Source organism: Lapidilactobacillus wuchangensis, from assembly GCF_003946645.1.
GTDB classification, from domain to species: Bacteria; Bacillota; Bacilli; order Lactobacillales; family Lactobacillaceae; genus Lapidilactobacillus; species Lapidilactobacillus wuchangensis.
In genome coordinates, this window is record NZ_RHOU01000016.1 from 1 (window position 1) to 47,732 (window position 47,732).

Here is a 47,732-nt window from a genome sequence, read left to right on the forward strand (position 1 = left end):
ACAGGTCGTATCGACTTGGTGTTTTTTATTTTGTCTGAGTACTAACGATAGTGGCTAACTTGATTGTAAAACGCGGGCTCCCTTTTTTATCAATAAATTCATTATAAAAAAGTTCAGCGTGGTTGCCGTCCGTCGTCCGTTCGATTTTAATCTCAGTCCAGCGACCGCTTTCATTTTTCCTTTTACCGTTTTAATGACTCGAACAATTTTCAAAAAAAGCATAAAAAGTACGCTATTACTGGACAGATGCGTTATAATAGCTGTGGTTAAAATAAAAGTTAGGAGGAACAAACAATGATAGCAACCACTACTCGCACTCATGAAACTGCAGAACCCCAGGATTACCGTCAGTTGGCTCATCGCATTATGATTTTGATCAACACTTATTTGCAACCCGGTGAATTTCATGATCCTTATAGCTTTCGAGTCAAGCGTTATACACTGGTGCTCAATACCGCGACTCAGCAGGTTGATCTGAAATCCGCTTGGCAAATAGCCAATGATGAACGCGCCTTAATAACGTTATCTGAGTTATTTCAAGCACAACTGACCACTGATCTCCACGAAGCTGATATTTGCCAATTGCTGCAACAGAAGTTAACGCCAAAATTAGCTAATTTGGATTAATGCTCAAGTTTCATTACGACTTAATGGAAAATCATCAAGTTCCCTTTAGCATTTGATTACTTTCCATTAATCAGGAATGTTGCTCTTTTCTCAGCGGCCCCTTTTAATTAACTCCCAAAAAAACACCACAATTCTTTTTCAAGAATTGTGGTGTCTTTTTTATTGTTGATCAGCGTAGCTATTAGGGAGCGAATTATTCAGGGGAAATAATCAGCACTGCTTTAGCAGTTATGCACGCCGTCAGTCTTCATTTGTTCTTTCAATTCAGCAGCAGTTGGTGCTTGGTAATGTGAAACTGTTACTGCGCCATCAAGGATGCCACTGTTGTCACTTAAGGTCATAAAGCCATTCTTGTAATCCAAATTTAAGCCTTCGCCTAAGTAAGTCAGCTCTGGTTCACCAGTAAATAGTTTGAAGTTTAAATTATTTGCTACTGGCACTTGGAAATCTGCATCGGCTTGGTCAACGACCACCAATTGGAATTTACTACCAATGGTACATGAGCCGCCCATGTTTGAGAACTTGTTGGAACCGTCATCTAGCGCTAACAAAACCAAATCGTCTGGTTTTATTTTAGCAGCAAGATAAGTTTGCGCGCCTGCTTTAATTTTTAATTCCATCAGATCACCTCATTTAATTTCAAAAGTCCAGTCATTAAATTGTGCACAACTTTTTTACAAGACTATCATACCGACTTTTCTCAAAAAATGCAAAACAACTGCCTCACAGCTAAATTGGCCGGCACCCAGTTATGACAACCTTTCGATTGCAACGCCCTTTTTCCCAACAGAATAAAAAAGTTCGGTTAAAAAGCTGAAAAAGACCATTGTTTAACCTTTGAAAAATCGTAACATAAATAATTATTGGTCTAATTAAAACAGACCTGACGCAGTTTATTTTTAAACAACAATTTGAGCAAGGAAAAGGTTAATTCGATGCAAAAATCATTGGGCGCAAGTAAACAACGCCTACTAAGATCGTTATTTAAAATCCTGCTAGGCAATCTCGTCATGAGTTTCGCCTACGCCAAGTGGATGGTTCCTCACCAGATTATCAATGGTGGCGTGACCAGCATTGCCCTGATTCTGCAGCGGACAACTCATCTCAGCGTTACACTGTGGACCAACTTATTAACCTTAAGTTTGCTGGTGGTGTGCGCGATTTTCCTGGGCCGCGAAAATTTCTTCAAATCCCTTTATTCCAGCTTAACTTATTTAGCCGGTTTTAATTTATTTAGCGCCTGGTCGCTAACCCTTGCTGGCTCAATTTGGCTAGATGTGCCTTTAGCCAGTCTAGCGATTGCTTTTGGCTATTATTGTTGCATTTCCGAGAATTCCTCAACAGTAGGCGTCGACGTGATTGCCTTAATTTTGCACCGCTATCGGCCCCAATTAAAAATCGCACCGCTGATTCGTGATATTAATTTTGTCGTGCTGGGCATTGGCTGGTTTATTTTCGGTTGGCGCAGTGTTCTGGCCGGTTTAGCGTTCAGTTTCATTTACGCCGCCATTTTAAAAAAATTCTTACGCGAATAATCATGCGTGCCAGGAATCGATTTTCTGAATTGCTTTAGCAGCTGATAATTGACCTTGGTCAACTGCCAGTAGCGTCTCGTCTAAATCATGTAGGAAAATTATCACCGCACTGCTATCCGTCACCAAACTGACCACGGTACTGAACTTGCGTAAATCTTGATAACTTGCCAACTGATCCATGGCCGTATCAGGATGGGCCGCTTTATCGCGCACCACGCGCTTGCCAATCCGAAAACTGACCTTTAATACTTGCTGCTCCTGTTTTTCGTTTTGCCGGTGGGCACGATACATTGGCAAGAACAGCGCGACAATCACCGCTAGTAATTCTGAAAGGCCAGCCACCCACTCAGCTAAAGTACCAATTTCCATTAGAAGTCCCCCCCTTCTTAACTTGGATTCATCATAGCGTAGGTTTGCTTAAAGTGATATTTTGCCGATTGTTCGCAAAATCACAGTAATGTTTGCTTGCGTCGTCTTTATGCTTACTTTATATTAGTGATGTGAAGTCGTTAATGACTGGCAAAAATGATAATTGCTAGTCAACGTCAGCGTTTCAGATGATTACAAATAGATTTTTATGAAATCGTGTTCGGATCACAGCGGCACAAGCTCCTTACCCGCACACGTTAATCTAAAGGAGGATTTTTTTATGGTAAAAGTAACAATTCTTGGGGCACATGGTCAAATTGCCCGCCTAGCATTAAAAGATTTATTAGCTGATGATCAAGTTCAATTAACCTTGTTTCTTCGCCAAGCCTCACGCTTAGCTAAGGTTGAAACAGGCAACGCCACGATCATCGATGGTGATGCGGCTAACGCGGCTGATTTAACTAAAGCCATTGCTGGTCAAGATCTTGTCTATGCTAATTTAGCTGGCGGCAATATTGAAGCGCAAGCCAAGCAAGTAGTCGCGGCTATGGACCAGGCTGGGGTCAAACGGCTGATTTGGATTTCAACTTTAGGTATTTACGATGAAGTTCCCGGTGCCTTTGGCAAATGGAATCATCAAATGCTTGACGACGGTTATCTGCCAACTTACGCAGCAGCTGCCAAAGTGATCGAAAATTCCGACCTCGACTATACGATTATTCGGCCAGCTTGGTTGGATAATAAGGCCGAAACAGACTACGAGTTGACTCAAAAAGGCGAGCCATTTAAGGGTACCGAAGTTTCACGGCAAAGTGTTGCGGCTTACGTGCAACATTTGATTGATCACCCTCAAGAGCAAATCCGCCATTCAGTTGGGATCAACAAGCCCAATACTGATGGTGACAAACCAGCCTGGTACTAGCTTCGTCGCTCCATGGCTAAAACGACAGGGGCCCAGCAATTTTATGGGTGGCTGGCCTTTCCCGATTTGAAGTGGTGGTGGCTTGGCGATTTGAATTCAAATTAGTTTTTGGCAAAATGGCGGACAACTCCGTTGCGGCCGGCGGAGTGTGGAACGCGGCCGGGATTGATTTGAGCTTATTGCTTCGCAACAATCTCAAATACAACCCTTATCCTAAGCGCTAAAGCGCCAAGGATAATTTGGCGGCTGACACTCCGGCGGCCTCCACTACGTTTTGAGCCAGTCTAGTTCATTGTAGATTTTTTCAATATCAAGGCAGCACGGATAAAGTTAGATGCCAATCGCCAGCAACCACCTGTGGAAACTAACCGAATTGAGCACCACTATTTAGAAAAACAGATTGATGTAAATTACTAAGCCTGTTTGACAAGCTTTCTGGAATTAAACCAGGAACTGCCAGATAGGCTTTTTTGATGCTGTTATTCAATTGTGGTAACAATTCAAATTAAACCGCTCTGCTCCACTATAATTGCCTTAACCACTAACAAAGCTGTAGTGCACCACCTCAACTCCAGACGGAATGGAGGGCGTGGTTGTCAGCCGCCAAATTTGTCTTATTGCTTTAGTGATTAGACAAAGGCTCGTATTGATGACAATTTGAAAAATTGGCATCAATCGATGCCGGCAGCGTTCCACAACCAGCAAGCCCGTAATGGAGTCAGACTCAAATCTGCCGCAACACCTGCACCAAGTTAAAAATGGTCAGTAGCTTGCATCCATAATTTTTTTATGCTAGAATCACAACAACGAAATTAAAAAAGTGAGGGATCTTTCTGTTGAGAATCTAACTTATTCCACAACCTACAGTCGAATTTTTTAAACCCAGGGATAACTGGGCTTTCGCTGTGCGTTTTTGGAATGGTTACTGACTCAATGGGGCGGTCTCTTTTTTGTGGCCAAAATTGGGTTTATTTCTGAAGACGCACCAATTTTTATGAGGTGATAAATTTATGTCGAAAATAGAAATTAAGAACTTAACTTTTGGCTACGATCAACAAGAACAACCATTATTTGATCATGCCAATCTCAACCTCGAATCTACTTGGAAATTAGGCTTGATCGGTCGTAATGGTCGCGGGAAAACGACGTTACTTAAATTATTGCAGGGGCAACTGCCCTACACTGGCGCAATCAATCAACAATTGGCTTTCGTTTATTTTCCCCAAACCGTGCCAGATCCTAGCGCCACAACGTACGATGTGATTGACGCGCTAAGTCCCAACGAGCTCTGGCAAGTTCAGCGCGAAATGAGCTTGTTGAAATTAAGTGATGATGTGCTGTGGCGACCTTTCCAAGAACTATCTGGTGGCGAGCAGACGAAAGTGTTATTGGCACTTTTGTTCAGTGACGAGGATCATTATCCGCTGCTAGATGAGCCGACCAATCATTTGGATTTGACTGGTCGCCAACAAGTCGCCGAATATTTGCAGGCCAAGCAGCAGGGATTCATTGTTGTTAGTCATGACCGTCATTTTATTGACCAGACGACGGATCATATTCTTGCGATTGAGAAGAACCAACTGGAATTACAGCAAGGTAATTACGCCAGTTATCAGCAGCAAAAAGATCGCCAAGATAACTATGAACAGCAACAAAATACGAAATTGAAAAAGGATATTTCTCGGTTGCAAACCACCGCTCGCGAGAAAGCAACCTGGTCATTTTCACGAGAAAAAGACAAGTATGGTGATCCTCGTGTCAAAGGTAGCGGGGCCATTGGCGATACTGGCCGGATCGGTGCCCGGGCTGCCCGCGTCATGCAAAAAGCGAAAAATTTAAATCGGCGAATGGAAAACGAGATCAGTAGCAAACAAGACCTTTTGAAAAACATTGAAACTGTTGATCCACTAGGTATTAATTTTCAGCCTAGTTTTCGTAAACATTTAGTTGTCGCGAAAGATTTTCAATTAAGTTATCAAGAACAACCACTGTTTGCACCGCTCAGTTGGCAACTTAACCAAGGTGAATGCCTCGCCTTAGTTGGCGCTAATGGTACTGGCAAAACTTCCCTGATCAAAGCCCTGCTTGGTCAATTCACTGGCGAGACTACTGGTGAACTTGAGGTGCCACTAAATAGCCAGATCAGTTACTTGCGGCAAAATTATGAAGATAATCGCGGAACCTTAACTGATTTTGCTGAAGAGAATCATTTAGACCTGGAATTGTTTCTCAATAACCTGCATAAATTAGGCATGCCACGCGAAGTTTTCCGGAGCAAAATCGAAGCCATGAGTATGGGCCAACGTAAAAAAGTTGAGCTGGCAAAATCATTGGCCACTCCGGCGGAATTATATTTGTGGGATGAGCCTTTAAATTACTTGGATCTTTATAATCAAGATCAATTGGTGACGCTCTTGAAAGAGCAAAAACCGACAATGATTCTAATTGAACACGATCAAGATTTCATTCAAGCCGTCGCCCAGCAGAAAATTGTGTTGCACGCTGAAGAATAAACGAAGAACAATAAGATGGCGTTGAAACAGAATTGAGTTTGACTACATTGCGGGCTGCTTGTCTTGGAACGCGGCCGACGCTGATTGAAGCCTTTTTCCAAAAGTCTCCAATACAGGTCTTATTGTAAGTGCTAAAGCACTAACAATAATTTGGCGGCTGACGACAAGATCCCTCCATTCCGTCTGGAGTCGATGTGGAACGCTTCATCATTGTTAGTGCTTGAGACAATTGCAGCGGGATTAATCAACTTGATTTTATTTGTTATCGTAGCCAAACAGTAATGCCAAAAAACTTGTCAGTCTGGCTTATTAGCTTACTTTGAGCTGCTTCTCTAGATAGTAATGCGCGATTCTGCTAATTTCCGAAGATGGCTGTTGGGCGATTAGCATCTGATTTTACGAATTTCGCCGTGATTTCTAACAAAGGTAAAGTGGGACAGCCTAGCTCAAAACGCAGTGAAGGCCGCCGGGGTGTCAGTCGCCAAATTCTTCTTGCCGCTTTAGCGGTTAGAAGAAGACCTGTATTTGAGATTGTTGCGTAGCAATAAGCTCAAATCAGTGTCGGCAACGTTCCACACCCCGCCGGCCGCAACGGAGTTGTTCGCCATTCCGCCCAAACACAATTTGGATTGAATCGTCCAGCAACCCACCATTTCAATTGGGGAAGTCTTGGCACCCTTCTTATTTCATCAAACCGGCCTTGATATAAATCAAATCAATTTCGAATCTGTTCCACTACCTGTACTACTAAATATTTTTTGTAATCGAATTCATAAATTGTGATTTCTTTTCAGTAATTGCCGTGAATTATTGATAACAACTATCTTCTTGCCACTGAACAAACTACGATGAATTTCAACTCTATTACTGTTACATCAGCATTTATTAGCGTTTTCAATTCTTTACATCCATTTTCATTAGAACTATGATGAATTTGTAAAGAGTTTCAGAATAATAAAAAAGAGATGCGTAAATATGGTAACAGCTGCTATAACAGAAACAGAAAAGAATAGCGAGACAATTACTTCGGCAATTAACGATTTAGTCAGTAACGCAGTCATTGCTTTTAAGGATTATCAGAATTACAGCCAAGAACAAGTGGACAACATTTGTGCGGCGCTGGTCCGGACGGCAACGACCCACGCTAAAGAGCTAGCAATCTTAGCTTATAAGGAAACTGGTCGTGGTAATGCTGAAGATAAAACCATCAAAAATATTTATGCGAGTCAATACATTTGGAACGAAATAAAAAACGATCAAACTGTCGGTGTCATCAGTCGTGATCCCCACAATGGCCTCGAAAAAATTGCGGAGCCACTGGGTATTATTGCTGGGATCACCCCAGTTACTAACCCAACTTCAACCGTTGTTTTCAAAACGTTGCTAGCCTTGAAGACGCGGAACGCTATCATCTTCGGTTTGCATCCCCAAGCACAAGAATGTGGCAGTGCCACTTGTCGTTTGTTGGCGGATGCCGCTGTTAAAGCCGGCGCACCTAAGAATCTGATTCAGTGGATTCAGCAACCAAGTATTGAAGCGACTTCAACCTTGATGAATCATCCGCAAGTCAATTTGGTTTTGGCCACAGGTGGTCCGAGCATGGTCAAGGCTGCTTACTCAACTGGTAAACCAGCCATGGGTGTTGGTCCTGGTAATGCCCCAGCTTACATTGAAAAAACGGCTAACGTTAAAAATACCGTCGCTGATATTATGATGTCGAAAACTTTCGATAACGGCATGATTTGTGCTTCTGAAAATAGTATCGTTGTCGATCGTGATATCCTTGATGATGTTAAAGCTGAGTTCGAAAAACAAGGCGCCTATTTTGTTAAACCAGCTGACGTTGAGAAATTAACGAATACTGTCATCGATCCAAACCGGCACACCGTTCGCGGACCAATTGCTGGTCAATCAGCTTTGAAAATCGCCGAGATTGCTGACATTAAAGTCCCAGCCAATACAAAATTATTGATTGCGGAAATTAATGGTATCGGCGTTAACTTCCCACTTTCCGGCGAGAAATTATCACCAGTTTTATCAATGTACGTGGCTAATAATCAACAAGCTGCTTTCAGCATTTGTTTAGGCCTGCTGAATTATGGTGGCCTTGGTCATACTGCCGTGATCCACTCAACTGACGATCAAGTCATTGAACATTTCGGCGAAGTCATGCCAGCTTGTCGGATTCTAGTTAACACTCCAGGTTCTCTGGGTGGGATTGGCGGTTTATTCAATAAATTGACGCCATCATTAACCTTAGGTACTGGTTCTTACGGCAAGAATTCGATTTCCCATAATTTAACCGATATGGATTTATTGAATATCAAAACCGTTGCCCGTGCTACCCGGCGGCCTCATGAATTAATTGAGGAAATGCGTGATTTGATTAAATAAAGCAATCTATAAGAATACGACTCAAAAAGTACCAGTACGATAACATTATTGATATCGCGCTGGTACTTTTTTGCTCATCAGAATTTCCAACACACCAGCTATTTTAAAATTGATCTTGATCATTAAAATCGTTAATTTTAAAATAGCTGATTGTCGACACACGAGCAATTTACAAATTTGTCGTGTGTTGACATTTGTCTTTTGTAAATTCATCGTTTTTTTCAGGTCTGCTGATTAATTCGTATGAGGTAAGTATGCTGATTGCTGAAAAAACAAACATAAAGTTGCAGGCTTGGTATCAAATTTTGAACGACAAACTTTATTCCGATATTATCTTGCCTGACTACCATTTTGATAAGCAGCTTCATCGATTTTCCCGACTGTAATTGTTGGTGAATAACCATTATTTTTCGTACTAGTCACCGAATGGTTCTCAATATGCAAAATCAAATTATAGTAACTTAAATCTGAATAGTGATGCGCCACCTCGATAACGGTTACTGGCAACGTTAGCAGTAAGTCACGAATCATTTTTGCAGTTGGTTGATCTAAATTGGCCGTGATTTCATCTGCAAGAATAAGCTGCTTCTGATTGATTAAGGCGCGGGCAATTTCGAGCTTGATTTGTTGGCCGCCACTAATATTGGCGCCATTGCCAGTAATTTCAAAGTTCAAGGGATCAGCACCCAATTGTGTATCAAGCCTGACCTTCTTAAGCACATTCAAAACAGCGGCATCAGAATAAGATTTGCCCAATAAAATATTATCGCGGATTGATAAATTAAAGATATGCGGCCGTTGCGAGATCAAAGCGACAGCATTATGAAAATCAGCTATTTGCTGGTCACCATTCAGCAAATAAATCTGCCCAGAATCTGGTGTCTGATTCTGCATTAATAAATCAAGCAAGGTACTTTTGCCAGTGCCACTTTCGCCAGTGAGCAGAACTTTATCATTCGCGCTAATTCGAAAATTAACAGCTGTGAATAATGGCTGATCATCGAATTGCTTACTCACATTAGTCACAACTAATTGGTCAAACTGAGTCGTTGGTTCTGAAGCTATTCGATTTAATTCAATGTTTGGCGTCAAAACACGACCAAACTTGTGCCGAACTTCCTTCGTTTCTAATAAATCCCCGCTCAAATAAATAATCTGTTGAAATTGACCCTTCAAAGTATCAGCGGTACCCAACATGGCGACTAATAAAATGATGGTAATTGCTGGATTTAAGTGCATTAAATAAATCCCAATCGCAAAAGGCACCACATCAGCAATCCCCTTCAATGGTCCTGATAATGAGAACATTAAAGCTTGCCGATTGTGTAACAACTGTTCTGAACTTTCAGTTGCCGTAAATTTTTTGGTCAAGAACGACATAAAGAATGGCTGCGCCTGATTATTATTAATGGTGCTGCGACCTTTAGCAACATCAATCGCCGCTGCCAGTGAAACTTCACGCTGATTGGAAAAGCCATTGCCTAATGCCGCAATTTGATGAGACATGAAATGTTGGGGAATCATCATCAACAAAGCGCCAATAGTAAAGCAAAGTCCCACCCAAATATTTTGCATTAATAAATAACCAATCGGAATGACCGCCCGCAATATATAGGTTGGTAACGTTAATATTGGCCCATAAAAACTTTCTCGAATCATGCGCACATCTTGAGAAACCAACGACACAATTTCATCTTCACTCATCGTGGTTGAATTGAGATAATGCCGCATACAATCCATTTCTAGAGAAACACAAGCCTCTTTTAAAATACTATTGGTCACAATTTCCGTTAAATACAGCCCCAGATAAACAACCAAGTACAGTTCCAACCCTTTGGCACAAAAGAGCAGCACATCGCTCGTTGTACTCGTCTTGCCCATTTGGCTAGCCCAAGTCGTAATTAAGGCAAAGGTCAACGAAATAAACGAATTGATCACCGTCACAACTGCTAAGTATATGAATTTAGTTTTATGAACGCGCTTGAATAAATCTTTAACACCAATTGTTGGCAGTTCTGGTTGTGTTGGCACTTTAATCAATCCTCGTCTAATAAAGTAATTGTAGAATTATCTGTTGCAGTGAATAAATCGAAATTAACTTTCAAGATACTCTTGTCCTTATGATTATTCCGATAATCATAGGATTTATTATAAATGCTCAATGGATAATAATTTCATTTGGTGATAATATGTACCCAATAAAACTTGGTTCTTGCCAAAGTTACTGTTTCTTTCTGAAGTCTTGCTCAAGTCGTTCCTTAGCTTAGTGACGGCGGCGTTCCACAGTTCCACAACCAACAAGCCCGCAATGGCGCTAGAACCAATTCTGTTTAACAACTTCTTCAACAGCACTTATCGTTGGAAAGAATCTAAAACCTTGAAGGTGATGTTCAGTGCGCGAAATCAATGATTTAGTTCGTGAATTACGGCAAAATCGCAATTTGTCGCAAAAATCTTTGGCTCAGGGGATTTGTTCTCGTGAAGCTCTAACAAAATTTGAACAACGAGGGACAAATATTTCTGCTAAAAATCTTTTCCTGATGCTCGATAAGATGAATATCAATCTTGAAGAGTTTGAGTTTTTACTGCAAGACGGCGAATTACCCTTTAAACAGAAAATCTATCAGCAAGGTATTCGCTGTCGCCATGATCGTGCCGCTCATAAAAAATATTTAGCTCAATTAGCTGAACTGGCTACTTCGACCAACGATGAATATTATCAGCTGTTAGCTATTATTTTCAGCGTTAATCAGGTGGCTGCTTTGCCAAAGTCATCTGATTCAAGCGCAACGAAGCGCCTTACTAATTATCTTAATAGTATTGATACTTGGGGCCGGTTTGAACTATCACTTTTTATCAATGCCATGTCGCTTTTTCCGTCAGATTATATTTTGAATACTTACAAAATGAACATTTCAAAAATGTACGACTATACTAAAAATCCTCACTACCAAGACCAGCTATTATTTTTCTTTAATAATGCTGGTATAACTTTAATCAGAAGACATGATTTCAATACGCTTGCTAAATTATTGCCCGAATATGACTTGCTAACTCAAAATCGCGCCTACGCCAGTGATCGAATCAATTATTTGATTCTTAAGAAGATCGTCAACGCAGAAAACGACTTTCAAGTTTCAATGATTGATGAAGAATTAAGAATATTAAACTATTTGGGTTATCAGCCACTCGCCCAATCGCTAAGTTCAATGCTCACAAATATTTTCAAGTAATCCGCAGTTGCTAGTTGCTGCCTTCGCTGTTGATTGTAGCTGATAAATTTCAGCAAAAGGACAAATTGCAGAATACTGCAACTCACAAATTCATTCTCTAGAAAGTAGGTGCTTAATTGACTGAATTAGGTCCGACCATTAGAAAAATTCGCAAAAATCGTCAGTTGTCGCTCAAAGAGGCCGCGGCCGGAATCTTGTCTTACTCTGCCTTAGCCGCTTTTGAGCGGGGTGAATATACCATTAGCTTTCAAAGTTTGCTAAAACTTCTAGCGCGACTAAACTTTTCGCTGACCGAACTTAGCTCATTGGTGAACCTGCCTGCCTAATGCCCACTACCAAACCAGACTGATTCATCTTCAAGAATTAATTAATGCCAATCAGAAAAATCAATTTATTGCAGAATTGAATGATTACCAATCAGAGCTGGCAGATAACAATAATCTTCAGGATCAGCTAAATCAGATTATGTTCAAAAGCATCGGTGCCCACGAATTAAATTTGCCAGAACCAAGCGCCACCGAGATTGAATTTCTAGTGGCTTACTTCTGGCAATGCGAATATTGGAGCCATTATGATTTAACAATTTTTGGTAATACCGCTTACTTGCTCGACCCCGAGCTGCGTGTTCAGCTGCTGAAAGAAATCATTAAACTAATCGAAGCGCAAGTGGCACAAGGTATCAATACCCGTGACCCGATTCGCATCGTGATCAATACGATCTTTGATTTTTTCCACAGCGAGAATTATCAGCGCGCCGATAATTTGGTTCAAATAATTGCGCCGATTATCCCCGACAATGACGTTTTTGAAAAGCTCTATTTATTGGCCGCAAAAATCATCCTCGTCAATCACGATCAACTCCTGTTTGCCTATAAAGTGCCCAGACCTGAAGAACTGCTGAAGTTAATTGAACTCACTGATTCCCAAGGCCTATTAAAAATTGTTAACCAGGAATTTAAAGACCAAGGAATTGCCTAATGCACTATCAAACTTGCTATAAATTTGACCAACTAAAAAATTCCTGACTCTTCTCGCAACGAGAATTATCAGGGATTTTTTTACACAACGCCGGAAAATTCTGTAACAAAAAAGCAGCATCAATTTCTCGATTCTGCCTACTTGATAATCATTTTAAAAATTAATCGGACTCACTTTAACGAAAATCAAACCAAAGATCAATTTCAACAATCCGTCAATTATAAAGACTAAATCCAACGGCCAGCCTAAAAGTAATCCTAATAGCGCATTAATTGTGGTTAGTCCGCCTAGAATTCCCATTAACTTACCGTGAACGGGAATAAAAAAGAAAAAGTGAATCCCGATGACAATCATGATTTCCAGCCAAATTCGACGCATGAGTGCGTATGTGACAGCGCCACCGTGCAACCAAATTGGCAGGAACACCAAAAGCATCAGGCCCATCATGATGATAATGGCACTATTAGCCCAGCGACTTTGCGCTTTAGTACCAGGGCCAACACTTAATTTTTGCCGCGTGTGCTTGTTTAGCTGCCAGAACATGCCCACTGAATATAAAATGCCAAAAATGGCTGGATTAGGAAAGCCATTGATTAATTTTAGCGTTAAAGTCAGCATGGCAATTCCCACAATAATCAACCAAATACCATTAATACGCTGGCGCGGATAGCGATAAGCGCCCGTTTTCTCTGTTGTCATAAATTTCTCCCCCTAAAAGAACTGTATTTTACAGTATACGCGGCGCCGACAACGATCTAAACGAACAAAAACGTCACTATTTAATTATTTTGCGATAATTCCTGCATTATTTTCCGCTGTACCGTGGGGATCGCGCCATTAACTAAGTCAGCGTCAGTAAACCACTTGCCCGGAATCAATGCTAACGATGGGGTTTCTGCTAATTCACCGGTGATAATTTTCAACTGCCATTGGCGATGGGTGAAGGTGTGTTTGACGACTTTCAAACCTGGATCTTGCCAAGCAACTTGAATGCCTGTTTGGTCCTGAAATAATTGCTGCAAGGTGTTTAGCTGCTTTGCTGACAAAGACTGTTTAAATTTGGCTGGTGATAAAACAGTCGGCTTTTCTACTGCAGTTGTGTTGGTTAAGAGTTGGTCAATCGCAACTAAGGGAAACAGCCACAGGCGGGCCAACAAGCCTTGACTGGGCCGTTGCACCAACAACCAACCTTGAGGCGTTTTTAATGCCAACGCGTAGAACTGTTGCACCACTGGCTTGGCCTTCTTGGTTTTGACAGGGTAATCCTCATAAGTGCCATCCTGCCAGCTAGCATCGAAATCGCGAACCGGCGAATGTGCCGGGTCAGAATTTTTAGCCGTTAAATAACTAGACCCTAAATCCATAATAGCTTGATTAAAATCCCCGGGACGTTGAAGATCAATGATTTGCTGAATGATTGCTGTAAAAATCGGACGTGTTTGCGGCTTAGCAATATCCAAATCGATTTTCAATAAGCGGGCGAAAACCCGGTAGGCATTGCCATCGACTGCCGGCACTGGTTCTTTGAAAGAAATACTGGCAATCGCACCGGCTGTGTATGGCCCAACGCCACTTAAATCCGCCAAGCCAGCAGCTGTTTGCGGCCAAACACCAGCATAATCTTGAACGATCTGCTGGGCGGCTTGCTGCAAATGCCGTGCCCGCGAATAATAACCCAACCCCGACCAAACTTGCAACAACTCTTCCTCAGGTGCAGTCGCCAAAGCCTGCACAGTGGGAAAATGCTGCAGGAAATTATGATAGTAAGGAATCACCGTCTGCACTTGGGTTTGCTGCAACATAATTTCACTAATCAAAATATGATACGGCTCCTGGTCCTCACGCCAAGGCAATTGCCGCCCTTCACGATCGTACCAGCTTAATAAGGTTTGGCGAAAAGCCGCAATTTTTTCTGGTGACCAAGTTAAATATTGGCGCACCAAGTTTGCATTTGTCGTATCTGTCATGATTTGCCCTCAACAATTCCATTAGATCTTTTAAAAAGCATACCATATTGTGTCATTAAAATTTTGAAATCCAATAGTAATTCAGAATTACCGTTTTAGTTGAAAGCAAAATCCGAGAAAGATGTTAAGACGGAATGGCGTCTGACTGCATTCCGGGCTGCGGGTTGTGGAACGCGGCGGCCATTGATTGAAGCCTTTCTGCGAAAGTCTCCAATTCAAGGCTTATTGTAAGTGCTAAAGCACTAACAATAATTTGGCAGCTGACAACCACGCCCTCCATTCCTTCTGGAGTTAATTTGGTTCACTTCACTATTGTTAGTGTTTAAGGCAATGATAGTGGGACCAATCAACTTAATCTGAATTGTATCGTAACTGAACAGCGGTATTCAAAAAGCCTATCTAACATTCCTCTGGTTTTATCCAGAAAGCTTGTCAAACAGGCTCAGTAGTTTACTTCAATCTGTTCTTCTAATTAGTAGTGCTGAGTTCTGTTAGTTTCATCAGGTGGTTGCTGGGCGATTGGCGTCAGCTGTGAAATTATTCTTAGCGATTTATCGCTTAGAATAAGCCTCGAATTTGAGATTGTTGCGTAGCAATAAGCTCAAATCGACGGCCACAGCGTTCCACGCCCTCTAAATCGCCCAGCAACCACCTTCCTCAATTGGGGAAGTCTTGGCACTAATTAAGGCCGAGGTTCGCGATTGCCAAGAGCAGTGAAACGTGGGCGGTCAAAACCGGCTTCCCGCTCTTGGTCAACAGCTTGTTGGGCCACTAAATTCAAGTAATTAAATGGTGAATCAAAATTTGGTGAGAACAGCATATCGACGTAGGCTAAATCATCAATCGTATTATTGTTCTGAATCACCACTGACAGCGTATTGGCCGACTGAGTGATCTCGTGCTTACTGCACAATTGTGCACCCAGAACCCGGCGACTGTCACGATCGTACAGCAAAACAATTTTAATTTTATCAGTGGTGGGCATATAATCAGGGCGCCAATTATCATCGAGCACCACTTGTTGGACGTTAAAGCCGCCCCATTCAGCATATTCTCTGGTCAAGCCAGTCGAGGCAATACTGTAGCCAAATAAATCCATGGCTGAAGTTGCTTGAGTGCCCAAATAAGGCATGGTGTTGCCGAAAATGTTGACGCCAGCCAGCACACCTTGGCGAATCGCATTAGTGGCAAGCGGCGTATAAGCTGAACGGCCAGTTGGATTAAAATGAACAGTACAACTATCGCCAGCTGCGTAAATATCCGGGTCAGATGTTTGCATGAATTCATTAGTCAACAACGCCCCATGTTTGTCCATTTTCACTTGGCGCCGGAGTAACGAAGTGCTTGGTACAAAACCGGTACAAACAATCGCAATATCGGCGGAGAATGTTTGACCAGATTGAGTCTTAATCTCTAGGTCACCCTGATCATTGCTGGTAAACTCAGTGACCCGTTGATTTAATTGCAGGTCAACATGATGATCTTGTAGTAATTTGCCAGCCAATTGGGCAATCTCAGGGCCAATATAATGATGCAAAATCTGATTACCAGACGTAAGCAATAACACTTCATGATCGGTCAGGGCATAGCTTTCGGCAATTTCAGTACCAGAATAACCAGCACCCACAACCGCAATGCGATGATTATCCTTGGCACTTTCATAAATTTCTTTTGCTTGTTGGTAATTCTTGCATAGTAAGACTTTCGACTCATCGATGCCGGCCATTGGTGGAACTGCCGCAGTTGAGCCCGTAGTCATGATTAATTTGTCGTAATGATCTTGCAGGACTTCACCATTTTCAATATTAACAGCCTGCAGGGTTTTCGTTTTGGTATCGACTTTCAGAACATTATGATGCGTGCGTACCGTAGCGCCGAGCTCCCGTAAAGCTTCTGGCGAAGAATAGAACATATCCTCTAGACGCTTGACGCGGCCACCTAAATAAAGATAAATTCCGCATGATAAAAAGGAAATATTATCGTTACGCTCATAAACAGTCACTTCAGTATCAGGATGGGCCTTCAGAATTTGGGTCGCAGCAATGGTGCCAGCATGTGTACAACCAACAATGACAACTTTCATTTTGTTTCCTCCAACAATGGTTTTTACCCGATTTTAAATTTCAAAAAATATCTTCATTTACAATTATGTAGTACAATTAATCATAGTATAATTTTTTGTTTTTTACAAAGGAATTATCCGTATACATAGGGTTGTTACTGGGGAGGAAAAACTATATGTATCGTTACTTTATTCAGCCACAATTCAATAAATTTACGAATTCCGTTTTTGGTTATGAAATGTTGATTCGTAAGTGGCAAGATGGTCGCTGGCAATTGCCGAAAGACTTTGCCTCAATTCCCATTGAAATTCAAACTGAATTACTCAAGCGGGCCGCAATTGAGCTTTCCTTGAAAGTCGAATCTGTTTCATTTAATTTAAACCGGACTCAATTCGTTAACGAACACATTAACGAGGCTTTGATTGCCGCGCAAAAGCAGATTTATCCGATTGTTTTAACAGTTGAAGTGACTGAGGAGCCTGACGATCACGTCGACACTGAACAGCTCCGGCAACAAATCGAAATCTACAATCAACATGGCATTGAAATCAGTCTTGATGATGTCGCGACCGGAGTTAACACCCTGGAACACATTAAGCCGCTATTAACTGACGTCACCGAAATCAAACTAGCGATGCAGAACTTCCGCGAAGAAAAACGCGACGCTGAAATCGAAGACCAATTGCGAATTTGGACCCAAGTAGCCGACCAATATCAGTTGCGCTTAATCCTCGAGGGTGTTGAAAATGATGCCGAAGACCAACTAGCCGACCGTTTCGATATTTCCATTCGCCAAGGTTATTACTATGGCAAGCCCCATTTGTTTAAGTTAAAGGGCGACGAGGCAAGCATTAACTAATTAACAATTTTGATCAGCAAGTTATTTTGATATCGACAAAAAAACAGTTTCGCCACATTAACGTAATAGTTAGTGTGGCGAAACTGTTTTTGTTCAGAATATGGTCGCAGTCTAAACAGAATGGCGTCTGGAGTTGATTTAGCTCACCTTATTCTGGGCAGTAAGCAAGTCAGTAGTTGTGGCGTACAGATAATATGCAACTGATGTCACAGTCGCCATGCTATTTAGCAGCTTCTTTACGGAAGATAAAGGGAATGCCTAAAACAAGTAGGATAAACAGGCCACAAATATTCAGCCATGGTTGTGATTGTTCACTAGCTTGAGGCAAGCGTCCTGATTGTTGCTTGTTTTCCGGGTGCATGGTAGGTATTGGAGATGATGCGAGCGAAACCTGATTACTTGAACCAGATTGGTGTGTGACCACATGAGTCGGATTGTTGACTGGTATCTTAGTGCCACCTTGGTCCGGCTTCTGTGGCTGATTTGTTTGTAACTGGTTATTGAATACTAAATCAATTTGCGGTTGTGCCGCGGTAATTTGAAAGGTTAATGGCTTGTTGTTTAATTGATACCGTGAATTAACAACTAACTGCTGTAAAACATAGTCGCCTAATGCAAGCTGACCTAATTGTAACTGTCCTTGAGCATCAGTTATTAAATCGTTAGCCACTAAGTCAGTTTGCCCTGCCACAACGCGACTTAGCTGGAAGCGGCTATTGGCTAGCGGTAACTTTGTTAATTGATCCTGATTAACTAAAGTAAAGGACCCTTTAATCGCCAAATCGGCTACCTTAATTGGCACCACTTGACTTGTGGCCGTGATAGCCAATGTTGTCGGCGCAGCTAAGTGATACCCTGCCGGCGCTTTGGTTTCAGTCACGGTATAATGACCTGCTGGCAAGCCATACGCATAAGTTTGACCACTTTGATCAGTTTGCAAGCCGCTAGCAACCACTTTGCCGGTAGCATCACTAATATCAAAAACGGCACCTGCCAATGCTTGGCCAGTTTCTTGATCGACTTTTTGAATCAAGACTGAACGTTGCGGTAAATTAGCAATCGTTAACTGGCTAGCGCTGGTTTGTTGCCGTTCAATTGTAAATTGATTGGTCTGTTTCTGGGTCGCGATATCCGGTAATACATAACCAGTTGGTGCTGCCAGTTCTTTCAAGTAATAACGACCAGGTTTTAAATTACTAATCGATAATTTTCCCTGTTGGTTAGTTTCATATAACGTATCTGAATTCAATTGTTGATCAGAGTCAGCATCAAATAATTGAAACTTCACGTCAGCTAATGGTTGTTTCGTTTGACCATCGATCTTCGTCACTTGCACGGCCGAAGTTGGGTAATTAACACTCACCTTTGCAGCAACGGAACTAGCAAAAGTCAGACCACCATTAAAAGTCGTTTGAAAATCATTCAAAGCTTGCGCCTGATCAGGAATTGTCAGGTCATTAGGGATTGTCGCAGGATAATCAAAATTGATTTCATCCCCCGCCGCAACTTGATGTCCTGCTTTTAACACCAGCTTGATCATACGGACTTGACTATAATCAGTTGGTGTTTTCGTCCAAGCAGCATGCTGATAATTGGCCGCCGTTGTTGTGGGTGTCGTAGTCGCGTAATAAATATCGAAATCATTCGTGTAATCGTGTTGACTGGCGCTAGTCACCGCCGTACTGATTTTAACTGGCCCAGTCAGCCGAACATTAAACTGCGAGCCATTATGATCATTTACCGTTGGCAAGACGTTAACTAGTCCAATATTATTTGCAGTGGCAATATCATTATTAATCAAGTTAAACCGATAAGTTAACTGATCCCCAACATCACCAGCTTGGCCTAAATCAGAAACGAATTTTTGACTACTCTGATTTTTGACTAAGGCAGTGCTTAATAAACCACTAGGTGCCGAGTAAGTTAATCCAGTAATTGAATTTGAGGCGTTATGATGAGGCACATCACTATCAGGTGCTAAGCCATAAGGATCCTCCTGACCAAAGACCATCACTGATTGACCAAAGTCAGGATCGGTCACATCATAAGTACCGGAATTGTTTTTGAACACTAAATAACCAATGACGGGATCAATCTTTCCTGAATGTAATGCCGATGTGGACGTGACTGGCAAACTAAACTTTTGTTGGCCATAACCAGTCAATAATTGGGGATCAGTTACCCGACCATAAACCGCCGTGACGCCCATATTCTTATAATTATGGATCACCTGCAGGTTCGACATGCCTACCACTGTATCAGCTTTACTTTCATCAAACACCAAGCCATTCGGCAAGATATAATACATCTCGGCATTTTCCAGAGTCATTGGTTTAGCAACGTCACTATACGAAAAGTTAATCCCTAAATTTAGCGTATTTCCATTATATAATTGCGTGGACGGTGTTACCTGAGTACTATTACTCGATACATAAATTCGCGGTGGTGCCGTTTTCGTTAAGGTCAATTGCACATCGTTATTGCCGGAATTCAAATCATCATAGGGCTTGCCCCAATACATCCAACCATCTTCGGTGTAAAAGCGACCCAAAGTTTCTTTATTTTCCTGACGATAATCAGTCAATTCTGAATTGGTAAAATGACTGACCGCCGCTAATCCTGTCGTTGAAGAGTTGACAGCCACTGGTTGATCATAGACTAATTCCAAGGTCCCATATTTGGCAGTTACGGATGGATCGACCGTATAAGGTGTGGTGCCCAAATTAGTCGTTAGCTTGTCGCGAGTTAGGCCGTGCACACCATACAAAGTATTCTGCTTCATTGCTTCAGTTAAGGGCCCAACTTGCTGAATAGAAACACCGTGAATTCGATCCGATGACCAATTCATCGTTGCTCGATTCACCAAGACACTGGGGTCAGCATCGCTATCACCAAGATTAGCTACATAAGTCAACCGTGAGTTAATCGGGGTTTGGTCAGAAACATCATTAACATTGGCTTGGCGCACTTGCTGCCCCTTTACAGTCATTGCTGAAGTGAATCGCTCCCGCGGTACCCAACGATTAAAGGTAATCTGCATTGATGGCGCATACCCAGTAGTCGTCGGCTGGGTGCCATGAGTGATCGTATTATTAAAAGTAAAGGCACGTCGATTAGTAGAAATATCAGCCCCTGATCGTACATATAACGGTAATTTGTTGACATTATCCGTAATATCCGTGGTTGCCGAAACTGTGATTGAAGCTTGGTTTGTCGTGGCATTATATTGCCAATTCGTCGTCTTACTCGTATCAAATTCAATATCAGTTGGCAACGTAACGACAAACTTAATATCATTGGTTTCATTGAAAAGGGTTTGATCGTAAAGATAAACATAGAAGCTTCTTTTTTGAATCGTTTTTGCAGTGTAGTAGCTGCCATAAGGATTGACGATATCAGTCACTTCATGATTAGCATAGGATAAAACCTGCATCCCCGCAGATAAACCAATAATTCGTGGCCGTGGATTAATCGTAATATTCTGACTATTCGTACTCAAGACCTGATTGTTCGCATCATAAATGGTCTGCGTAATCGGAATGGGATTATCCGTTTTATATGGTCCCGTGAAGACCACCGAATATGGCAAAGAAATCTGTTTGCCCGCCACTAAGGTTGCTAAATGGTATTCAATATAATAATTTGTTTCATCTTCAGTAATTGCTGCTAATTTTAACGTATCAGCACTAGTGGTCAGCTGATCCAGCGTTGGTTTAGCGAAACTTGTTTTTGGTAAAGCTATCTTCACCAAGCCGTCACTAAACGCCGGAACCACGGTGTCACTATTCATTCGGACATAAGCCCGTAAATTCATGGTGACTGGTCTAATATACTGAATCGGCATATCTAAGTGTTGTTGAGCGGGATTCTCGAAAATAATCTGCCCATCAATATTACTAGACTGACTTGCATTAGCTGATGGCGTTGCTTGAATTCCTGGAGTTGTGGCCGTTGCCTGTGAATTAGCGTCGCTTGCTGTCACCGTTGCTGAGGTCACAGCGCCATTTGTTTGAGCGTGCACCACACTCATTGGCGTGATTACTAATGGTGCCAAGATTAGTAAAGTCATTAACCAGCTCTTAATTTGTTTACGCATCGAAACTCCTCCTGTGAATTTATACCCTAATAAATCTTTGCTTTGATTGCACTGCAACCATCGCAATCCAACGATCATTATTTCCCAACCCAGAAAACAATTGACCTTAAGCAATGATTAAAATTATCTATTCTTCATAAATAAGTATAAGCGTTATTGTAAAAAAAAGTAATCACTATGCAAAAGTGATTACTCTTTTAAATAAATACTATTATTAATCAGTCAGCCGCCGAAAAACTATCGGTGTTCCTAAAAGTAACAATAACATCAAGCCAATTACACGAACGCGTAAATCGGTTTGCTCGTTTGCCTGAGGTAATTTATTAAACGATTGCCGTTGACGTTTAGCCTGCTCGCGACTCGCTTTAATAATGCTTGCCTGATTGCTGACCGCACCCTGACCATGATTGTCAGATTGGTTGCTAGGCTGATTAGGAACATTAGGCTGTTGCGGCTGATCTGGCGCTACTAGTACACGGGCGTTTTGTACTTGTATATCAGCTTGGGTCTTAGTCGCCGTAATTGCAAAATCAAAATTATTTTTGTTCAATTGATACATCGTAGGAACCGTCATTTGCTTGAGCCGATATTGCCCAATCAATAATGATTTCTGACTAAATTGACCTTGTTGATCAGTCGTTAAATCACTAGCCACTAATATTTCTCGACCAGCTTGTAGTTGGTACAAGTTAAAATGGCTCCCAACGATTGGCTGACCAGTTTGCTGAGCAGAATCCGTTAACTGAACCATCCCACTAATTGGCCGATCAGTGACATCAGCGGTAATGAGCTCACTATTGGCGGCAATAGTCACCGTTTGGTCAGCGGCTAATTGATAACCCGTCGGTGCAACTGTTTCTTTAATCGTATAAGTTCCTGGAACCAGACTATAGGCATAGGCTTGACCTTGATCATCGGTCACTAAATCCTTCTGAACTTTTTGGCCATCAGCAGCAACGACTTGGAAATGTGCCTGAGCCAATGGTTGCTTGGTTAGTTCGTCGGTCTTTTGAATCAAAAGGGATTTTTGAGGAATATTCGTGATTGTCAGTTGTGTCGGTGCCGCTTGATTATGCTGAATAACAAACTGATTAGCCTGCTTTTCAGTTGCGGTATTAGGCGTAACATAACCTGTCGGCACCGTTGTTTCGCGAAGATAATAATGGCCGGGCTTTAAACCACTAATTGACAACTTGCCCTCATTATTTGTTGCGTAAACAGTATCCGTATTAAGTTGCTGATCGGTCTGATAATCGAATAGCTTAAATTGAACTTTTGCCAAAGGTTGGCCAGTATCGCCGGCAATTTTAGTCACCTCAACACCGGACGTCTTGTAATTAATACTTGCCGCCGACGCAATCGCGTTACCGAAATTATTGCCATTGTCGAAAGTCATTTGAAAGCTATTGTAAATCTTGGACTGATCCGGAATTGAACTATCATTAGGAATCTGTGCTGTGTAGTCTAAATTAATTTCGTCAGAAGCACTTAAAACTAAACCAGGTTTCAGCACTGCTTTGACCATCCGCACTTTTGAATAATCGGAAACGCTTTTCGACCAAGTAGCGGTTTGATAATCTTGCTTGATTGTTGTGGATTGGTCAGTTGAGTAATAAATATCGAAATCATCCGAATAGTCATGCGTAATCCCAGCTGCCGACGTAATGGTGGCTGGGCCTGTCATTCTTACACTGAACTGCGAACCGTTTTCACCCTTAGTTGGTAGCACATTGATGATCCCGACCTTAGTAGAATCAGCGGTATTGTTGCTGATCAAGTCAAACCGATATGATAGTTGATCACCAATATCACCAGCATTACCTAAATCAGGCACATATTCTTGGCTATCCTGATTCTTAACTAGGGCAATACTCGTTAAAGCATCTGGTGCTGTATAAGCCAAATCGTTATCAGCTTCGCGTAAAGCATTATTCGGCCGATCACTATCCGTTGCTAAACCATATGGGTCGGCTGAAGCTGCAGTATAGACAGCTTGATCCATATTTGGTAACGTCTGGTCGAAAGTACCATCATTGTTTTTAAAAATCAGATAGTTCTCAATGAGAATATTTTTACTAGTTCTTAAGGAAGATGTTGCCGTAATCGGTAAACTAAAATTCTTATAGCCATAAGTTTCAGTGCCATTTAGCTGCATCAGTGGATCAGCAACTTTACCGACGACTGCTGTCTTCCCTGTATTTTTAAAGTTAGGGATTACTTTAATGTCGGTCATTCCCACAGCCTGATCAGTCGCAGTTTCATGATAGGCCAATCCCAAGGGCAACAAATAATAAACATAAGCATTTTGCAGCTTGATTGGTTGGGTCAAGCCTTCATATTCGTATTGGAATTTAGCGTTAACGGTATTGCCACTTTTCAATAATGTCGTTGGCAGTAATTCGCCGCGCCGAGTATTGATCGTGGGAATATGCTTCGTTAAATTAATATTCCCGCGCGAATTTGAATGGCTATTGGAACTACTATAATAGGCCGTGCCACTCAGACCGTAATATTGGCCATATTGGTCATTTTTGAGACAACGTTGTAATTCTGTTGATTGAAAATACTGATAGATGTTGATGCCAGTATCAGGCGACGTCATCAAGACTGGGTCGTCGAATTGAATATACAGCGATGAAAAATCAGCCGTTTTTGCTGGATCGATCACCGTCACATTATTGCTGATGTTTTTAGCAACCACAACTTTGGTCCCATCTGCTTGCAGACCATAAACGGTGTTGTGGGTTAAAGCGACGTCCGTCGGTCCAGCTAGTGATAAGCCGTAACCCTTAAAGTTAGTCGTATTCCAATCAAATTGGGCCGAACTTACCTTAACTGTTTTCGAGGCGCTATCACTGTCACGTTCATTAGCCAAGAACTGCAAGGTTGAATAAATCAATGTCTTATCATCAACCTGCTTCACATCAGCAGACTGTTCACCACTGCGATAAAATTTTGAAGTCATTTTTGCTTGTTCATACCAAGGCTGTTCTTGCCGGACCACCATTTCGGTGTCCCGATCTCCTGGCAAAATTGTCCCGTTACTATATTCAATGGAATATTTAAAATCAAATTTATGGTTACTCCCACTCACTGTAGTCTGGGTTCCTTGGGGAATAATCAGGGGCAGGTGTAGCCGCGTGTTATTAATCGATAAATCACTATCCGGCGCAAACACCAATGTTGCTTTGCGAGTTGACTCATCATAGGTCCAATCACTATTCTTCGCACTGGCAGCATCAAAGTTAAGGCCAGTTGGTACGTCCACAGTCACAGTGATTGGTGTTAAATCATTATAATTGCGCTGATTGTCAGATAACCAAATAAAGAAAGGATAGTCTGCTTTAAGCCGTCCAGCAGAAACTTGCGTCGAGGAAATGTCTTGATAAACCTTAACAGCTAAAGTAAAACTTCGCTGAACGGTGTTGATTGAAATTGGTGCACTGACCCGATTTAATTCCACGCCATTCTTGTCAGTAATCGTTTGGACAAGATTCACTTTCAGTCCAGCTGTGTAAGGCCCCGTGAAATGAGTCGTGTACGGAATATTAATCGTGGCTGCCTGTTGCGCATCCATTGTTTTTAAATGATAAATTATTTGATAGTTAGTCGCGTCAGCATCACTAATTTCAACGTGATCAATATATTGACTTTGATTCGTCAAATCATTGGTCTGCGGCGCCACAAAATGGTCCTTCGGCAGCAACACCGTGATTGTCCCACCGCTTAATTTAGCAGCTTGACTGCCAGCATTAGCATTAACAAAAGTACTTAAATTGATCGTATAGTTCTGGTCCGACCTTAATGGGTCCAGATTTTTCTGAGCTTCATTGGCAAATTGAATTTGTCCAGTTGGATTGTCGCTATCAGCAGTGCTCGCTGCTTCAGTGTTGCCCACATTACTTGGCGCCGTGCTAGCTGCCGCGGAAGCTTGACTTCCTGCAGTGCTAGTTTGCGCATTAACCACACTTAATGGTGCTACCGCCACCTGCAACAAAACCAGCAGTGTCATCAAGATACTTTTGATCCTGATTTTCATTTTAATTCCTCCCTGAATAGAACATTTCCTAACTCAAGCTAAATAAAACTTGCTTTTACCCAATTTTCCGACATTGCCCTTGTCGAAAATTCATTAATTTAATTATAACGCACAAAAATATTTTCGTTATAATTAAGTAAGCATATTATTCTTTACTGTTTATCCAATTAAATACATAACCTAGTTTTAAAACCTCTCTGTAGCAAAAAAAGAACCGCGACAATTTAAAATTGTTGCGGTTCTTTTTTAAATAAGCTGATAGCAGAGCTCCCGGAATGGCGCCCATGATTATCGGCTGATCATTTTTTTATTTACATAGCAATAAGCTCATATCAACGCCGGCCGTGTTCCACGACAAGCAGCCTGGAACAGAGTCAGCCGCTATTCCGTTTCACAGACTCATTGTTATTCGTCCCAAAATCACCGCACGTTTCGCACCAGTAGCGCTAGGCACGTTGCTCGGTTGATGATGCCACGTTTGATTGCCTAAGACAACCATGGCGATGGCTTCTTTGGCGTCAGAGGAATAGCCATAGTCCTCCTGAATGCCGACCCTAACTTGCGGCAATGCGGCTTGGATCATTTTAACCAAAGTGGGATTGTAACTACCGCCGCCACCAATAATCAGTTCGGTTTTGGCAGTAGCAAATTGCTGGACCGCTTGGGCGATTGACTGAGCGGTTAACGCAGTTGCAGTAGCGATCCAGTCATCAGCGCTTAACTGATATTTTTGTAAAATGCGATCAACATATTCACTACCAAAATCTTCGCGGCCAGATGTTTTCGGAAATGGTCGCGCAAAATACGGGTGCTGCAAAAGTTGCTGCAAAACTCCTTGATCAACTTGACCAGCCGAACCATGCGCACCATCACGATCATATTCTTCCTGATAAAAGCGACGACACAGTTCATCAATCACCATATTTCCCGGACCGGTATCAAAAGCGACCAGCTCCCGTAATTGGCCACCTGCAGGAATTACGGTCGCATTGCCGATACCACCGATATTTTGTAAAATTCTGGTACAGTCAGCTGACCGATACAAAATATATTCAGAGTACGGCACAATCGGCGCACCTTGGCCACCGACCGCCATATCGGCCTCGCGAAAATTCGAAATTACGGTTGTTTGCGCCCGTTCGGCAATCATTGCTGGATCGCCAATTTGCAACGTTGAAGGCACTAAATCAGCCTGATCAGGCCGAGGCAAATGATAAATTGTTTGGCCATGAGAGGCAACGAAAGCCAAATCCTGAGGTAAAACGTGAGCTTCCTGACAAATTTTAACCACGGCCTCGCCAAAAATTGCCCCTAACTCAAAATTCAAACTGCAAATTTGTTCCACGTTAGATGTTTCCACTGCCAAAGCCGCTTTGATTTTATTTTTTAATGCTAAGGAAAAAGGATAGCTGGCAAAGTGCCGCAATTTCACTTGCGTCGTTTCACCAACCCCGGTAATTTCGACCAAGGCCGCATCAGTACCATCCAAGGAAGTCCCTGACATTAATCCAACTGCTAACATAACCATCCGCCTTTCGCTTGATTATTTTTTGATATTTATTTCATTATACATCATTGATTACGATAAATTTATGAAATTAATTTTCACCGCAAGCCAATTGTCTGCAACTTATTCGCCAACCGGGTATACTAAAAGTAAGTATTAAATTAGTTGTGGTGGCGGCACTATTGCCGGTCCCACCACACGAGCTGATCAACGTCCGCGGAACGGCAAAAGTAGCGCTAAAAAGTCGTCGTTCTGTAGACATATTCTAGGAGGTTACTTCATGACAACAATTCAAATTGGTAAAAGCAACGTGCAAGCAAGTCCACTTGGTTTAGGCACGAATGCCGTTGGTGGTCACAATTTATTTCCTGATTTAAACGACGAAACTGGCGTTAAGATCGTTCAAACAGCACTTGATGCTGGAATTACCGTTTTAGACACCGCTTTTGCTTACGGCTTAGGCGAATCAGAAAAATTAATTGGTCAAGCTATCAAGGGCTATGACCGCAGTAAAATTATTATTGCTACTAAAGCCGCGCAAAACTTAAAAGCTGATGGCAGCATGACAATCGACAACTCACCTGAATTTTTAACTCAGGCCGTTGAAGACAGCCTTAAGCGCCTGCAAACTGATTATCTCGACATCTTTTATATTCATTTTCCTGATGAACAGACGCCTAAGAATGAAGCTGTTGCCGCCTTACAAAAGCTGAAGGAAGCTGGCAAAATTCGTGCGATTGGCGTTTCGAATTTCTCTTTGGCCCAATTAAAAGAAGCCAATCAAGACGGCTACGTTGATGTGGATGAAGAACAATACAGCTTGCTCCACCAGGAAATGGCTGCTGAACGCTTCGCCTATTTACGGGAAAATCAAATCAGCTTCGTGCCTTTCTTCCCACTGGCTTCTGGCTTACTGACTGGTAAATATGAGCAAGAAATGACTTTCCCAGCCGACGACATTCGCCACGATAATCCTGATTTCCAAGGCCAACGTTTCCACGCTATCGTTGCCACTGTTGACCAACTAAAGCCACTAGCGGAGAAATACCAAGTCACTGTGGCTCAATTAGTTCTCGCTTGGTACATCAAGAATCCCGACATCGCCGTCGTCATCCCCGGTGCCAAAAAAGTCGCCCAAGTTGCCAGCAACGCCAAAGCAATGACCGTCAATTTGAGTGATGAGGATTATCAGGCCATTACAAAGTTGTTTGCTTAAAAAACAAGCGACCATTTGATAAAATAAAACCGAACTTTAGCCGGTCTAAACGTGTTCCCAAAAGACAACCGGTTTCGTTTAACGATAAAATAACGCGCAATTCGTCACTGACGAATTACGCGTTATTTTGCATTATTGCTCACCGGCTAACCGCCTTTTGTCACACTCTATTTTATTGGTGTCATTTTAGCCTCCGTTAGTTCAGTTGGCTTCTGGAACAACCGAACTCAATTTTGAAAACAAACAGATAAGAACAACCTATTTTTTTATTTTATTTAAGCTTCGTTAGTAATTTTAACGTTGGGATAATCTTGCGCCAACAAACTTAGCGAATATCCGGGATCACTGCCAATATTAATCGAGCCATAAGTTGCGTCAATGATTTCACCATCAGGAATCTTGGCTAGTTCAGCAGCAGAACAATGGGTGCTGCCGTTCACCGCCAGAATCGTTTGCCGATAGGATTCAGCTAAAGCGTGATTATCATTCTTTAAAATAATACTTGGATAGTATTTGGCCAGCATTTGACCAGTCACACCTGGATCACCACCCATTTTGGCCGTTGCGCAAACTGCTCTAACAACCACATCATCAGCAATCTTTTCTAATTCTGACCAAGAATAATAACCGGGCATCTCATCAAAAATAATATGGCGATCAGTCTCGGCATTCAGGTAGGCCTGGCCATTGACTAAAACTTGTGGATATTGCCGATCAATAATGTTACCAATTGTGCCTAAATCGCCGCCCATCGCACCAGCGGTTTGAACTGCTGACCAAACGACACTATCGGGAACTTTTTCCAGTTCACTTAACAGATAAACACCAGGCATTTGCTTAACAATGCCGAGTCGAAATTCCTGTGGTGTTGAATATAAAGTATAGGCCAGCAAAACTTTCGGATATTGCTCGGCGATAATTTCACCGACAGCATCCAAATTCTGGCGATCAGTTTGATTCATGGCCGCCGTAATCACTTCATCAGGAACTGCATATAGTCCAGCTAGACTGTATTTATTCGGCAACTGCTTAATTAGTGCCTGGCGAAATTGTTCAGCCTCGGAAATGGTTGCAGGGTTATTTTGTTTAATCCCCGTGTTAGCATTATTTGAACTTGGCTTTGGTGCCGCAACGCTGATTTGTTGACGATTCGACGCAGGTGCACTGTATTTTGTCGCCGGCGCTGCTGTTTGCGAATCGGTAACTGATTTAGTAACCTTTGCCGCAGCATCAGTTTTAGTCGTTGCTGTTTTTTTAGTTGCTTTGCTAACTTTCTTTTTCGTTGTCTGCTTCTTAGTGGGGATCTTCGTTACCTGTGCTGTTTTAATTGCTGCTGAATGATGGCTGTTATTCGCACAGCCCACTAGATTGGTGCTTAACCCTAAAATTGCTAATGCTAAGACACAATAGCGTGTAATTTTTCGCATTTTTATTACTCCTCATTATTAAACCATTGAATAAGTTCTCTTCACCTGAAATAATGTGATCAAATAATAAGCACTAATGATGCCTTATGTTCTATCCTGATTGGCGAAACATTTTAAAACCCCTTTTCTACCCAAAATTGCCCACAATCATTTGTTGAAGAATGATCCAAATAATGATTGTTTCCGTTTACATTGCAATAGTATTACAAATAAGTTACAAAGTTTATAGTAAAAGTGCTTTATTTTACTTTTTTATTACGAAAAGATTACTTTTGCCATTTTCCGGTTTTGTTTTTGATTCTTTTCGTTGTAAAAATGCGATTTTTTAAACAAAAAAATAACCGACTGGCCTTTTAGTCAATCGGTTATTTGCTATTCAGTCTAAAGATTCGAACTAGCCTTCAATCACTGCCACTTCAACATCACTTACGCCCAACATTTCTTGCAAGTAATTGCGGTAATCAGCACCAAGTTCGTTCAGATCGGCCTGATCAGAGAAAGTATACAGAACGGTTAGCACTTCGGTTGTTTGTTCGGTGACCATTGTTCGTTGGCTATCACTAGTTGGATTGCCAAACAGGCCTTGATCATCGGCCAATGTTGGCAGAAATTCAATATTCAACGTTGATTTCCCGATGCCCGCATAAGTCGACTTTTCTGGGGCGCGTTGCCAAATGATCGGTCCTTGAATTTGTTGATAGTCATAAGAACCAATTGACCAACCGCTACTGATTGAAATCAAGTTATTTAAGTCAACCACATTATTGATGCGATAAAGTCCCTGACCTTTGATCACTCGCCGCAACATCGCTTCAGCAGCATTGCGATATTGTGAGGGCGACTTACCTAAAGCTTTATAAGCGGTTCTGGTCGCAGCAATCTCCGCAAATTTTGCTATTTCTGGCAAGGTAATTTTGGCGGCTAAGCTGGCGATTTTATCATCTAAGGTACTGGTCAATAATTCGTTGGCCGCGGTGACTTTGGTCGAATAATGCAGCGTTAACAAACGTGCTGCTGGGCAAAGACGTTGTAGTTCTGGACTAATTGTAATCTCCATAATGGACTCATCCTCTCCTGCTAATCAACCCTATTATACCGAATTTTCTCGCAGAAGCAGCTAGTCGCAATTGCTCAAGGAAAAGTCTACAATAAGTAAGTAAACTTTTTCTACTGGAGGCAACAATTATGACGAAACGTATCAAAGGTTCTTGTACCACATTCTTAGTTGGAAAAAAGGCATCCCTCGATGGTTCAACAATTATCGCCCGCAATGAGGACGGCTATGCCCCACTTAATCCCGAAAAATTTGTCGTCGTTAACCCTGATGATCAACCACGGCACTATCAGGCAGTTTTAAGCCCAGTTAATTTCGATTTACCAGACAATCCCTTACGCTACACATCAACACCTGATGCCACTGATGGCCACGGAATTTGGGCCGCAGCTGGGATCAACAGCGAAAACGTAGCAATGACTGCAACTGAAACGATTACTAGCAACTCGCGGATTTTAGGCGTGGATTCCTTAGTCGACGAAGGTGTTGGCGAAGAAGATTTCACAACAATCGTGTTGCCTTATATTCATTCAGCTCGCGAAGGGGTCCAACGTTTAGGCGCCTTCCTTGAAAAATATGGCACTTACGAAATGAACGCCATGGCTTTCTCCGATAATGAAGAAGTTTGGTATTTCGAGTCAATCGGTGGCCATCACTGGGCAGCAATTCGGATTCCTGATGATGCTTACGTGGTTGCACCAAATCGGCTGAACATTGACCAATTTGATTTTGACTCTGATGACACTTTGTTCGCCGCTGACTTGCCCGAATTAATCGAGAAAAACCATTTGAATCCTGACCGCGACCAAGTTAATTTACGGCATATTTTTGGCAGTGCCACGATTAAAGATACGCGTTACAACAACGCTCGTGCTTGGTACGTGCAAAAATACTTCAATCCTGAATTCAACACCGAACCTGATGACCAAGATTTGCCATTCATTTGCCGGACCGACCGGAAAATCAGTGTTGAAGATATTAAGTTTGTTTTGAGCTCGCACTACCAAAACACACCGTTCGACCCTTACGGCACAGGCACCGAAGCCCAAAAGAAACAATATCGGCCAATTGGCATTAACCGTAATCAAGAATTGCATATTCTGCAAATTCGCAATGACGTACCGGCTGAAATTGCTGCTATTCACTGGCTAGCTTTTGGTCCTAACACGTTCAATTCAGTGGTACCTTTCTATGCGAATGTGCTTGATACGCCTGAGAATTATCGCGGGACTACTGGCGAATGTGATCCCACCAAGATGTATTGGCTGAGCAACGTGATGGCTTTGATTGGTGACAGCAACTTTGGTTTGTACGAAGATCAAGAGAATCTCTTTGAAGAACACAGTGTAGCTGCCTGCCGTAATTTACAACACGAAGCTGATGCTAAAGCTGCTAGTCAAGCTGATTTGCAAGGCTACTTGGCCAGCGTCAATGAAAAAATGGCCAATTTAACGCAAGCCAACGCTAATAAGTTGTTAGGGCAAATGTTGAGTCTTGGCGAAGGGCAAATGAAGTTGCAATTTACTTTGAATGACTAGGATCGATTGCGGCTGATCATCAATCAAATTCACAGACATTAAAATCTAGTGAAGTTTTTGAAACAGAATTGAGTCTGACTCTGTTCCGGGCTGCTTGGCGTGGAACGCGGCCGGCATTGATTTGAGCTTATTGCTCCACAACAATCTCAAATACAAGCCTTGTTCTAAGTGGCCCAGCCACTAAGAACAATTTGGCGGCTGACGCCAAGATCCCTCCACGCCGTCTGGAGTTAAGGAAGTTCACTTTAGCTTTGCTAGCAATCAATGCAGTCATTGTAAGTATTGCCGCAAATATCTAAACCTATGTCACAGTCTATTTCTGTGGCTGACAACCACGTCCTCCATTCCGCCTGAAGTTGAGTTCGTGCATTTTATTGTAGTCAGTGCTTAAGGCAGTACTGGTGTGATTTGTTAACGCATTTCAATTAGTAATAATATTTGAACAGCAACACAAAAGCGGTGTGGCAATCTCTATTTTAGTAGAGATTGTCGCACCGCTTTTTATGTTATCCAAATTTGGTTCCGTCAATTAGTTCTGATTCAAATCATATGTTTTCAAAATGTCCGGCGCTAAAAAATTGTTGGTACTAAACCGCCGTCCATACGGAGTGCTTCGCCGGAAAAGGCGCCGTGGTCTGGGCTGGCGACAAAGGCTGTGAAGCGGCCAATTTCTTCAGGGCGAATTAGACGTTGAATTTGTGAACGTGAGCGATGGTTTTTCATGAAGTCTGCTTCCCATTGGTCTTCAGGCAAATCGGTGTCGGCATACATATCATGCAACATCTTAGCAACGCCTTCAGTCAACGTTGAGCCCGGCATAATGGTATTGACTGTCACATGGGTTGCGACTGTCAGCTTAGACAAACTCTTCGCCAACGACAAATTCATGGATTTGGTCATGCTATATTGTGGCATCTCACCTGATGGCATAACCGCTTCTTCGCTAGCAATGAAAATAATGCGGCCAAAATCTTGTTGCAACATTTTCGGTAAGTAGTGACGTGCTAAAGCGTTGCCGGCCAAGACATTGACCTCGAAAAACTTATTCCAGGTCGCATCATCAATTTCAAAATAATCCATAGGTTGGAAAATTCCCATATTATTGATTAAAATATCAATGTGAGGAATTTCAGTAAATAAACGCTCCTGGTCAGCAGTCTTGGCTAAATCGGCCGCCACTCCTTGAATCGTGACCTGGGGAAAGTCGGCCTGTAATTCAGCAACAACTGCCTGCACTTCGGCATCACGGCGGCCGTTGATGATCACATCAGCACCTTCACGAGCCAATTCAATGGCGATTGCTTTACCAATTCCTTTGGTTGAACCAGTAATTAGGGCGATTTTTTTAGTTAAATGTAAGTCCATCTGTCTACCTCGTTAGTTTATACTTACTAATTGTTAGTCTATAAAGATAATGTACTATTTTTAAGTCGAAAATGCAACTTTTACTTGCTAATGACCTTGCGTCACCAGCTACACTTGTGGAAAGAGGTGAAATTTGTGACCACATATTCAACTGGCGAACTCGCCAAATTAGGCCAGGTTTCCGTACGGACCCTACAATATTATGATCAGCGGGGGCTCTTACGTCCTAGCACTGTAACTGAAGGCGGCCGCCGTCAGTATTCTGATGCCGATTTGGACCGGCTGCAATTAATTTTGTTGCTCAAAGAAATGAATCTTTCCTTAAAATCCATTCAAGAAATCATTACTAGTCAGCAGGCAAATAAAACACTCAGTCTCTTATTAGATGAGCAACTACGGCATTTAAAAGCCGAACGTAACGCCGCTACAGATAAAATCAAGCGCATCGAACAGATTCGTCACGAACTTCCCGATACCGCGGCACAACCAATTACTTCGCAAACTGATATTGAACAACTCTTCGCTCAAAAGCGGCAGCTGCATCAGGTGCATCGTCATATGATTCTACTTGGTGTGGTCCTCGATTTAATTGAATTTTCCGGATTAATCTATGCTTTGCAAACTAAAAACTGGATCCCGTTTATTGGGGGCATGGTGTTGGTGGTCGGCCTCGCCATTTGGATTTCCTACTATTATTTCCGCGAGATTAATTTTGTTTGTCCTAATTGCCAAACCATTTTCCAGCCTAAATTCGGGCAAATGTTTATCGCTGCTCATAATTTCAAGGCCCGTAAATTAAAATGTCCTCATTGTCATCAAACTAATTATTGTATCGAAATTGCTGCTGTCAAAGCTAACAACAAACAAGGAGTGTCATAAAATGAAAAATGCGCAAGTTTTACTCGACAATTGGCCGTTATTATTACCACTACTCATTTTAGAATTAGGGTTAATGATTGCCGCGGTGATTCACGTGCTACGCCACCCACACTACCGTTTTGGCAACAAGGTCATGTGGTTGATCGTTGTGATCGTTTTTGAAATCATTGGCCCGGTTATTTACTTTGCGTTCGGCCGTGGTAAAAACGAATGAACATGCTAGAAATTAAGCATCTCGATAAAAGTTTTGGTAGCAAACAAGTGCTCCATGATCTTAACTTAGTCGTTCCTCAAGGTAGTATTTTCGGCTTTGTCGGTGAAAATGGCGCCGGTAAAACGACCACCATGCGACTAGTGCTAGGCTTGGAAAAAAGTGACCGCGGCCAAATTGAGATCAATCACGAACTAGTTCATTTTGGTCAAACACCGACTAATCGCTTTACTGGCTATTTACCCGATGTGCCCGCCTTTTACAATTATTTAACGCCGCGAGAATATCTCAAATTGTGTGCGCAGATCACTAAAATTCCGGCGCGCCAGCAAAGCTCACGCATCGACGAATTGTTATCATTGGTTGGTTTAGCCAATGTCAAGCAACGTATTAATGGCTTTTCCCGAGGTATGAAACAGCGACTAGGCATTGCCCAAGCCTTACTAAATCGGCCCCAATTGTTAATCTGCGATGAGCCAACTTCGGCGTTAGATCCTCAAGGGCGCCAAGAATTTCTCGAATTATTAGCCAGTTTACGCGGGCAAACGACAATTTTGTTCTCAACGCATATCCTGCCAGATGTTGAGCGTATCTGCGACCAAGTGGGCATTCTCCATGACGGGCAATTACGCGCCGTTGGTTCTTTAGCAACCTTGAAACAGCAATATGCGCAGCCATTACTGCAAATCACCATGGCAACTGCCCAGGAAGCAGCAACATTGGCCCAATGGCTCCAACAAAATCCAAGTTTGGCTAAAGACGCAATCACCACAGATGCTAGTGTGATTACAATTCCAGACGCCCAGGAAAACAACCAAACTTGGACCGCCGTCTTAGAAGCACTCACGCAACAAACCTTGATCCCGCTTAAAATCGAACAAGTCGCACCGTCGCTTGAACAAATCTTCCTGAAGGTGGTGCAACCAACATGATATTGATTCTGTTTAAAAAAGAGTTACGTGAAACTTGGCGAACTTGGAAACTGCCGATTATGTTAATTGTTTTCGTCATTTTTGGGATCATGAATCCCTTAATGGCTAAACTAACGCCAGAAATTCTAAAAATGAGTAATCTGGCCGGTAAATTAAGTCTGCCGGCGCCAACCTCACTTGATTCCTGGACCCAGTTTTACAAAAACATCAGTCAAATTGGCATTTATTTGTTTATGATGATTTTTGCTGGCATTGTTAATCATGAAGTCAGTCAACATACTCTGGTCAACTTGGTCACGAAAGGTTTGTCGCGTAACGCCGTTATATGGAGTAAATGGCTCATTTTATTAGGGCAGTGGCTCAGTCTGAACAGTCTTTCTTTTCTGGTGACATGGGGTTATACGGCGTTTTATTTTCCTGATAATCACTCACCACATCCAGTCTTAGCGTTCTTACCACTTTTAATATTAGGCTGCTTCATTGCTGGCGTTATTGTGTTTGCATCCACCATCACTCGCAGTAATTATCAGAGTTTACTGATTGAAATTTTTATGATGATCGTGCTCTATTTGATCAACCTTTTCAAACAGACTGTTCACTACAATCCTTTAAGCCTAATGAGTAAAAATCTCGATTTTCTCCAACGGCAAAATAGTGTTGCTGATTACTGGCCGGCAATGTTGATTACTGTTGGCCTGGGATTGCTGCTAACCTTCCTAGCTAGTCGAATTTTTGCCCACCAGCGTTTGTAACAGTAGTCTACTGGTCAGCAATCGTTGGGTCAGCGTTATAACGCTGATTATTTATTTTCAGAAGGTGAAGTTTTTGAGTTATGTTACCGACTTACGCGCCTTGATCGGCCATCAGCCTTTAATTCTAAATGGCAGTTGTGTCTTATTATTCAACGCCCAACAACAATTATTACTTCAACAGCGCGCCGAACCGCAAGCACGTTGGGGGCTTTTAGGTGGTTTAATGGAATTAGGCGAATCCACTCGCGATGTTGTTTTACGTGAGGTTCAGGAAGAAAGCGACTTAATTCTTGAGACGGATAAATTACAATTTATTAATACTTATTCAGGACCTGACCACCGTGCTGTTGCGCCTAATGGTGATATTTTCTACTCCGTTATTAGCGCCTATGCCTACCAGCCAGTCACTGAACAACCGCAGGTCAACGATCAGGAGTCACAACAATTTCAGTGGTATGCGCTGACCGATTTACCCACTAATTTAGTCGCTTCTCATCGGCAAATCATTCAAGACTATTGTGCGGCTCAGCAAATTGATCTTCATAAAAACTGAAGCAAATACACAAAAAGAATCACGGTAATCGCCATGTTGGCGGTATCGTGATTCTTTTTTATTTCAAGTTATTCACTCAGTTTATGGCCATTGGACACTGTTTGCTTCAAAGCCGGTGCGATCGGCGTCAGTAATTGCCCGAATCACGCGACATGGATTCCCTGCCGCAATCACATTGGCCGGTATATCATGCGTTACCACGCTGCCAGCACCAATAATTGTGTTGTCACCAATCGTAACGCCGGGTGTAACGCTGACATTGGCAGCTAACCAGCAGCGATTGCCGATTGTAATTGGTTTAGCAATACAACCACCAGCCCGCCGTTCAGTGGCATCAAATAAATGATTACTTGTATAAAGGCCTACTTTGGGCCCAAACAAAACGTTGTCACCAATAGTGACCGCGGCACCGTCAAGGATCACACAATCATAATTCGCATAGAAATTATCGCCAACAAAGATATTCCGACCAAATTCGCAGCGGAAATTGGGATTGATAAATGGTGCTTCACCGGCGGCACCAATTAAGCTTCTAAGTAAGATTTCCTTTTTATCTGGATCGTTTTCGCGATTCAAAGCATTGGTCTTTAAAGTTGCTTCGTCACGCAACTGGGTTAACTTAGGATCTAAATCATTGTATGGCTTACCAGTAGCCATGTAGGCAAATTTTTCAGTTAAATTCATAAACTCTCCACTTCCTAATCTTCTGAGGCTATTATAGGCGACAACTAATCAGGGGACCATGGAGAATCTTCGCCAAAACACCCGAAATTATTTACTTAATTCAGTTAGAAAATTAGTCAATCGTATTTGTAACTGATTGAAGAACCAGGCGGCATCATAACCATCAATCACGGCATGATGCGCCTGTAAGGCTACCGGCAGAAGTACCCGACCAGCGGACTTTTCAAATTGGCCGATGGTAACAATTGGCCGCAGATAATTAGGCTCATGAGCATTCTGCAAGCTAAACGCGGAAAAGTCAGTCCAAGGAATCATGGAAATATTGACAATATTAGTAGGTGCTACTCCCTGAGGAAACAGTTGCTGCGACTGACGATACTGTTCGACATCCGCCAAATAAGCGCTTTGAAATTGGCGATACGTTGCTGATAACGGCGTTACAACTCCAGAAAACAATTTCGTCGTTGGATTAAGAATGGTATATAACGGTTGTAGTTCTTCCCAATAACCGAATTCTCCCGCTTGATTATAATCAAGTCGGAAATTAACGCGGTCATTCATTGTTTGGGTAATTGTATAAATTAAAGCGGGATATAATTTAACCTGATCTGTTTTCATTATTTCCGTTAGGATCGTAATATCCAAGCGGCGCGTCAAGTTAAAAGTTGTCCCTAAATCCATAAAATGATTAAAAATCTCTTGTCGTGGCCAATTATCTAAATCAATTTGTTTAAATGCCATAATTTCCCCCAAATCATTTTTCCATAAAATTAGTTCGTGTCCAAATTTAATTATACCCGATTTCAGTTCGAACGTTTGTTTGCCTCGCAAATAACGGTATAATAAGAATAGCATCTTTGGAGGTGACAACTCATGGAACAAGGCTCACTTTTTACAGCAGATACAGCCAGTACCCCACTGGCTAATCGGGTCCGCCCGCAAACTTTATCCCAATTCGTTGGTCAACAGCAACTACTAGGTCCTGGCAAAATCCTACGCGACTTAATTGAACACGATCAAATACCCTCAATGATTTTCTGGGGACCACCAGGCGTGGGTAAAACAACTTTAGCGGAAATTATTGCGCGGCAAACGAAGGCCAGCTTTCTTAGCTTTAGTGCCGTTGATAGCAGCATTAGCAAGATCAAAAAAATTATGCGACAAGCTGAAGCCGACCGTGAAATTGGCAGCCGGACCATTGTTTTCGTTGATGAAATTCATCGTTTCAATAAAGCACAGCAAGATGCTTTCCTACCTTATGTAGAACAAGGCAGCATTACCTTAATTGGCGCGACCACGGAAAATCCTTCCTTTGAAGTGAATTCAGCGTTGTTATCGCGTTGCAAAGTTTTCGTGCTCAAGGCACTGACCACTGATGACATTGTTCAGTTATTGCAGCAGGCCTTGCAGGATCCGCAAGCTTTTCCTAAAGTCACCATCAAGATTGGTAATCAGGAAATTAAAGCAATTGCGAATTTTGCAAATGGTGATGCCCGAATGGCTTTGAACACTTTGGAAATGGCAGTCCTTAACGGCGACAAATCTGGCGAAACAATCACGATAACTCTGGATAATCTGCAACAGCTGATCAATCGTAAGTTCGTGTTATACGATAAAAACGGTGACGAACATTATAATATTATTTCGGCGTTACACAAGTCGATGCGCAACAGCGATGTGGACGCAGCGATTTATTGGTTGTCACGAATGATGGCTGGTGGCGAAGATCCATTATATATCGCGCGCCGCCTAGTTCGTTTTGCCAGCGAAGATATTGGCTTGGCTGATACAAATGCGCTTAATCTCTGCATCAATGTTTTCCAAGCCTGCCAATTCCTAGGCATGCCGGAATGCAACGTCCATCTCGTTGAAGCGGTCACTTATTTATCACTAGCGCCTAAATCCAACGCCATTTATCAAGCGACTACCGCGGCCGCCAAAGATGTCCAAGCAACCATCGACGAACCAGTACCGTTACAAATTCGTAACGCTCCAACCAAATTGATGAAAGAGCTCGATTACGGTAAAAATTACGAATACGCCCATGACACCAAAGACAAGTTAACCACAATGAAAACCATGCCAGATTCCTTAGCTGGGCACACTTACTACGAGCCAACTACCCAAGGCCACGAGGATCGGTTCAAGGCGCGACTTGAGCAGATCAAAGAATGGCATCGTGAACATGACTCAAAATAAGATGTTACCCCCAACACCACAAATAAATTCGTCAAACTGCATACCGAGCAGCCTGTTTTATCAGGTTGCTCGATATTTTTAGCTTACAGCAAAAAGCAATTTTCTAAATAAATTGGTTATTTCTGATAGTCAATGGCCAGTGGTTTTCTACGGACTCAAAACGACTGGCATCATCCTGATTTAATTGTCTTAAAACCGTTGCTAGCATTGCTTTTACTTAATCAACGTGACACAATTAAATTAACAATGGTATTTATTTTTAATTAACTCACTAACTTTTAACTGATATTGGGGATATTGGTTAATGCTTTAGAGTGAGTTAACTCTCATTGACGATCAGCGATTGTTAATGGGCTTAATTATTGATTGATGCGAGCTAGCGTTATTGGAGGGAAATTATGTTTTATTTGATACCTACTTGGTCTAACGACACTTTGGATCTTGGTTATGATGCGATTTTGAACCAGCTCCAAATGTTGATCAGCGAAGAAAAGCCAGTCACGTTATTAACGACTACTTTTTTACCCAACTTATCCCTGCAATTAAATCAATTTGGCTTATTGACGTGTCCTTACTGGCAAGCGCTAGATGAAATTCAAGGTATTCAGATCACAGTTGGCAAACCGCTGGCCCTCGAAGACCTCCCACTCAATCCTGATTGGGAGCGGGTTTACATGCCCGGTGGAGTTTCCTTATATGCTGGCGATCAACTAATGGCCACTGTTAAAATGTTTGCTAATTTAGTCGTCAGTCACGTCACTTATTATCACGACAATCAACCAACACAAATTAACAGCTATGATTCACGTGGTTTCTTAACTCGGCGAACCCAGATTGCCGATCATCAGACAACTGAGCTTTTTAATGCCTGGGGCGAAATTGTTTTAACAATTGATGACGTGCAAGGTGAGCAAGTTCAGATTGCCAAAGCAGCCCAATCACGATTTAGCAAAAGTACTTATCCAACTTTAGCCGCGGTTGTTGCTGAAGTGACGACTCAATTTTTAAATGATTGTGCACTGAACCAACCTGTTGCCTTGATTGCGCCGCTCAATCACGATATTCTGCCATTAACCACGCAACTACAAAAATCTTGGCCACTGCGTTATCTTTGGGACCGCGAGCCACTTCGTAATCTAGAACAATTCCCTCAAATCCTGCAAAATCCAATTCCAATGGCCCTGCCATCGCGACAGGCGGAACAACAATTAACGCTCTTTACGCAACAACGTCATGCGCCACTACCGCCAACAAAATTAATTTCCCCATTTGCTTCAAGCTTAGCCTTAGGCGATAGTAATAGTCTTGAGCAGCAGCTGATTTTCTGGCATGTTACTAATATGCCGGCAACGCGACTGCAAGAATTAACACGAACGATCATTCACGAAGTTTTAACCGCAACAGATGTTGGTTTAGTCGTCAACGTGACCAATGATCAACTCGTTCAAGCAACACAAACAGTTATTAATCAAGAAATCCAACAATTCTATGACATTGATTTAAACTCGCCGGACTACTTATGGGTGCAGCGTTATTTGCAAGCCCGCCAAGAACACAAACTCATGCAATCAATGGCTGAGGAAGCTAAAATTCGCAGTCAAGCTAAACAATGGCCAAAACTCATCAAGGTTGCTGGAGTCAGCGCTCGGATTCAAATTAACCGCAACACAACTATCGCCTTCTACAAAAAACAATTACAGCAAGCCCGAATCTTAGTCGATCTTGCTGCTGAGCCCAACGTTTATTTACAAGTTCAAGCCGTTAGTGCCGGTATCCCGCAAATTAACACAGCCGAATCGCAGTTTGTTGAACATCAAAAAAATGGTTACCTGATTACCCGTGACAGTCAACTCACAGCCGCACTTGATTATTTCCTGAAATCATTAAATCATTGGAATGAGGCGTTAGTCGCCAATGTTGATAAAATCCAACAATTCTCCAGTGAAGCCCTAGTTGAGCAAATGACCGCTGATTTACAAAAGGAGTCGCATTAATATGGCACGCTATACTGCAATTGTTCAACTAGGTGGCAGTCGTTTAGAATTTGATGACCACCTGAAGCAGATTTTTAAATTTATTTATTTACCACTTGCTGCCAAGGACGACGTTGAAAAAATGTTAGCCACGTTATTTGAAAACGGCCAGTTTCAAGGTCAATTCTCTGGAGCCGTTTATATTCTTGGGCGGCACTCTGAAGTTTTCCAAATGTCAGCATTACTCATGAAATTACCAGCAAATAATTTGATTTACGATCTTAATGAATCACTCTCAGCAGCTACAAGCTCACTATTACAGCGTAAGCAGGCAGTCGCCACCGATTTATCCTCCAACCACGAATTAACCGAACTAATCAATCAGACTTTCTTCGGGGCCCAATACGGCTTGCGCTTGGCCTTTGAAAATATTGAAATTACGCCACGTTTTGCTGGGCAAGCCAGTCAAACTGGCCGAGGCGAACTAACACTTAAGCCCAATACCACGCTAGCAAAACCAACACAAGCACTTAACTGGCGGATGACTTGGTCCCTAGGCGCTGATCTGACGATGGAATTTTGGCCAGAGTTCTCACTAAATGGTACCGGTCAGGTTCAGTTCAAACTATATTTAATTGACTCGCCTACAAATGCTGTTATTCAAACCTACAATTTATCTGCAGCTGACTTAGAGCGCCCTTTCCAATTCAAAACCGTCCAGAATTGTGTCTTCTATGTCACCGCACTCTTAACTGGTGAGGTCGAAGAATTTTCTGTTCGTGAACTGCATCTGCGTCAGGCCCGGCCTGGTCATGGTAATTATTTGGTTAACTCCCAAATGATTACCGACGAGCAGAACAAACGGGGCCAAATTGCTGTTTATTTTGATCCCGGTAATTTTAAACCACCGTTAAATGTTTACTTTAGTGGTTTTCGAACGGCTGAAGGTTTCGAAGGGGCTGGTATGATGAGCCACCTTTCTGATGGCAGCGTCCCTTATCTCCTCATCGCCGATGAACGGCTAGAAGGTGGGGCTTTTTATCTTGGTAGCCCAGCCTTTGAGGACCAAGTTGTTACTGCGATTCAGCATTATCTTGATCTACTCAACTTTTCCAATGACCAGCTGGTGCTATCTGGCCTATCAATGGGCACTACTGGCGCGCTCTACTACGCGGCCAGATTAAGTCCCGCTGCTGTTATTGTTGGTAAGCCACTAGTTAATTTAGGGTCAATTGCTCATCACGAGCGGCTTGAACGGCCGAACGGATTTCCAACCTCGTTAGATTTATTATTGCTTCATGAAGGTAATACCGATGAAGCCGCTCAAAAAAGGTTCAACGACCGCTTTTGGCAAATTTTCAAAGCCGGCGATTTTGCTAAGACCACTTTTGCAATCGCCTATATGAAACAAGATGATTATGATGCCACGGCATTTCCTGAGCTCTTCGCTTTTTTGAAAGCTAAATATCCCTTAATTAAAATTCTCTATCAAGGTTTAGAAGGTCGTCATAATGATAATACGCCAGGAATCGTTAAATGGTTTTTACGCCAATACGAGAATACCATGGCTAATACTTTCAACCGTAAGCAGGTGTAACGAATGAACGAGATAACGATTCTAACTTGGAGTCAGTATTTATTATTCGCTGAGAACCACGGCGCCAAAATCGAATACTTATCGAATGGTGTTAATTATTCCGCCCCACTATTACCACCTGGCACCAGTATTTATACTTGGCAATCCTTCAGTAACTTCCAGAATACACGGGCTAACGGCAGCCTACCATTGTTAAAATCAGGCCTTACTTATCAAATAGTTACCAATCTTGTAGCTCAACCAGCGGATTCCGTCTACTTGAAAATAACCACCTATAATGATGCTGGCTTAATTTTGCAGGAAATTCTCTTGGCACATACTGGTGGTACTTTCGAATATTCGGCACAGGCAAGTCGTTACCAAATTCAGCTGATTGCCACCACTAATCAACAGTTGCATTTTAATTATTTAGCTTTAGGTTTGGCTTCACAATTAGCCACGACTGAGCTACAAATAAGTCCCGACTTGTTAACAACTGGTCTGCTCACTGACCAGGCAACGATGGTTGATATTTATGTAGGCCGGCGCAATTCCGGTAGCTGGTCAATTCCCGTGACGTCGCAACACCAGCAATTATTCTTGCGGATTGAGGATCAGTACTATCAAGAGCCAGAGCAACAGGCCAACCAATTAATTAAACGCATCAATCAGTTTATGGCGGCTCACCCAAATCTAAAGGACCTACCGCTTAATATTAAGGCTATTGGCTATCCTTTAACCGAACTTGTGTCAATTTTAAAGACACAACTTAAGCCGCAAACACTTGATAACCACACTTTTTAAACAACTAAACGCAAAAAGGGACAGACAATTTAATAAATTGTCTGTCCCTTTTTTATGAATGGATCGCCATCAGTAAAAAATCCTGACTTGCTAGATTTTTAGAAATTATTATCGTCGTTCTAACTTTAAACGTTGGCTTTCTTGATAATAGTGTTGGTGCACTTCAGCTGCCTGTTGCCAGAAATCATTTTCCCACTGGTCATAAACCGCCAGATGTTGCCACGGAAGCGAATTACTTTGATACTCAATAAAGTGGCGTATTTTAACATGGCCTCGGGCAGCCTTGATTTCATTAGCAGCCTCAGAGTTATTGGCAGTTGCCCAGCGCAACCAGCTGTCATCCTTTTGGTAATTATACGCTAAGTCCAAATAAGTGATTTTCCCAGCAGCCACTCGATTAAGAATGGTTTGCGCAGGATAATGATATTGCCGCTGATTTATTTCAGAAATCAGCTTAGTCGCCGGACAAAACTGATTGAATTCGGGAACGTTAAATAATAGCATACCTGAATTGATATATTGCGCCATTGAATCAAACTTTGGTAAAACCTCAGCATCAGGTTGATTAGCCAAAATATAATAGTAAAAATCTGGCACCGCTGCCACCACGTCGAATGGCGAACAGAAGTCGAAGACTCGACTAACATCATCATAAATTAAAGTATCATTATCCAAATATAAAATTCGATCGTACTTAGAAAAAATTGCCGGTAAGAACAGGCGCCATAAATCAGTTCTGATCATCATTTGCTTTTGATAATTAGTAATTTGATTCATCAGTGGTGGCTGCGTCCACAAACTAATCTTGATTTGATCACGTTGATAACAACGCGGCAATGTTTGTAACAGTTGGCTATCGAAGTGACTAAGATGATCGGCCATTATCAAGACATCCAGGGGTTCCGACCGATGATAGTGCTTGATTAATGAAGCTAAAGAAACTGAAGCCAATTGAATATCGTTACTACCATTGACCGTATATGCCACAGCATTTTTGCTCAACGAGAGCGCCTCCTCTATTATCTGTTTAACCATAATTTTAGTATACCGTAATTTGACGAGAATAGTCGCCAATCAGCCAGCAATCGTCTGAATCAAAAAAAGAAGCCTTTGAGATCACTCTCAAAAGCCTCTTTTTCAGTTAGCTAATATTATCTTTAATACTAGTTTTTGTCATCATGACGCTTCCGCCGACTAATCCCAAACAATCCTAACATTGATAATAACGCGGCACCTACGCCGGCCAATGCTGAATTCTGTTGTTCACCAGTCTTTGGTAATAATGTTGATGACTGTGATTGTTCCTTATTAGTGCTAGTAGCTGCATTGCTGTAAACAATCTTAGCCGTATTGTTAGTCGTATTTCGACTACCAGTCTTCGGCAAGATAACTGTGCCAGCATTACCGCCATTAGTTGAAAGATGTTCCGTGGTTCCTTGGCCACTATTAGCATTACCAGTGTTATCAGTTGTTGCGGCCTTGACAGTTACTGTCACAGTCTTCGTGATAACTTGATTACTTGTTGGATCAGTTAATGTTAATGTCACCGTGTAAACACCCGGCTTATTCCAATCAACATTAGCAAAATCACTTGACGTAACCACTGATTTATCCAATGGCTGATGAGCTGCGTCAGAAACTGAATCAATAATATCACTCAATTTCTTCGTTTCACCAACAGTTGTCACAATATCATGAGCATTAATGACTGGTAAATGATTGGCATCATCAGTCTGCACAATTGTGACGGATCCTTCCATTGCCATTAAGGCAGCAATACTAGGAATCTCATCACCATTAGGCAAAGCACTTGCAACAGCAGCCCGTGCCATTCTTGACATTCTCATATTAGAACGAGTAATCATAGCTAGGATTGCCTCAGCCCCAGTTTCATTCAAATGATAAGTGTAAGTCCCGACTTTAGAATCATCGTTATCAACAATAATCCATTCTGGTTTAAGCGTAATTGTTGTGCCAGTCGTGCCATCAGTCCATTTTGGTGTAATGGCAACATTGCCAACATGTTGACTTGCCAACTGACCATCGTATTTAACGGTTGTATGGTTCAAATCAGCATAAACGTAAGGTATTACTGACTGACTTGCAGATTCGCTGCCACTATTTGAATTGGATTCAGATTGCATACTTGTCGATTCAGAATCTGAGATAGAGGTGCTTAATAATTCAGATGTTGACATCGATTCGGAATCAGAAACGCTTGTCGAAGTAGAGGTGCTAGCAGATTCGGATTCACTTACAGATCCAGGATTTAATAGCGAGTCGCTTAGCGATGTGCTTGTGGATTCAGAGTTGCTTAATGATTGAGAATCACTCATTGAAGTACTTACTGATTCAGAATCACTCAACGATGTACTTGTTGATTCAGAATCACTTAATGATTGAGAATCACTTAGTGATGTACTTACTGATTCAGAGTCACTCATTGATGTACTTGTTGATTCGGAATCACTTAATGATTGAGAATCACTCATTGAAATACTTGTTGATTCAGAATCACTTAATGATTGAGAATCACTCATTGAAGTACTTACTGATTCAGAATCACTTAATGATTGAGAATCACTCAATGATGTACTTGCTGATTCAGAGTCACTCAATGATGTACTTACTGATTCAGAATCACTTAATGATTGAGAATCACTCATTGATGTACTTGTTGATTCAGAGTCACTCAATGATGTGCTTGTTGATTCAGAATCACTTAATGATTGAGAATCACTCATTGATGTACTTACTGATTCAGAGTCACTCATTGATGTACTTGTTGATTCGGAATCACTTAGTGATGTGCTTGTTGATTCAGAATCACTTAATGATTGAGAATCACTCATTGATGTACTTGCTGATTCGGAATCGCTTAATGATGTACTTACTGATTCAGAATCACTCAACGATGTACTTGTTGATTCAGAATCACTTAATGATTGAGAATCACTCATTGATGTACTTGTTGATTCAGAGTCACTCAATGATGTACTTACTGATTCAGAATCACTTAGTGATGTGCTTGTGGATTCAGAGTCACTTAATGATGTACTTGCTGATTCAGAGTCGCTTAATGATTCGGAATCACTTAATGATGTACTTGCTGATTCAGAATCACTCAACGATGTACTTGTGGACTCGGAATCGCTTAATGAAGTACTTACTGATTCAGAATCACTCATTGATGTACTTGTTGATTCAGAATCACTTAATGATTGAGAATCACTCATTGATGTACTTGTTGATTCGGAATCACTTAATGATGTGCTTGTTGATTCAGAATCACTTAATGAAGTACTTGTTGATTCAGAATCGCTTAATGATGTACTTGCTGATTCAGAGTCACTCAATGATGTACTTACTGATTCAGAGTCACTCAATGATGTACTTACTGATTCAGAATCACTTAGTGATGTACTTGTTGATTCAGAATCGCTTAATGAAGTACTTGCTGATTCAGA

General features: G+C 42.0%; 38 protein-coding genes. 21 read left to right on the forward strand and 17 right to left on the reverse strand.

Features of this window, described 5'->3' with window-relative positions:
- Positions 1–294: 294 nt before the first annotated feature.
- Positions 295–627: a hypothetical protein gene (locus EKM82_RS10060; RefSeq protein WP_125768863.1), complete on the forward strand. Its 333-nt coding sequence runs from the start codon at positions 295–297 to the stop codon at positions 625–627.
- A gap of 221 nt (positions 628–848) precedes the next feature.
- Here EKM82_RS10060 and EKM82_RS10065 read toward each other — a convergent pair whose 3' ends face one another.
- Positions 849–1,247 carry an iron-sulfur cluster biosynthesis family protein gene (locus tag EKM82_RS10065; protein WP_125768866.1) on the reverse strand — a complete coding sequence of 133 codons (399 nt, stop codon included), beginning with the start codon at positions 1,245–1,247 and terminating at the stop codon, positions 849–851.
- 315 nt (positions 1,248–1,562) lie between these two features.
- Here EKM82_RS10065 and EKM82_RS10070 point away from each other — a divergent pair, with 315 nt between their 5' ends.
- Positions 1,563–2,162, forward strand: a complete 600-nt coding sequence (locus tag EKM82_RS10070; RefSeq protein ID WP_125768869.1) for a YitT family protein — start codon at positions 1,563–1,565, stop codon at positions 2,160–2,162.
- Here EKM82_RS10070 and EKM82_RS10075 read toward each other — a convergent pair whose 3' ends face one another.
- On the reverse strand, positions 2,163–2,531 hold the full coding sequence (locus EKM82_RS10075) for a hypothetical protein (protein ID WP_125768872.1): 369 nt from the start codon (positions 2,529–2,531) through the stop codon (positions 2,163–2,165).
- Positions 2,532–2,811: 280 nt separating this feature from the next.
- Here EKM82_RS10075 and EKM82_RS10080 point away from each other — a divergent pair, with 280 nt between their 5' ends.
- From EKM82_RS10080 to EKM82_RS10090, 4 genes are all read left to right on the forward strand, one after another.
- A complete protein-coding gene (locus EKM82_RS10080; RefSeq protein WP_125768875.1) occupies positions 2,812–3,453 on the forward strand; it encodes an SDR family oxidoreductase in 642 nt (213 codons plus the stop codon).
- A gap of 1,010 nt (positions 3,454–4,463) precedes the next feature.
- On the forward strand, positions 4,464–5,966 hold the full coding sequence (gene abc-f, locus EKM82_RS10085; RefSeq protein WP_125768885.1) for a ribosomal protection-like ABC-F family protein: 1,503 nt from the start codon (positions 4,464–4,466) through the stop codon (positions 5,964–5,966).
- Between the two features lie 368 nt (positions 5,967–6,334).
- Positions 6,335–6,508, forward strand: a complete 174-nt coding sequence (locus tag EKM82_RS11650; protein WP_164508236.1) for a hypothetical protein — start codon at positions 6,335–6,337, stop codon at positions 6,506–6,508.
- A gap of 433 nt (positions 6,509–6,941) precedes the next feature.
- On the forward strand, positions 6,942–8,360 hold the full coding sequence (locus tag EKM82_RS10090) for an aldehyde dehydrogenase family protein (RefSeq protein WP_125768888.1): 1,419 nt from the start codon (positions 6,942–6,944) through the stop codon (positions 8,358–8,360).
- Between the two features lie 330 nt (positions 8,361–8,690).
- Here the strand turns inward: EKM82_RS10090 and EKM82_RS10095 are convergent, their stop codons facing one another.
- The gene (locus tag EKM82_RS10095; protein ID WP_125768891.1) at positions 8,691–10,391 is read right to left on the reverse strand and encodes an ATP-binding cassette domain-containing protein; all 1,701 of its coding nucleotides are present in this window, start codon (positions 10,389–10,391) and stop codon (positions 8,691–8,693) included.
- A gap of 362 nt (positions 10,392–10,753) precedes the next feature.
- Between EKM82_RS10095 and EKM82_RS10100 the strand changes: the two genes are divergently transcribed.
- The 3 genes from EKM82_RS10100 to EKM82_RS10110 all read left to right on the forward strand — a co-directional run bounded on the left by EKM82_RS10100 (position 10,754) and on the right by EKM82_RS10110 (position 12,571).
- A complete protein-coding gene (locus EKM82_RS10100; RefSeq protein WP_125768894.1) occupies positions 10,754–11,593 on the forward strand; it encodes an Rgg family transcriptional regulator in 840 nt (279 codons plus the stop codon).
- Positions 11,594–11,709: 116 nt separating this feature from the next.
- Positions 11,710–11,919 carry a helix-turn-helix domain-containing protein gene (locus tag EKM82_RS10105; RefSeq protein ID WP_125768898.1) on the forward strand — a complete coding sequence of 70 codons (210 nt, stop codon included), beginning with the start codon at positions 11,710–11,712 and terminating at the stop codon, positions 11,917–11,919.
- A 22-nt stretch (positions 11,920–11,941) separates the two neighbouring features.
- A complete protein-coding gene (locus tag EKM82_RS10110) occupies positions 11,942–12,571 on the forward strand; it encodes an Rgg family transcriptional regulator (protein ID WP_225419722.1) in 630 nt (209 codons plus the stop codon).
- A 153-nt stretch (positions 12,572–12,724) separates the two neighbouring features.
- Here the strand turns inward: EKM82_RS10110 and EKM82_RS10115 are convergent, their stop codons facing one another.
- From EKM82_RS10115 to EKM82_RS10125, 4 genes are all read right to left on the reverse strand, one after another.
- Positions 12,725–13,270: a DUF6609 family protein gene (locus EKM82_RS10115; RefSeq protein ID WP_125768904.1), complete on the reverse strand. Its 546-nt coding sequence runs from the start codon at positions 13,268–13,270 to the stop codon at positions 12,725–12,727.
- A gap of 80 nt (positions 13,271–13,350) precedes the next feature.
- Positions 13,351–14,538, reverse strand: a complete 1,188-nt coding sequence (gene mutY / locus EKM82_RS10120; RefSeq protein ID WP_125768907.1) for an A/G-specific adenine glycosylase — start codon at positions 14,536–14,538, stop codon at positions 13,351–13,353.
- A 124-nt stretch (positions 14,539–14,662) separates the two neighbouring features.
- A complete protein-coding gene (locus tag EKM82_RS11655; protein ID WP_164508237.1) occupies positions 14,663–14,818 on the reverse strand; it encodes a hypothetical protein in 156 nt (51 codons plus the stop codon).
- A gap of 402 nt (positions 14,819–15,220) precedes the next feature.
- Positions 15,221–16,621 (reverse strand): FAD-dependent oxidoreductase, encoded by a 1,401-nt coding sequence (locus tag EKM82_RS10125; RefSeq protein ID WP_125768910.1) that lies wholly within the window; start codon positions 16,619–16,621, stop codon positions 15,221–15,223.
- 155 nt (positions 16,622–16,776) lie between these two features.
- Between EKM82_RS10125 and EKM82_RS10130 the strand changes: the two genes are divergently transcribed.
- A complete protein-coding gene (locus tag EKM82_RS10130; RefSeq protein ID WP_125768913.1) occupies positions 16,777–17,460 on the forward strand; it encodes an EAL domain-containing protein in 684 nt (227 codons plus the stop codon).
- Between the two features lie 220 nt (positions 17,461–17,680).
- Here the strand turns inward: EKM82_RS10130 and EKM82_RS10135 are convergent, their stop codons facing one another.
- The 3 genes from EKM82_RS10135 to anmK form a co-directional block, all read right to left on the reverse strand.
- The gene (locus tag EKM82_RS10135; protein ID WP_125768917.1) at positions 17,681–21,556 is read right to left on the reverse strand and encodes an MSCRAMM family protein; all 3,876 of its coding nucleotides are present in this window, start codon (positions 21,554–21,556) and stop codon (positions 17,681–17,683) included.
- 214 nt (positions 21,557–21,770) lie between these two features.
- Complete coding sequence (locus tag EKM82_RS10140) at positions 21,771–25,595, reverse strand: MSCRAMM family protein (RefSeq protein ID WP_125768920.1); 3,825 nt, start codon at positions 25,593–25,595, stop codon at positions 21,771–21,773.
- Positions 25,596–25,986: 391 nt separating this feature from the next.
- A complete protein-coding gene (anmK, locus tag EKM82_RS10145; RefSeq protein WP_225419721.1) occupies positions 25,987–27,123 on the reverse strand; it encodes an anhydro-N-acetylmuramic acid kinase AnmK in 1,137 nt (378 codons plus the stop codon).
- A 259-nt stretch (positions 27,124–27,382) separates the two neighbouring features.
- Between anmK and EKM82_RS10150 the strand changes: the two genes are divergently transcribed.
- Entirely contained in the window at positions 27,383–28,318 is a 936-nt protein-coding gene (locus tag EKM82_RS10150) for an aldo/keto reductase (protein WP_125768927.1), read from the forward strand.
- Positions 28,319–28,593: 275 nt separating this feature from the next.
- On the opposite strand, the gene EKM82_RS10155 is transcribed toward EKM82_RS10150, so the two are convergent.
- Both EKM82_RS10155 and EKM82_RS10160 read right to left on the reverse strand, forming a co-directional pair.
- A complete protein-coding gene (locus tag EKM82_RS10155) occupies positions 28,594–29,745 on the reverse strand; it encodes a hypothetical protein (RefSeq protein ID WP_125768930.1) in 1,152 nt (383 codons plus the stop codon).
- 394 nt (positions 29,746–30,139) lie between these two features.
- Positions 30,140–30,802 (reverse strand): B3/B4 domain-containing protein, encoded by a 663-nt coding sequence (locus EKM82_RS10160; protein WP_125768933.1) that lies wholly within the window; start codon positions 30,800–30,802, stop codon positions 30,140–30,142.
- Positions 30,803–30,930: 128 nt separating this feature from the next.
- Here EKM82_RS10160 and EKM82_RS10165 point away from each other — a divergent pair, with 128 nt between their 5' ends.
- A complete protein-coding gene (locus EKM82_RS10165; RefSeq protein ID WP_125768936.1) occupies positions 30,931–32,337 on the forward strand; it encodes a C69 family dipeptidase in 1,407 nt (468 codons plus the stop codon).
- 570 nt (positions 32,338–32,907) lie between these two features.
- Here the strand turns inward: EKM82_RS10165 and EKM82_RS10170 are convergent.
- Positions 32,908–33,702, reverse strand: a complete 795-nt coding sequence (locus EKM82_RS10170) for an SDR family NAD(P)-dependent oxidoreductase (RefSeq protein ID WP_125768940.1) — start codon at positions 33,700–33,702, stop codon at positions 32,908–32,910.
- A gap of 135 nt (positions 33,703–33,837) precedes the next feature.
- Here EKM82_RS10170 and EKM82_RS10175 point away from each other — a divergent pair, with 135 nt between their 5' ends.
- The 5 genes from EKM82_RS10175 (at position 33,838) to EKM82_RS10195 (ending at position 37,029) form a co-directional block, all read left to right on the forward strand.
- Positions 33,838–34,581, forward strand: a complete 744-nt coding sequence (locus EKM82_RS10175; protein WP_164508238.1) for a MerR family transcriptional regulator — start codon at positions 33,838–33,840, stop codon at positions 34,579–34,581.
- Position 34,582: 1 nt separating this feature from the next.
- Complete coding sequence (locus tag EKM82_RS10180; protein ID WP_125768946.1) at positions 34,583–34,795, forward strand: PLD nuclease N-terminal domain-containing protein; 213 nt, start codon at positions 34,583–34,585, stop codon at positions 34,793–34,795.
- The gene (locus EKM82_RS10185) at positions 34,792–35,724 is read left to right on the forward strand and encodes an ABC transporter ATP-binding protein (RefSeq protein WP_125768949.1); all 933 of its coding nucleotides are present in this window, start codon (positions 34,792–34,794) and stop codon (positions 35,722–35,724) included. The genes EKM82_RS10180 and EKM82_RS10185 overlap by 4 nt, the downstream gene beginning before the upstream one ends.
- Complete coding sequence (locus tag EKM82_RS10190; protein WP_125768952.1) at positions 35,721–36,476, forward strand: ABC transporter permease; 756 nt, start codon at positions 35,721–35,723, stop codon at positions 36,474–36,476. The genes EKM82_RS10185 and EKM82_RS10190 overlap by 4 nt, the downstream gene beginning before the upstream one ends.
- Positions 36,477–36,549: 73 nt before the next feature.
- Positions 36,550–37,029: an NUDIX domain-containing protein gene (locus EKM82_RS10195; protein ID WP_164508239.1), complete on the forward strand. Its 480-nt coding sequence runs from the start codon at positions 36,550–36,552 to the stop codon at positions 37,027–37,029.
- A gap of 81 nt (positions 37,030–37,110) precedes the next feature.
- Here the strand turns inward: EKM82_RS10195 and EKM82_RS10200 are convergent, their stop codons facing one another.
- Positions 37,111–37,713, reverse strand: coding sequence for a sugar O-acetyltransferase (locus EKM82_RS10200; RefSeq protein ID WP_125768958.1), 603 nt, complete (start codon positions 37,711–37,713; stop codon positions 37,111–37,113).
- A gap of 87 nt (positions 37,714–37,800) precedes the next feature.
- Entirely contained in the window at positions 37,801–38,454 is a 654-nt protein-coding gene (locus EKM82_RS10205) for a CatA-like O-acetyltransferase (RefSeq protein WP_164508240.1), read from the reverse strand.
- Between the two features lie 132 nt (positions 38,455–38,586).
- On the opposite strand from EKM82_RS10205, the gene EKM82_RS10210 reads away from it, so the two are divergent.
- The 4 genes from EKM82_RS10210 to asp3 all read left to right on the forward strand — a co-directional run bounded on the left by EKM82_RS10210 (position 38,587) and on the right by asp3 (position 44,265).
- Positions 38,587–39,912, forward strand: coding sequence for a replication-associated recombination protein A (locus EKM82_RS10210; protein WP_125768964.1), 1,326 nt, complete (start codon positions 38,587–38,589; stop codon positions 39,910–39,912).
- A gap of 398 nt (positions 39,913–40,310) precedes the next feature.
- A complete protein-coding gene (gene asp1 / locus EKM82_RS10215; protein WP_125768967.1) occupies positions 40,311–41,906 on the forward strand; it encodes an accessory Sec system protein Asp1 in 1,596 nt (531 codons plus the stop codon).
- Position 41,907: 1 nt separating this feature from the next.
- Positions 41,908–43,482 (forward strand): accessory Sec system protein Asp2, encoded by a 1,575-nt coding sequence (gene asp2 / locus EKM82_RS10220; protein WP_125768970.1) that lies wholly within the window; start codon positions 41,908–41,910, stop codon positions 43,480–43,482.
- Between the two features lie 3 nt (positions 43,483–43,485).
- Positions 43,486–44,265 carry an accessory Sec system protein Asp3 gene (asp3, locus tag EKM82_RS10225; RefSeq protein ID WP_125768973.1) on the forward strand — a complete coding sequence of 260 codons (780 nt, stop codon included), beginning with the start codon at positions 43,486–43,488 and terminating at the stop codon, positions 44,263–44,265.
- A 108-nt stretch (positions 44,266–44,373) separates the two neighbouring features.
- Here asp3 and EKM82_RS10230 read toward each other — a convergent pair whose 3' ends face one another.
- Entirely contained in the window at positions 44,374–45,267 is an 894-nt protein-coding gene (locus tag EKM82_RS10230; RefSeq protein ID WP_164508241.1) for a glycosyltransferase, read from the reverse strand.
- A gap of 161 nt (positions 45,268–45,428) precedes the next feature.
- Positions 45,429–47,732, reverse strand: a 2,304-nt coding sequence (locus tag EKM82_RS11905) for an LPXTG cell wall anchor domain-containing protein (protein WP_164508242.1), incomplete at its 5' end; no start/stop codon positions are given.

Coding starts and splice junctions, on each gene's coding strand:
- EKM82_RS10180 (WP_125768946.1), top strand. CDS start 34,583: ATGAAAAATGCGCAAGTTTTACTCGACAATTGGCCGTTATTATTACCA.
- mutY (WP_125768907.1), bottom strand. CDS start 14,538: ATGACAGATACGACAAATGCAAACTTGGTGCGCCAATATTTAACTTGG.
- EKM82_RS10135 (WP_125768917.1), bottom strand. CDS start 21,556: ATGCGTAAACAAATTAAGAGCTGGTTAATGACTTTACTAATCTTGGCA.
- EKM82_RS10115 (WP_125768904.1), bottom strand. CDS start 13,270: ATGACAACAGAGAAAACGGGCGCTTATCGCTATCCGCGCCAGCGTATT.
- EKM82_RS10130 (WP_125768913.1), top strand. CDS start 16,777: ATGTATCGTTACTTTATTCAGCCACAATTCAATAAATTTACGAATTCC.
- EKM82_RS11650 (WP_164508236.1), top strand. CDS start 6,335: ATGGCTGTTGGGCGATTAGCATCTGATTTTACGAATTTCGCCGTGATT.
- abc-f (WP_125768885.1), top strand. CDS start 4,464: ATGTCGAAAATAGAAATTAAGAACTTAACTTTTGGCTACGATCAACAA.
- EKM82_RS10170 (WP_125768940.1), bottom strand. CDS start 33,702: ATGGACTTACATTTAACTAAAAAAATCGCCCTAATTACTGGTTCAACC.
- EKM82_RS10160 (WP_125768933.1), bottom strand. CDS start 30,802: ATGGAGATTACAATTAGTCCAGAACTACAACGTCTTTGCCCAGCAGCA.
- EKM82_RS10155 (WP_125768930.1), bottom strand. CDS start 29,745: ATGCGAAAAATTACACGCTATTGTGTCTTAGCATTAGCAATTTTAGGG.
- EKM82_RS10165 (WP_125768936.1), top strand. CDS start 30,931: ATGACGAAACGTATCAAAGGTTCTTGTACCACATTCTTAGTTGGAAAA.
- EKM82_RS10205 (WP_164508240.1), bottom strand. CDS start 38,454: ATGGCATTTAAACAAATTGATTTAGATAATTGGCCACGACAAGAGATT.
- EKM82_RS11655 (WP_164508237.1), bottom strand. CDS start 14,818: ATGGAGGGCGTGGTTGTCAGCTGCCAAATTATTGTTAGTGCTTTAGCA.
- EKM82_RS10190 (WP_125768952.1), top strand. CDS start 35,721: ATGATATTGATTCTGTTTAAAAAAGAGTTACGTGAAACTTGGCGAACT.
- EKM82_RS10150 (WP_125768927.1), top strand. CDS start 27,383: ATGACAACAATTCAAATTGGTAAAAGCAACGTGCAAGCAAGTCCACTT.
- EKM82_RS10080 (WP_125768875.1), top strand. CDS start 2,812: ATGGTAAAAGTAACAATTCTTGGGGCACATGGTCAAATTGCCCGCCTA.
- EKM82_RS10210 (WP_125768964.1), top strand. CDS start 38,587: ATGGAACAAGGCTCACTTTTTACAGCAGATACAGCCAGTACCCCACTG.
- EKM82_RS10090 (WP_125768888.1), top strand. CDS start 6,942: ATGGTAACAGCTGCTATAACAGAAACAGAAAAGAATAGCGAGACAATT.
- EKM82_RS10065 (WP_125768866.1), bottom strand. CDS start 1,247: ATGGAATTAAAAATTAAAGCAGGCGCGCAAACTTATCTTGCTGCTAAA.
- EKM82_RS10070 (WP_125768869.1), top strand. CDS start 1,563: ATGCAAAAATCATTGGGCGCAAGTAAACAACGCCTACTAAGATCGTTA.
- EKM82_RS10125 (WP_125768910.1), bottom strand. CDS start 16,621: ATGAAAGTTGTCATTGTTGGTTGTACACATGCTGGCACCATTGCTGCG.
- EKM82_RS10200 (WP_125768958.1), bottom strand. CDS start 37,713: ATGAATTTAACTGAAAAATTTGCCTACATGGCTACTGGTAAGCCATAC.
- asp1 (WP_125768967.1), top strand. CDS start 40,311: ATGTTTTATTTGATACCTACTTGGTCTAACGACACTTTGGATCTTGGT.
- asp2 (WP_125768970.1), top strand. CDS start 41,908: ATGGCACGCTATACTGCAATTGTTCAACTAGGTGGCAGTCGTTTAGAA.
- EKM82_RS10075 (WP_125768872.1), bottom strand. CDS start 2,531: ATGGAAATTGGTACTTTAGCTGAGTGGGTGGCTGGCCTTTCAGAATTA.
- EKM82_RS10185 (WP_125768949.1), top strand. CDS start 34,792: ATGAACATGCTAGAAATTAAGCATCTCGATAAAAGTTTTGGTAGCAAA.
- EKM82_RS10140 (WP_125768920.1), bottom strand. CDS start 25,595: ATGAAAATCAGGATCAAAAGTATCTTGATGACACTGCTGGTTTTGTTG.
- anmK (WP_225419721.1), bottom strand. CDS start 27,123: ATGGTTATGTTAGCAGTTGGATTAATGTCAGGGACTTCCTTGGATGGT.
- EKM82_RS10060 (WP_125768863.1), top strand. CDS start 295: ATGATAGCAACCACTACTCGCACTCATGAAACTGCAGAACCCCAGGAT.
- asp3 (WP_125768973.1), top strand. CDS start 43,486: ATGAACGAGATAACGATTCTAACTTGGAGTCAGTATTTATTATTCGCT.